The sequence below is a fragment of the Hafnia psychrotolerans genome (assembly GCF_014639435.1).
In the GTDB taxonomy this organism is placed as follows: domain Bacteria; phylum Pseudomonadota; class Gammaproteobacteria; order Enterobacterales; family Enterobacteriaceae; genus Ewingella; species Ewingella psychrotolerans.
In genome coordinates this window covers 1-53,959 of sequence record NZ_BMFZ01000016.1, presented here as the reverse complement: position 1 = coordinate 53,959, position 53,959 = coordinate 1, and the positions used below count along the sequence as shown (strand labels likewise).

Sequence of the window (53,959 nt, the reverse complement as noted above, 5' to 3'; positions counted from 1 at the left end):
TCTTTTAGAACTCGCAGGATCTGAGTTTCAGTGAAACGCGCTTTCTTCATGATGAGCCTCCCAATGGTTGTATTTTAACCAGAGAACTCTATCAAGCAGTAAGACTAAATTCAGGAGGGACTACACCCCCGTAGCATTCCAGTAGCGCTTAACTGTGGCAATCCCCAAATCCAACTTAACCGCTGCTTTAGATTGGCTTAGTCCGTGTTCTCTGGCTTCCTGTACACGCTTACGGGTGTCATGGGCAACCGGGCGGCCTAATCTCTTTCCTTCCCGCTTCGCCCGCTCAAGCCCTTCCTTGGTACGTTCAATGATTCTGGACTTCTCGAACTCAGCAAATGCCGAAAACATTTGCAGCATCAGTTTACCTTCTGCACTGCTAAGGTTACTCACTGGTAAATCAAGAGACACCACTTCTATGTTAAGTTCAACCAACATTGCAATAGTCTGCTGTACATCGATATTGTCACGGCCTAGGCGATCCAGCTTCAACACAACCAACCTGTCTCCGGATTCCAGTTTGTGGTTAACCATATCGGCAAACGCTTTACGGCTCATCGCCTGTACACCACCAGAAACAACTTCCGACACTACGCGGCTGTCAAGAACATCATAGCCAGACTGGCGAATCGCCATGATCTGATTCTCTGTTGTTTGTTCGTTAGTACTGACACGGCAATATGCAAAAGTGCGGCTCATAACATCCTCTGACTGGTATCAAAAACGGTATCATAATTAATCATTGGTATCATCAAGTCAATACCCTAATTTATTGACACCTGTTTATATATACCTCAGGGGGTATCGTAAAACGTTCGATTGTTGATTCCAGTCAGAGCACTAAACTCCCATGGTTCACTGATATTTGAAAAACATCCAGTGTCTCTTTAGAGGATAGGTACAAGTGGCTTAACTACACAGTTATGGTTTCAATGAAACTTTAGCTCGTGTGAGCATTTCAAATCTGCTGATATTAGTGAATAACGATATTTGAGAAAGATTAGTGTTGAATAGTATTCCATCCGTAAAATGCCTAAGCAGGGTTTCGCTTGTGTTGTTAAGCGAGATTATAAAAAAGGCTCTTCTTTACAGCCTTTGAAGCTATTTAAGATTTAGTAGATTAGCTTACGGCTCTTTTCTCAAATTTTTCGAGCCAAGTAAGTAGGTTTTGAACATCAACTTCCAATTCATCTAATTCCACGGGCTGAGCTGGGAGTTCTTCTGACTGCGAATGCTCAAACACAGAGTAACGAGTAATAAGATCGTCGAATAATAAGCAATCTTCTGTTTGAATTTTAGCTAGAGAGCCTATGCGATTTTTGGTTTGTATATCTCTGCGGAACCGTTGAAGTACATCATTTAGCAAAATACTTTCGACGCACCGTTCCATTACAATTCTGAAATCACTACATATGCTTTTGGACAAGTGATCGTAATCTTCAACATCACTCTGTTCATACAATTTCCGAAGACGTTTTAATGATTCATTCTGGAGTTGATTCAGCGCTGCTTTAGGTTTTGAGTTTCTAATGTTCATTGGTACTGTCAAACCTGAATTAGCGCCAAGTCTACGCAACGTCTCAATATGAAGCTCGACAGGAGGGTTTGTTTTTTCAAGTTTGGCCTGTTCTTGCAGTTTCTTAACACCAGACTCAATTTGAGTGAGCAGAGATAATCTGTGAGTAAAAATTATGACTTGACGGTCCAGAGAAAGTGCGATTAACCGAGATACAACCTTCTCCTCAAAATCCTGATCTAAAGATGATATAGGATCATCAAAAATGAACGGAGAGGACTGATTTAATCCTGTCATGTCTGCTAAGAAGGCAGATAATGCCACTATTCTGGATTCTCCTTCACTAAGAATCCCATTTACAGGTATCAGGTTATCAGAGCCATTAAGAGCTAAGCCGAAAACAATTTTACCCTTACCTTTTGTAGTACTCTCCGCTTTTACCGGAAGTCTAGAGCCGCCAAGTTCCTTTAATTCTTTCGAGAAACGCTCTAAATACCCTGCATTAAGTTCTTGAACAGAAAGGTCATTCTTTTTCGATGTTAATGGGTTTGTTCTTGTTAGGGTTAGTGCTTTTGTTAAGATTGAATATGATGTTAATCGCTGATGTTCTTTAATTATAGATTCTTTATTTTGATTCAACCATTGGATACCCTTAAGTTTCAAAACTCTACTTTCGAGTATCTTACGCTGATCATTCAGTTGTAGTTCCGTTAATGTTTTTTCCTCAGCATTCAATTTTTCAATAGCTTTTACTAAGCAACTATCAACACCACTTAAATCAAGTTTAGGTATATCAGAATGCAACAAAGCCGATTCCGCCAATAATTTCCTAAGAGTCAATGCGGCATGTAGCTTTCTAGATTCTTTTTCTTCTATTTTGATAAAATTCATGTCTGCTATCCAGTCATCAATGTGAGGTAGCAGAGGTAGTAACTTGAATAATTCAGAGTATTTTAATTCAGCTTGCTTTGCGGATTTTTCAAGCTTACCAATAATGAAAGACTCAAAATTTTGTAATCGTTGTTTAGCTATGGGGCTTAGCTCTTGCTGGCAAAGAACACAAAGCGAATCATGCTCTGTGTTTGGGAATCTTATGTTTTTATAAGCTAGGGATTCAGAGTATTTTCTCGCATGTTCCCAAAGCTCTCTCCATGTTTTCTCACCAATACCATCTAATGATATATTGCTAAAAACTTTTTTAGCATCTTCACTTGCGGTTTTTCTTTTTTCAAAAGCGTCATTTCTTGAGGAAACTAATTGAACTAGTGCAGTATCACTTAGCTTGGTTCTAATGTTTTCAATTCTGGTTTTTATTTGTGTAATTATTGCTCGATCGCGAGCGATTGATTTTAATCGCCCTAAGATATCTTTTTCTGCTAGTGCTGCTTCACCATTAATGCGCTCTATATCTAAATCTGAAGTGTAAAGACATTCGGTGTCAATTATTGTTCTTTTGGTTTTTGGAGTTAGAGTCGTTAACCACTTTGCTGCTGGACTTTCAGATAATTCATTAGGAATATTAGGCATTACTTTGAAAAGGGCTCTTTGCCTTTCTGAAATACATGATGATACATCATCACATACCTTAATCAGTGATGATATGAAACGCATTCTACTTGGTTCATATGTTGCCTCATTTTTTTCTCCCATGTATATTAAGGCGGCTTTTGAGTCAAATACATGTATGTTTCTTAATAGCTGAACTGGGCCTGAGTCTATATTCCATATTAATTCTTTGTCTAATTCATTATGTTTGAAATTTATCTTAGCATGGGTAGAGGGATTGTTTGTTTGGAAAATATTTTGGTATAAGGTTTCTTTGGCTCGAGAACCACATATCTCTTTAAGTAAACGTGAGTATCCACTCTTACCTGAGCCGTTCGAGCCGTATATAACAGTGAGGTTCTTGGCACCAAAATTCAAGGTCGCATCATTCTTAATAGCATTAATTCCGCGAACTTCATTAATTGATGATAAGCGCAATGATTGGCTATTAGCTGCTTGTTGAAGCATTCCCGGTTTTATTGGATCAAAGTCATCTTTATTTACATCTGAAACTTCGTTGATGCATAGTTCTGAAAGTAACTGTATTTCTTCTGCCGTTGGGAACCGCTTAGTTTCAACTAAACGTTTTGCTGCTGTTTGCAGCCACAAGGGGCGGCTATTGAGCCAAGAATCGAAACTATCAGGGCTAACATTTGTCTTTTCACAACTTTCCATATATATATCCTTATTTGATAATAATTAGCTGTGGAGCTATTATGTTAAATAATACATAAGTTAGAGATGTAGCCATTTATTATTCTACTACAAATTCAGGGTTTTTATGGGATAAAACTGGTGCAAGATCACAAATGTCAGATTGGATGAGTTTGATTTATGAAGCGGTTAATTTGATTTTGTCAGTTGTCGAGTTAAACAAACGACATAGATAAGATATAACCTATGTCGTCAGACGTAAACTATCTTGTAATCGTTATTTTGCCCACTCTCTAATTATTTTGCTACCTACTACATTTATGTTATGCATTATTTTTAGTCTCTCTGTACGATTGTGCGTACTGTGAGCAGTTTCAACTAATACAACTAAATCTGAATGTGTATCTTTATTTTCATCATATTCAGGTAAGTTCATGTGCTTAAATACATCCCCAACTTGGATATTAACATTGTGGCTTTCTATCCATTCTTTTACATCATTTGTATTCAATAGACCACAGAGGAAATAAGCAGGTTGTTTTGTATCAAAAGCAGAATAATACACCTTATGATCTGGCACATAGGGGCGCATTCCAACAAGGGGGACGCTGTCAGAACTGGCTACCGCAGCATAGAATTTTGTTGACATCTCAGGCCAAATAACTTTCCATGGCTTAAACACATAATCGCCAACATTATAGATAGCGAAGAATGGCGCTCCTTTCATTTGAAGCCTAAATGTTGACCTGTTTTCGAGCAAATCCTTATATCCTTCAAACCATAGTCTTGTCTGCTTCAATTCTGGAGAAGTGAGTTTTCTAAGACTCTCGTTATAATCAACCTTACCTATGCCATTATTTGGCACGAAGGTGTACAGTTTCTCCTCTTCTGGTTTAATTGCAACTTTCAAATAACATGCTTCAAAATCCCCAGCGCCTTTAATTAAAGGATACAATAGATCTGGCTCAATCCAAGCCTTCCTGCTTACTCCAATATCCTTTTTACCAGCCTCAGGTCTACTTTTTATTTGTACTAATTGGTTGTTTATATCCAATATAGGTACAAAATAAACACCGTTCAAATCAGCAGTAATTCCTTTTCTACCCTCCGTCCATTTACATGTTCCTGATAAAACTTGTAGAGCTTCGTAACGTCCTTTATTTAATACAGCCCAAGGAGAGCCTAAGTCAGCTACAGGGGCAGCTTCAAACTCTAAAATATCAATTCTACCTTTAACATCACTAAGGCTTGCGCTAGTGGGAATAAGGCGAGAATTCCCCTTTTTGCTTCCCCATAATCTATAGGGTATAGGATAACTACCGGGTTTATTTTTCTTATCAAAAACAGCAATTACAGTATGATTAGAGGCATCACTAAATGGTTTGAGAGACTTTAGATCATCTACTCCGACCGGAACAAGATGAGTGGTATCGCCAATCTTAAAATCACGGAATCCTGCGGAAGATGGATTTTTAAATAAGCTACCAGTTAATACGAAAGCAAGCCGACCACCATCTTTAAGCCACTTGTCAGCAGTTGTATACGTTATCATTGCAGAAATATCTAACTCATTTCCGCCATGTCTTTTAGTTTTAGAAAATATTCCATATTTCTCACAGGTAGGTTTGACTCGCTGACGATAGGCATCAGGGAGTTTAGACCAACGAACCCAAGGTGGATTCCCAAGAATATAATCAAAATGTCCCGCAGTTGCAGACCAAAAGAAGTTTCGTACAACTCGGAACCAGATACCATTCCATTGTTGTCTATGTAATTTCAGTATTTGATCATAGGTATGTTTCAGAGGTAAGCGCCAGCATTCAGCTTCTTCTGAACTCATTAATCCGTAATCAAGTAAATTACTTTCGGATACACTATATTCAAGGTCCGACTCAACAGACATCCCCATCTGTTCAAATATCTTATCAAGCCGAATACGATCAAACGCTAACTCTGAAGGCAATGTGATATCTAATCCTGCGACTTGGCTGCCTATTTGATATCTGACTACTGAGTCTGAATCATCAGGGTTAGGTGCTGGTGAATAAATAGCATCAGCCATAAGAATTGGGACTTCAATGTTAGTCCCAGGACAGTTTTTTAAAAGAAAAGCTATTTCCATAAGAAAATTGACACGTGCAGTTTGTACTGCCAGAGGATTTAGATCAAACCCCCAAACAGATGTGCACAAGTTAGTGATAATATCTTTATCACTAAGGCCAAGAATTCTTGCTTCTGATACCTTCCTACGGATGATACTAACTAAGAATGCTCCTGAACCACATGTTGGATCTAGAATTCTTTTTTCTAACCATGGTTTACTGGAAGCTTGATCGACTGTGAACTCAACCAACCAATCTGGAGTATAAAATTCACCTAAGCTCTGTCTGAGACGACCAGGAACAAGACCCTGATAAAGATCGCGTAACACATCGCGTGTATGCGTAAGCCTATCTGTCCGATAAAGAGAAAGTGAAGCTAGCACGCGACGAAGTGCGGATATCACTTTCGCCGAATGATCAGGGTGTGTAGCAATATCCAAATACCAGCTGAATATGGCTTCTTCAACAAAACCTGAAATTCCTGCTTGCTTAAATATATCTGCTCTTTCTATTTGGTCAGACAATGCTTTTACTAAAGCAGTATCGCTGACCATTGTAGACATCGCTTGTGCTGGGTTTTGTATTGAAGTTAGTTCATGTCCAGAAACAATTTCCGCAGCTAATAATTTTATAAGTAGCGAGTTATAGGTATGAATCACAAATAGTCTACCAGACATTGCATGCTGTGCTTTACCATGCCACTCAAAACAGATTTCTTTATTGATTAATTCTGATTGAAGAACTGACATGTCAGCAACTTGGCCGTATAATGTCCTCCATTCTTCATAGAGCATTTTTATTTTAGAATTATCATTATTTTCCAGTTCTGAAGCTAATCCATTTGCAAACGACTGCATCAAACTTTGAGCATTAAAGGCACCATGCCCAAAATCAGACATTAAATTATCGACTGTTATCTCTCGCCTGGTATCAGCTTTTATGGCTTCGATGACTAAACCAACAGCATATTCGGAAAATGGTATTAAGTGCTGCGTGATTAATTTATTATTTTTAAGCTGAGCAAAGCATATATGTTCACCATCAATAGCTATACCAATAAAGCTATCTTCTGAAATTCCAGTATTATGCGACTCGCGCCGAATATAGGGCAGAAGGCGTTCATCTGTAGCTTCTTTAAATTTTTGACTATCTTTTGAGCCTTTAAAAAGACCAGGAGCTTTGAACTCAATGATTACATGGTTGTAGCTGCCATCTTTCTTTGCTCTTTCTGCATCGAAATGGATATCTAATGTTGCTTCAAGAACTGAGATCCAGGCTATACGTACCTCTTCCTCGCCTTTCCAAGGCCTCATTCTTTTTGCATTTATCTTCTTAAAAGCAGTACTCAATGCGCTATCATCAATGTTCAAAATTTGAACTCCAACAAAAATCCTAACAAAGTGCCAAGGATAGGTATGTCTTTCCACTAGATCAATCCATATATCAACCCATTTCTCTTATTTCATTGGTTAGTTTATTTTGAATCCAAGTATGGGATGTAGTAACAATTTTTGATATTCAAATTGGTGTGGCCTAAGTCTCTGTATTTAAAATGGAAAGGTCGAAATTCAACCTCCGTAAGGAAGCCTTAAATGGTGCAATACTGCCCTCAAAAGGCTCCAACTAAGGTAGCTAAAGCTCGAGTCACAAGGGGAAGAGGGCTGCAAATGGTGCCCAATAAGATGCTCATGTCATATCTAGTGGCTTTTATGTGGCAAGCTAATTTGTTTATGTATCAATGGGCGGCTAGCTTGTTATGATGAGATACAAACTGTGATACACACGCACCCTTAACCAAGTGCAATGCAGCAGGAATCAGGCCCTTTGAGTCGGCTAGTTGCCTTAACGGTCAACTCCCACTATAAAAGAAACCCCGCGCAGAGCAATTTGCGCGGGGTTTTATGTTTTCTGCGGCGGAAAGTGTTCAAACTGGCAGGTCGATCAGCAATGCCCGCAACGGGGTACTGGCGGTGATGGTGACATAGGGTTCGAGGTGAATGAAAGCCCCGTCGCCGCATACCAGACGCTGTGTATCTTGACTTTCTGCACCGAGAGCATGGATCTGTCCATGAATTGACTGCAAATAAGCACGTGGCCCACGGATCGGTAGTGTGATTTCTTCACCGGCCGGTAAATCCAGATGGTAGATCCATACCTGCTGGCGCAATTGTAGACTGCCGCTTTCTCCATCCGGCGATGCCAGTAAAAGAGAGGATGCGTTGTTAATGTTGATGTGCTGGATCAACGGATTTTCCTGCAGCGGACAAGCATCAAGCCACAGTTGCATACGGGTTAGTGGTTGGGTCGTGCTGAGGTTGAACTCGCTGTAACTGACATTGCTCTGCGTAGAGAGCAGCGCTGCCTCACCAGCCACTACGCGGACACTGTTGCCCTCGCTGTCGCGATATTCGGCCTCGCCCTGCAAGACCAGATTCAAAATGTCTACGCGCGGGTAGGTCCGCGGTTGGAGACTGGCACCCGGTGCCAGCACTTCTTGGTTCAGCACTCGCAGTGAGGCGTAACCCATAAGGTTTGGATCAAAATAGTGTCCGAATGAAAAGGTATAGCGCGCCTTCAGCCAACCAAAGTCAGCTGTGCCGCACTCTTCTACTGTTCTGCTCTTAATCATGGCGGTCTGGCTCTGTGAAGAAAATTAATGAATAAAGAGTAAGCGTCTGGACGCACTATTGTTAGCAAGTTAATCTGGTCGCCATATTCAAATTTCCTGACAGAGAACCTGATGGCTAAGGATCGCGCACTAACGCTTGAAGCATTGCGGGTTATGGATGCTATTGATCGTCGAGGCAGTTTTGCAGCAGCGGCAGACGAGCTTGGCCGCGTGCCTTCTGCATTGAGCTACACCATGCAAAAGTTGGAAGAGGAGCTCGATGTGGTGCTGTTTGACCGATCGGGTCATCGGACAAAATTCACCAATGTTGGGCGTATGCTGTTAGAGCGCGGCCGTGTTCTACTCGAAGCGGCTGACAAACTCACCGTCGATGCCGAAGCGCTGGCCCGTGGGTGGGAAACTCAGATCACTATCGTTTGTGAAGCACTGGCACCCGCCACACAACTTTTCCCGCTGATAGAAAAATTGGCGCTAAAAGCGAATACGCAGGTTTCGTTGCTCACTGAAGTCCTCGCGGGCGCATGGGAGCGCCTGGAACAAGGGCGCGCTGACATCGTCATTGCACCGGATATGCACTTTCGCTCCTCGTCTGAAATCAACAGCCGCAAGCTCTATAAACTGGTGAGTGTCTACGTGGCCGCACCGGATCACCCCATTCATCTGGAAGCCGAACCCTTATCTGAGGTGAGTCGGGTGAAATATCGTGGCATTGCCGTGGCGGATACCGCCCGCGAACGCCCGGTACTCACTGTACAGCTTCTCGACAAACAACAACGTCTCACCGTCAGCACGCTTGAAGAAAAACGCCAAGCGCTGTTGGCTGGGTTAGGCGTTGCGACTATGCCTTATCCGATGGTAGAGCAGGATATCGCCGAGGGCCGTCTGCGAGTGGTGAGTGCAGAATACAAGCATGAGTCGGACATTATTATGGCGTGGCGTCGCGATAGCATGGGGGAAGCCAAAGCCTGGTTCCTGCGAGAAATTGCCAAGTTATTGGCAACTCGACCCGTGAAATGATCTTTCAGTCTCGTAACTTGACACTGCAACCCGCTTTCCCCTCATGCGAGGGGAAAGCGTGCTTAACGGAAACGACTATCCCGACCATGAGCCGATTCTAAATCCTGTGCCGGTCCGGTGGATATAATCCCATACGGATTGATGGTCGCGTGGCTACGATAATAATGGTTGCGAATATGCGCGAAATCCACGGTTTCAGCAATGCCTGGCATTTGGTAAATATCGCGCAGGAATCCGTACAAATTAGGGTAATCACTGATGCGGTGACGGTCACATTTGAAATGCGTAACGTAAACCGGATCAAATCTCACCAGCGTAGTCCACAAGCGTAAATCGGCTTCGGTCAGATGATTACCGGTAAGAAAACGCTGTTTTTCCAGGATGGCTTCGGCCTTATCTAACGCGGCAAACACGCCGTTCACTGCGTCGTCATGAGCTTCCTGGCTAGTAGCAAACCCGGCTTTGTAGACACCGTTGTTAATCTGCGGATAGACCCACTCGTTCACTTCATCAATCACTGCACGCTGTTGTGGTGGATAATAGTCGCCGGCTTTTGCGCCTTGGGCATCAAAGGCACTATTGAACATGCGGATAATGTCTGCTGACTCATTGCTGACAATCGTCTGCTGCTGTTTGTCCCACAAAATAGGTACGGTCACACGGCCCGTATAATCGTTCTGCGCCCGCAGATAGATCTCGTAGGCATAGTTCAGATGATATAAATCGTCACCGGTGGCGGCAGGGAAATCAGTGCCAAAGGTCCAGCCATTTTCCAGCATCAGCGGGTGAACCACCGATACGGGAATTATCTTCTCCAGCCCTTTTAAGGCGCGCATAACCAAAGTACGGTGTGCCCACGGGCAGGCCAGCGAAACATACAGATGATAGCGGTCCTTCTCGGCGGCAAATCCACCAACGCCGTGTTCACCCGGTGCGCCATCAGGCGTTATCCAGTTACGAAACTGTGCCGCTGAACGTTTGAAATGTCCGCCGGTAGACTTGGTGTCATACCACGTGTCCTGCCAGATACCTTCAACCAGTTGTCCCATGATTCCTCCTTCCCCGTCATCCTTCGCGCTGCTTTCGCAGAGGCAGCTCAGTTGCTGCGTTACCCGGCAAAGCCTCGCCCCGTAGGGGCCAGCGCCAGCGCTGTTCAAAAGGCCAGAGCCTTTTGTGATGCAACTCGAATAATGTCGGGGAGATTTACAGATAAGCGATAAGAAATAAAAAAGGGCGAGGTGAATAATCACATCGCCCATCATCTCATTCAGTATAGCGGTAGATTCCCAGAGCGGGCGCTTACCAGTTTTTCTTAATCAGACGGTCGATGCTGAATGCACCTGGGCCAGCAACGAACAGGGCCATAAAGCCACCTGCGATAGACAGATTTTTCATGAACATCATCTGGTTTATCTCAACGGCGAAATCAGTGTGGAAGATAAGCGCGGTCAGGATAGTGAACACCGCAGTGATGATGGCAGTAGTACGGGTCAGGAAGCCGAAAAGAATGGCCAGACCGCCCCCGAACTCCAGCAAAATGGTCAGTGGCAGGAAGAAACTAGGGACACCCATGGATGTCATATAACCCGCGGTTGCAGTGTAACCATTAATTTTTCCCCAGCCTGCTACGATAAAAAGAATGGGCATTAAAATACGTGCAATCAGCAGGACAGTGTTATTTACCTTGTTCATCTTTGACTCCGGGAAAGTGTCGCCCAAATGGGCGAAAGTATTAACGGTACGTTCGGGTATTATCCCTTTGCGTTACCGCGTCAGGTTGATGGCGAGATAGTAAGTCCAAAGCGGCGATGTTGTTAGCAAGTAAATCTGTCTATTAACATCAAATAAATTGAGATTGTAGCTGACTACATATTTAAATCCGGGAATTATAAAAAAGAAAGAGGCCAAACTGAAGGCATCAGTCTGGCCTCTTTTATCGGCGCTTTACCAAGTGAAAGCGCATTGTTATGTCTTTATCTTTAGCGAGTTATGAAGGTTAAGGCTTCATAAATTGACGGCGAAAAAGCTGTACCGTACCCCAGAGACCAAACGCCCGACGCGACCAGCGAACAACGCTGCTTGGGTTGCGAATGCCGTAAATTGCCATGACGCTGGAACCGAGCACCAGATATTTGCGCATATCAACAAGCTTCAACCAGCCGCGATCAATTCTTGCTGTGGCTTCAAGCCACTCGAGACGCCCGCCCGCCAGTTCGGCACGTTGACGGTCGATCTCACGCAGTAATTTTACCTTTTCGATAACGCGGTCAGGCGTGCTCATTCGTCATCCTTTTCCAGCAATGTGCGGTCTGTATCGAGCTGTTTGCGCGTCATGCTCAATAATGTTGAACGTTTCGCTTTAGACAGCGTCCAGACACCCAGAACTATCGCCAGAAATAACAGCACTCCGGTGGACGTTCCCATTGCTATCAATCGGTAAGCGGGATCGATTGCCCAGAACAGCACAACCAACAAACTCATCAAACCGAACGCAGTCAAAATAAGGGTGATACCAGCCATGAGAAGAAGTTGGAAAATATTGGCCTTTTCCTCTTCCAACTCAATGACTGCCAACCTGACACGCGTTTCAACAATCCCCACCAGAATGGTGACGATCCGTTGAGCTATGTCGAGGATCCCTTTGCCCGGTCCTTGTGGCGGCGTTTTTAATTGTTCGGCCATAATTAGCGGCGAGCTAACAGGACGCCAATCACTACGCCGACGGCAGCACCAATACCAATGCCAGTCCAGGGTTTATCATGAACGTAATCGTCAGCACGGTCCGCGATTTCTTTTGAATGATGTGCGAGCTTGTCGCCGGTATCACTCAGGCGTGAACGGGCATCTTTCAGCAGGTTTTCTGCTTTGCCACGTAGCTTGTCGAGTTCAGCTTTGGGCTTGTCAGTAGAAGTGTGAAGTACTTCTTCCAGGGTATCTGCCAATGATTTAAGTTCTGCGCGCAGATGTTCTGATGTGGTGTTATTAGCCATCTTTAAGTCACTCCATACGTTAACTGATGCGAACTTTTAACATAGCGGATATCTGGCTGAGCGCAACTATGAATAGGTGAATAGCAACTCAGTAAGGGATAAAACAATCCGCCATGTACCGTTAAAAATCTGTATTGATACAAAGGGGTTACTGGCCCTGTGCTTCTTGTAATTCAGACTTGGCTTGGTCTAGTTTTTTCTGTTTCTGGGCGATCTTATTATTATCACCCTTTGTTTGAGCTTCTTTCAGCTCATATTCACGTTGCTTAACTTTATGCTTTTTTTCGGCGACGTGGCGTGCATTTTCAGCCTTCAGGCCTGCATCGGTACAATGCGCTTTGTTTTCGCTAAGGGCTTTCTGTAATCCGCTGATCTGATTTTTATTATTATGCTGGTAAGCATAATCAAGCTGCGTTTGAATTTCCTGCTGTTTAGTCAAACAACTTTCGGGTTGCGGTGCAGCAAAAACAGCGCTGGAAAACGCGAGAACGGGTAGCACGGTCAGTGTGAATAAATGCCATTTCATGAGAGGGTCTTCCTTAGTCATTATGAAACGCGGGGCGCATCTTCCATAGAGCGCCTTGAGTGATGCGTATAATACGTCGAGTATTACAGATGAGATTATACCAGCGAATATTAGAAACGCTTAAGGGAGGATTCCGAAAGCGCGAAGGGCGTCAGCCGAGTTTCAACTGGTCACGAGTGATTTTTTGTACCCAGAGATGACGCTTTGGCGGTTCACAACGTTTGACCGAGAATCCCATGGGAAAAATGTCCTGCAAGGCATGCTCTGCCAGAATGCGCTGTTCGCTGGAATCCAGCGCCACAATCAGACCATCCTCTTCCGAGGTAATACTTTGAATGCGAATGCCGCGTTGACTCAGACTCTGATAGACATAAAAACCATCGGGCATGACCACGCCAGCACGGGAAGGGCGTAGCTGCAGGGCATTGCTTGAATGAGGCATGTGTGAGAAAGCGAACCCCACAATGGTTGCAACCAGCAGCAGGCTCAGCAATGTGACTGGCCACAATATTGAGCGTTTCATCAACATGATTCTCACGGCGCTTTATTGCCTTTTTTTAGACGGTCAGCTTGTTTTTTACGCCACAGCAACAGTAATGAGCCACCTAAACCGCCAACCAACAGCAATAACGGCAACAACATAAGGCCGTTCATCAGTTGATCTTCGTATTTAAGGAAAAACGGGGTTTTACCGATAAAGTAGCCGAATGTTGTCAGGATCAGCACCCACAGCAAGCCGCTTATCCAGTTGAAGAATTGGAAACGGGCATTATTGAGCCCTGACAACCCGGCAATGGTGGGCAGCAATGTGCGAACAAACGCCAGAAAGCGACCCGCCAGCAATGCAGACAGGCCATGTTTGTGGAAGAGGTTGTGTGCACGTTCGTGATATTGCACCGGGAGATGGGCCAGCCAGCCTTGCACCACTCGCGTATTCCCCAGCCATTTTCCCTGAATATAACTTAGCCAGCAGCCCAGACTGGCAGCCGTCGTCAGCAGGAAAATAGTCAACGGGAAGCCCATAGCATCTTTTGCGATCAGGACGCCCACCAGAATCAATAGGCTGTCACCAGGAAGAAAAGCCGCGGGGAGCAGGCCATTTTCCAGAAAAATAATCAAAAATAGAATGATATACAGTGTCCAAACCATCGAAGGGTTGGCCAGGGTTTCGTAATCTTGTTGCCAGAGGGCATCAATGAGTGAACTAATGATTTCCATGTACTTTAGCGAAACTCCATAATTTTCAGTTAACCGACCAGAATGAATACGGAGCAGTAAGGCTCAACGCAGAATAACCCGGCCGATAAGTACGCCTTTCCATGGCGGTAAGGGGAACAGAAGTGGGCGAATTGTAACAAACCCCCCGACGCTGAGACAGATAAATATAGCGGTTAAAACCGAATGATATAAGCGTGCTACCCCCGTCAGGTCGTGCTTTTACACTCGCTGACACAACTCGACAGTGGGCTGACAGGAATCGTGGAAATATTTTTTCAGAATCTTTTATTTAAGAAAACTTTTATTTAGAAACGTTCATTTCAGGAAGCGGATTAAATCCAGAGAGTGCGGCGTTGTTTGTGGAAATCAGCAGGCTGTGAAAAATAGCCTGCTGTGAACATGGGGCGTTATTTGTTGTTCGTCGTAGAAGAGAGATGCAGCGCGGGGCTATCAAGGTGGACGACCGGATTTTCGGAATAGAGATAGCGATCGACATTGAACTCGAAATCATCGCTGGTGGCACGGAACAGCATTTGCTTGGTATTTTCCAGATGCTGCCACATCGCCAGTTTGGCCGCATGTGGATCCCTGCGGATCAGCGCCTTGAGGATCTCGTCATGATCTTCGCACCAGCTTTCGATCGACTTCGCGTCGATATGCTCGTGCAACTTGCGCCAATAAGGATTCTGGCGGCGCTGACTCCACATCTTCTCGACAATGCTCGCCATCGCGCTGTTCTGCGTGGATTGCGCCACCTGAACGTGGAACTTCAGATCCCACTCGGAATCGCGGAAGCGGTCTTCCTGACGGGCTTGTTCCTGAATTTCCATCAAACGTATGATGTCTTGTTTGGTCACCTGTGTGGCGGCAAATTCAGCAATATTACTTTCTATCAGTTGGCGCGCTTGTAATAGCTCGAATGGACCGGCTTCGCCAAATTCCAGGCTGCTGTCGGTCATAACCAGATGCTTTTGCTGGTTGGACATCACATGAATGCCGGAACCCTTACGCACTTCAACATAACCCTCTACCTCTAGCATGATTATCGCTTCACGCACCACAGTGCGGCTGACGTTCATCTCTTCCGAAATCAGGCGCTCGGCCGGTAATTTTTCGCCGACGGGATAAACGCCACCCTCAATTCTCTCCTTAAGCGTGGCTGCCAGTTGTTGATACAGACGTCTGGTTTCAGTAGGTTCCATGGATTTACTCTTCATTGATGTAAACGGAAGCGATAAAAATTCGTTGAATGACAGCGATCATTCACCCGGGTACATCGCCTGCCGGGGTGAAACTTGTTATACCAGTATACGAGGAACGCAAGACGGTTGCACCGTCGAAGACCTGGCAGAAATCGCCATTAAAGTGATCAAAACGAAAAAGCCCGGATTATTTTCCGGGCTAAATAGAGATATTAGATTTTTGCGGGTTGCAAAGGCTGAGCGAGAGGTTCCACCGCTGAACGATTCTGCAGAACGGTCCAGATGACGATGGCACCTAGCAGATCGAACACTGAAAGCGCAGCAAACAGCGGACTGAAGCCCAAGGTATCGGCCAGAGCACCTACTACCAGAGCAAACATTGTGCTGGCTGTCCATGCTGCCATCCCCGTCAGTCCGTTGGCGGTGGCGACTTCGTTACGGCCAAACACGTCTGAAGAGAGAGTGATCAACGCACCGGAAAGTGACTGGTGTGCAAATCCGCCGACGCACAGCAAAGCAATCGCCGCGTAAGGGCTGGTGAATAGGCCAATCATTCCGGGGCCAATCATCAATACTGCCCCCATAGTGACGACCATTTTGCGTGAGACGATCAGGTTAACCTTGAAATATTTCTGGAACAGTGGCGGCAGATACCCACCGACGACGCAGCCTAAGTCTGCAAAGAGCATTGGCATCCAGGCAAACATGGCGATGTGTTTCAGGTCGAAGCCATAGGCTTTGAACATAAACAGAGGGATCCAGGCGTTGAATGTCCCCCAGGCTGGCTCGGCCAGGAAACGTGGCAGCGCAATACCCCAGAACTGGCGGTTACGCAAGATCTGCCAGGCAGACATTTTCTTGCCGTTGGTGGTCTGATGCTGTGCTTCCTGTCCACCAAGAATATATTCGCGTTCAGTTTCGCTGAGTTTCTTCTGGTCTTTAGGGTGTTTGTAGAACACTAACCAGCAAATAGCCCAGACCAGGCTGAGGGCACCGGTAATAATGAAAGCAAGTTGCCAGCTGTGCACGAGAATGCACCAGACAACCAGCGGTGGCGCAATCATCCCGCCGATAGAAGAACCGACGTTAAAGTAGCCGACGGCAATCGAGCGTTCCTTGGCTGGGAACCATTCGCTGCTGGCTTTCAGGCCGGCCGGGATCATCGCCGCTTCGGCCATACCGACCGCACCGCGGGCAATCGCCAGACCGCCCCAGCTGCTGGCCAATGCCGTCGCCATACAAAACAGCGCCCACATGATAGCAAACATGGCATAACCGACTTTCGTGCCCATGACATCAAGGATGTAACCGGCAACCGGCTGCATGATGGTATAGCAAGCGGAATAGGCGGCGATAATATAAGAATATTGCTGAGTGCTAATGTTGAGTTGGCTCATCAGCGTCGGTGCTGCAGCAGCTATGGCGTTACGTGTTAAATAGCCTAATACAGTACCGACTGTTACCAGTCCGATCATGTACCAGCGTAACCCTTTGATCTTACCCATTTAACTCTCTCCCAATAAATAATCCGGCATTGGCGGCATGTTTGCGGCCGCAGCACATTGAGCGCCGCCGCTTAGGGCGGGGCTCAATGTGCTGCTAATAAGTGCGTTATTTGGCTACCCTGCTTTTGTTACCCCAGTGTCCCGGACAAAAGCGTGAGTGATGTGGCAGGTCTTCACTCACGCTTTTGTTGGGGCGAGCTAAAGATAACTTGTCATACAGATTTAAAATTTGAATGACATCACAAAAACACATTAAGAATGTATGGATAATAGATATCAATGTGATGAATTAAGTAATTTGATTATTTTCAACGTGATAATGATTTTTTTATGATGTCTGTAACATTGTCTAGTCCTGTAAAGGTGTTAAATAGTGCTGGACGATGACTTTAATTGGTGTGATAACTTCGCATCAGCAAGCGATAACCAGAAACGAATTCAAGGTGAGGAACCTAAGATGGCGCAGTTTTTAACCGAAGATTTCCTGCTCGACAGCGAGACCGCGCGTCGGCTTTATCATGACTATGCAAAAGACCAGCCGATTTTTGACTACCACTGTCACCTGCCGCCGGAACAGATCGCGCAGGACTATCAATTCAAGAACATGTATGACATTTGGCTGAAAGGTGATCACTATAAATGGCGTGCCATGCGTACCAATGGTGTGCCTGAACGCATGTGTACCGGTGATGCCAGCGATCGTGAGAAGTTTGATGCCTGGGCTGCGACCGTTCCACATACCATAGGTAATCCGCTCTATATCTGGACGCATCTTGAACTTCGCCGTCCGTTTGGCATTACCGGTAAATTACTGTCACCGACGACAGCGTCGGAAATCTGGGATCGCGGCAACGAATTGCTGGCGCAGAAGAGCTTCAGCGCGCGCGGCATCATGAAACAGATGAACGTGAAATTGGTCGGTACCACCGACGACCCAATCGATTCGCTGGAACATCACCAAGCCGTGGCTCAGGACACCCATTTTGACGTCAAAGTGTTACCAAGCTGGCGCCCGGACAAAGCTTTCAACATTGAAGCTGAGAGCTTCAATGATTACATGAAGAAACTGGAAGCGACCGCCGACGTCTCCATTACCCGCTTCAGCGATCTATGTGATGCACTGAAAAAGCGTCTGGACCACTTCGCAGCGCATGGTTGCAAAGTGTCCGACCATGCGCTGGACGTTGTGGTGTATGGCGAAGCTGATGATGCAACGCTGGACGGTATTTTATCCCGTCGCCTGAGCGGCACGATGCCCAACAAAGAAGAAATCGCCCAGTTTAAAACCGGCGTGCTGCTTTATCTGGCTTCAGAATATCAACGCCGTGAATGGGTACAGCAGTACCACATCGGTGCGTTGCGTAATAACAATACCCGCATGTTCCACCTGATCGGTGCAGACGTGGGCTTCGACTCCATTAATGACCAACCGCTGGCAGAACCACTGTCCAAATTGCTCGGTGCGCAGGGCATGGCCGGCGGTTTACCAAAAACGATTCTGTACTGCCTTAATCCGCGTGATAACGAGGTCATCGGCACCATGGTCGGTAACTTCCAGGGCGAAGGGATGCCGGGCAAGATTCAGTTTGGTGCTGGCTGGTGGTTCAACGATCAAAAAGACGGCATGCAGCGCCAGATGACGCAGCTCGCTAATCTGGGCTTGCTGAGCCGCTTCGTGGGGATGCTGACCGACAGCCGTAGTTTCTTGTCCTATACACGTCATGAATATTTTCGCCGCATCCTGTGCCAGATGATTGGCCGCTGGGTAGAAGATGGCGAAGCGCCCAATGATATGGCGCTGTTGGGCAACATGGTTAAGAACATCTGTTTCGATAATGCGAAAGAGTATTTCGCCATTAAATTGAACTGAGTAAAACGCGCCGGGTGTGGTGTGCCGCGCCCGGCGGAGCCTAAAAAATTATTATCCAGATCAATAATTTCTTCTGAACACGACGGTGATGGGGCGTGAACCGCTTTCAAAGACCGGCGTTTGCGTAAATTTAAGGTGAGTGTGAGATGCAAAGGTTAAACCGTCGTGATTTCCCCGGACGTGATTTTCCGGAAAAAATCATTCAGTTTGGTGAAGGCAATTTCCTGCGTGCGTTTGTGGACTGGCAGATTGATCTGCTAAACGAACATACTGATCTGAATGCCGGTATCGTGATTGTGCGCCCGATCAACAGTGATTTCCCGCCTTCACTGAATGAACAGGATGGCCTTTACACCACCATCATCAGTGGCCTGAATGAGCAAGGTGACCGCGTGCGAGATACGCGCGTGATCCGCTCAGTGAATCGTGAAATCGATATTTACCATCAGTTCGATGACTATCTGGCGCTGGCGCATAATCCGGACATCCGTTTTGTTTTCTCCAACACCACCGAAGCGGGTATCAGCTACGTGGAAGGCGATCGTTTTGACGATGCCCCACCGGCCAGTTTCCCGGCTAAACTGACCCGCTTGCTGTTCGAACGCTTCACGCATTTTGCCGGTGCAACTGATAAAGGTTGGGTACTGCTGCCGTGCGAACTGATCGACTACAACGGTGAGAAACTGCTGGAACTGGTGCAGCGTTATGCGAGTGAGTGGGCCTTGCCTGCGGCTTTCAACCAGTGGCTGCTCGCGCATAACACCTTCTGTTCGACGCTGGTGGATCGCATTGTGACCGGCTATCCGCGCAGTGAAGTCGATAGCCTGCAGACCGAGCTGGGTTATCAGGACAGTTTCTTCGACAGTGCTGAACACTTCTACTTGTTTGTTATTCAGGGACCGAAAAGTCTGGCGCAGGAACTGCGTCTGGACAAACTGCCGCTGAATATCCTGTTGGTTGATGACATCAAACCCTACAAAGAACGCAAAGTGGCTATCCTCAACGGTGCACATACCGCTCTGGTGCCAGTGGCATTTCTTGCCGGGCTGGACACGGTAGGCGAAGCGATGAATGACCCACAAATCAGCCGCTTTGTTGAACTGGCGATCGCCGAAGAGATCTCACCGGTGCTGAACTTGCCGCAAGCCGAACTGGCGTCATTTGCGCAGGCGGTATTGAGCCGTTTCCGCAACCCGTTTATTCAGCATCAGTTGCTGTCGATTGCTCTTAACGGCATGACCAAATTCCGTACCCGTATTCTGCCGCAGCTACTGGCCAGCCAGCAGAAGAATGGCCTATTACCACCACGTTTAACCTTTGCGCTGGCCGCGTTGCTGGCGTTTTATCGAGGTGAGCGTAACGGCGAAATATTCCCATTACAGGATGACGCCCAGTGGCTGAGCCTGTTTTCTTCACTGTGGAGTGAAGTCCGCCGTGGTGAACTTACCCTAAGTAGCCTGGTGGAAACGGCCCTCGCTGATGAACAGCATTGGGGGCTTGACCTGAATACTGTGCCCGGTCTGAATGAAAAAGTGACCGAACAGTTACAGGCAATTCAGGACCGTGGCATGCGTGATGCACTCGCGGCTTACAGTTAAGAGGTTGATTATGCATAGCATCATACAGATCCATCCCGCTGATAATGTCGCCGTGGCCCTGCAGGATCTTGAGTCCGGCGAGCCAACCGAAGCCGGTGTTATGCTGCTTCAGGCGGTCGTGCGTGGGCATAAATTTGCGATAAAACCCATCGCTGCCGGACAGAACATCATCAAATATGGCCTGCCTATCGGTCATGCGCTGATGGACATTGCCGTCGGTGAGCATATTCATTCGCAGAATGCCAAAACCAATCTCAGCGATCTGGACCAGTACCAATATCAGCCGGAGTTCGTCGAACTTCCCCCGCAAATGCCCGATCGCGATGTGCAGATTTATCGCCGTAAGAACGGTTTGGTGGGTATCCGTAACGAACTGTGGCTTATCCCGACTGTCGGTTGCGTCAACGGGATTGCTAAGCAGATTCAGCAACGCTTTCTGAAAGAAACCAATCAGGCTGAAGGCACCGACGGCGTCTATTTGTTCACACATCCATTTGGTTGTTCTCAACTGGGTGATGACCACATCAATACCCGCACCATGTTGCAAAACATGGTGCGCCACCCAAATGCTGGTGCGGTTCTGGTGATTGGTCTGGGTTGTGAAAACAATCAGGTGGATGTGTTCCGCGACACGCTGGGAGAAGTCGACGACGAACGCGTGCGCTTCATGACGCTGCAAAAATTTGATGACGAAGTGGAAGCTGGGCTGGAGCGCCTGCGTGAACTTTACGCGGTGATGCGCCAGGATCAGCGTGAACCAGGCACGCTCAGTGAGCTGAAGTTTGGTCTGGAATGCGGCGGCTCAGACGGCTTGTCTGGCATTACAGCCAACCCGCTACTCGGACGTTTTTCCGACTATGTGATTGCTAACGGCGGCACTAGCGTACTGACGGAAGTCCCGGAAATGTTTGGTGCAGAGCGTATCTTGATGAGCCGTTGTCGCGACGAGCAGACCTTTGAAAAAACTGTTCATATGGTGAATGACTTCAAACAGTATTTTATCGAGCACAATCAGCCGATTTACGAGAATCCGTCGCCGGGCAACAAAGCCGGTGGGATTACTACGCTGGAAGAAAAATCGCTCGGTTGTACCCAGAAAGCCGGTCAAAGTCCGGTGGTGGACGTTCTCAAGTATGGTGAACGCCTGTCCCGTCACGGCCTTAACTTGCTCAGTGCGCCAGGTAACGACGCGGTGGCTACCAGCGCGCTGGCGGGTGCCGGTTGCCATATGGTTCTGTTCAGCACCGGGCGCGGTACGCCTTACGGCGGTTTTGTTCCGACGGTGAAACTGGCGACCAACAGCGAACTGGCGGCCAAGAAACCGCACTGGATTGACTTCGACGCAGGAAAACTCATTCACGGTGTCCCGATGGACGATCTGCTCGGCGAATTTGTTGATCTGATTGTCGACATTGCTGACGGCAAACTGTCTCGAAACGAACTGAATGATTTCCGCGAACTGGCGATTTTTAAAAGCGGCGTTACATTGTAGTGACTGAGCTTTAGGATTAAGATGAAACGGTGTTTCAATTTATTAAACGCCGTGAATTTTCTTCCGACTGGCTAGAGATAATGATGTCAACGATGACTTTTTTTACCCATGAGTGACTTCTGGAACGCGCACTACATCTGGTTTGCGCAGGGCGTTGGCGTACTGGCATTTTTTGTCGGTATTACGATGTTCTTCAACCGCAATGATCGCCGTTTTAAACAGCAACTCTCCGCCTATAGCGCCATTATTGGCGTTCATTTTCTGTTAATGGGCGCCAATCCAGCTGGCATGAGCGCCTTGCTCAACGCTGTCCGTACTCTGATCACCCTTAAAACACGCAACCAGTGGGTGATGGTGGTCTTTATCGCTCTGACGCTTATCCTTGGCATCGGCAAAGCCAAACACCTGATGGAGTTGCTGCCAATCGTCGGTACGGTAGCCAGCACCTGGGCACTCTTCCGCACCAGCGGGTTGAAGACCCGATGCATCATGTGGGGTTCCACCTGTTGCTGGGTCATTCATAATGTCTGGCTTGGTTCGATCGGCGGTTCACTGATCGAGGGCAGCTTCTTGCTGATGAATGGCTACAATATTCTGCGTTTTCGCCACCTACAACGTCAGGGTATTGACCCTTTCGCTGTGGAGAACGCGGTGAAGAAAAAGCCCTGATCTCAACGGGTGTCTAATCCAGCTTCAGCGGCGGTAGTTGGCCGAAAATACTGAGCAGGCCTTCGCCCCAGCCTTTACTGATCATAGCGAAGTACGGGTGTGTCTCGGTAATGCGGTGCTGCTGTACGGAACTGTAGCTGTCTGCCGGGTAAATCATCACATCTAGCGGTAAACCGACCGACAGATTGCTGCGCAGAGTGGAATCCATCGAAATCAATGCACACTGCATCGCCTGTTCAAGCGGCGTGTTGTAGGTGAGCACCCGGTCAATAATGGGTTTGCCATACTTGCTTTCGCCGATCTGAAAGTAGGGAGTGTCATGCGTCGCTTCGATGAAATTCCCCTGCGGATAAATATGGAACAACCGCAATCCATCCCCCTTGATCTGACCGCCGAGCAGTAAATTACAACTGAAATCAGTCATGCTGCCCTGATTGGCACCGCTGTCGCGGGCAATCACCTCGCGTACTGTTTCTCCCAGCAGGCTGGCGACGTCATACATCGACGCCGCATTCAACACGTTCTCACGTTCAGGATCAAGACAGCGCCGGTGCAGCAGACTGATGATGCTCTGTGTGGTCGCCAGATTTCCGGCACTCTGAATCACCAGCATTCTTTCATCACTCTGATGAAAAATATGCAGTTTGCGGAACGTGGAAATATGGTCCACTCCGGCATTAGTGCGCGAGTCTGAGACAAAAACCAGGCCAGAGGACAAGCGCATGGCCACACAGTAAGTCATAGAAATATCTACCTTTTCAGTGAGTCTGGGTTATTGCGGTATATCGAGCATATGAACCGCCGCGACGGTGTGCATATCTTCACATCCTCCGCCTAATCGGATGCCGCGAACCGGGCATGCATCAAGATAATCGATACCGATAGCCAGTTTCAAATGCTGATTGGGCTGACAGGTATTGTTGGTCACATCAAAGCTCTGCCAGCAGTCATCGAGCCAGGCTTCGGCCCACGCATGCATGGCGACGTGCGTCGAGTCCTCGCTGTAGAGATAACCACTGACGTAGCGGGCCGGAATGCCCAGACTGCGGCAACAGGCCAGAAAGACATGGGTGTGATCCTGACAGACACCCTGTTGCGCGGAAAATGCCTGCGAAGCGCTGTCTTTTACTGTGGTCGTCCCAGGACTGTAGGGCATTTTCAGCAGCAGTTCGCCCATGAGCGTACACAGACTCTCATGTTGAGCTTGTGGGCGGTAATAGCGGCCGGCGAAGTCACGGATCGCACCGTCCGCATGGGTCAGCGGGCTGGTGCGTAGAAAGACCAGCGGCGATAAATGCCCGCAATTGTCGTCTTCCATATTGTCTTCTATTTCCACCACGCCATTGGCTTCGATAGTGATCGCCTGATGGGGTTGGTCTAAGGTCAGCACATGGAGCACATTCCCATAGGCATCCAGCGTGCGGGTAGCATATTCCGGTAGCGTCAGATCCCACGATAAAATCTTTTGATGGCTGGAGTCCTGCGGGGTCAGGCGCAGGTATTGCGTGCTGCGTTTGACCTGTTGCGCATAGGTGTAATGCGTCTGATGACTCACATTCAGTTTCATTATTGTGCCTCCAGATAAGTTTGGTGAATGCTCTCTGCAATGGCGCTGGTTTTGTCGAGGAACTGCGTCAGCCATTCAGTCAGGCCCTCAGCCATGATTTCATCCAACGTGGTGAAGCGCAGCTCAGCATGCAGTGTATGCACTCGTCGGCGCGGCAAATTGCCCGAAGTGCCGCCAATCAGTTCGAGCTGCTCGGCCATAATCTCCACGCAGGCCAGCAGTGAGCGCGGTAATTCGCCCCGCAAGATCAGCAGTTCGGAGATGGTCTCGCGGCTGATCTGCTGTTTGTAGAGCGTATGAAAAGCTTCGCGTGCGCTCACTGCCCGCAACAGCGTGTCCATTCGGTAGTATTCCCGCACCGGGTCTTCATCGGCATCGAGCAACTGATGGGTGACATCCAGCAATCGTGCCGTGCTGTCAGCTCGTTCAAGCATCGTGCCGAGACGAATGAAATTCAGCGCATCGCTGCGCAGTAACGTGCCAAACATCGCGCCTCGAAACAGGTGCGAACGCTCTTTAACCCAGTCGAAAAAGGCATCAGCGCCGAGCGAAGCCACGCCCTGACGGCGGATCGACTTCATTTCAATCCACGACGCGTTAATGCTCTCCCACACCTCTGATGACAAACTACCGCGCACGGCATGGGCGTTATTCCACGCCATCTGCATGCAACTGAAAATACTGCTGTGGTTGACGTTATCCAGGGCAAAAAAATTGAGCAGATTGCCCATGGTGAGCTGAGAATAGTGCTCACTGAACAGCGTCTGTGTGCCAGTGAGCGTTAGCGGAACCATCAGATCGTTTTGATCGTCGTTCAGTTGGGTGTGATCGCTGATCGACATCATCGACAACTTGTTTGTGACGTCGAGCAGACGGGCAATGTTTTCGGCGCGTTCCAGATAACGCGCCATCCAGTACAACTCACTGGCAGTTCTGCTTAGCATACGTCGTCCTCCGCACTGTTTTCCTCTACCGGCTCATCTTCTAACACCCAGGTGTCTTTGGTTCCGCCACCTTGTGATGAGTTGACCACCAGTGACCCATCCTCCAGCGCTACGCGCGTTAAACCACCGGGCACCAGGCGGATCTCTGCGCCGGTCAGCGCGAAAGGACGCAGATCGATGTGACGCGGTGCCAAACCGCTATCAACGAACGTCGGGCAGGTGGAAAGTGCCAGCGTCTCCTGAGCGATATAATTTTCAGGACGTGCCTTAAGCAGATCGCGAAAACGGGCGATCTCCGCAAGACTGGCTGTCGGGCCAATGAGCATGCCGTAGCCCCCCGCGCCGTGAACCTCTTTCACCACCATTTTTTCCAGATTCGCCAACACAAAAGAGAGGGCTTTTTTGTCACGGCATTGCCAGGTTGGGACATTGTTGAGGATCGGCTCTTCGGAGAGATAAAAACGGATCATCTCCGGCACGTAAGGGTAAATGGATTTGTCATCGGCAACGCCAGTGCCAATCGCATTGGCCAGCACCACGCCACCGGCGCGGTAGACCGACAGCAGACCCGGTACGCCGAGCATGGAGTCAGCGCGAAAAGCCAGCGGGTCGAGGAAAGCATCATCAAGGCGGCGGTAAATGACATCGATCTTACACGGGCCAGATGTGGTGCGCATAAAGACAGCGCCGTCTTTAACATACAGGTCGACGCTTTCCACCAGCTCGACCCCCATTTGCTGAGCCAGAAAACTGTGTTCGAAATAGGCGCTATTAAAACGGCCCGGTGTCAGCACGACGACGGTCGGATCATTGACCGGTGTACTTTCGCGCAGAGTTTGTAACAGATGGGAAGGGTAGCGGGAAACCGGTGCAATACGCTGTTCGGAGAATAATTCCGGGTACAGGCGCATCATCATTTTACGGTTTTCCAGCATGTACGACACACCGGACGGCGTGCGCAGGTTGTCCTCCAGAACGTAATACTCGCCATCACCGCCGCGCACCATGTCAGTTCCTGCAATGTGTGCGTAGGTGTCACGATGCAGGTCGATACCTTGCATACACGGCTGATACTGATCGTTTGTCAGCACCTGTTCGGCAGGGACGATGCCAGCCTTAATGATGTTCTGATCGTGGTAAATATCATGCAGAAAAGCGTTCAGTGCCTGAACACGCTGGCGGATCCCCAGATCCAGCATTTTCCACTCGTTAGCAGGAATAATTCTCGGCACGCTGTCGAACGGAATCAGCCGCTCGGCACCGTCGTCTTCGCCATACACATTAAACGTGATACCCACCCGGTGAAACAACAGCGCCGCTTCTTCTTTCTTGCGCTGGACGGCCTGTTGGTCGGCCTTCTGTAACCACTGCCAGTAAGCCTCATAATGGCTGCGATGTTGCCCTTCAGCCATTAACATTTCATCAAAAAAGGGTGAATCGGAAAGGTCGATGTTGATCATATTCACCTCAATGACAGGTCGGGCTGTTTCGTTTTTTCAGGGATTTTTTTTACGTCACAAAAAGAACACGCACAAAGTGTGCCAGCGTGCATAAACGGCGGAAACAGGCCTGAAAATCAGCCATCACGCGCTATTTCGGTGCGTAACGCCAACGACTTGCCTGAATTGGGGGCAAAAAAACGCGACGTTTATTAAGTATGGTCTTTGATGAGGCAATCGCCAGCGTAGGGAAGAAGGCAAAAAAAAGGCCAGCCGGAAGGCTGACCTGATCAATGCGCTGGGTTCGGATTAACGACGAACAGCGATGGCTTCTATTTCGATTTTTACGTCTTTTGGCAGACGTGCCACTTCGACGCATGAGCGTGCCGGGAACGGCGCGTTGTGCTCGGTGAAGAAGGCTTCATAGGTGGCGTTGACGGTTGCAAAATCGTTCAGATCTTTCACGAAAACCGTCGTTTTCACGATGTCTGAGACCTTCAGGTTAGCCGCTTCAACGATGGCTTTAACGTTTTCCAGCGACTGGCGCGCCTGAGCGGCGATGTCATCGGCAACGGTGCCAGTTTTCGGATCCACCGGGATCTGACCGGACGTGATGATCATGCTACCAAGATCAACGCCCTGAACGTAAGGACCAATGGCAGCGGGGGCATTTTCAGTGCTGATTTCGCGGGACATGTTGTCTCCTGATTTGAGTTATTAGAATTTAAAACCTGCCCCAGTATAAAGGGCAGAGATGAAAAGTCATTACGCCCGATCACGTCAGTCGTTATTCATTACCACGTGATGCTCGAACTCTTTCTCGCAATATTTGCATTGCAGATGGACGTCGCCCTGACGCTGTTTCACGGCAAAACTTGACGCCACGGGTTCGGAGCGGCTGATGCAATTACTGTTCGGGCAGTGCAATACGCCTTCGATACGTTCCGGCAGGGTAGGCATCAATTTCTTCACCACTTCATAATCGTCGATACGATTGACCGTGGCTTTCGGCGCATAGACCGCCAGTTGGTTGACCTGCTGCTCGGTCAGGAAAGTGTTCTCTATCTTAATAATGTCTTTGCGTCCCAGCTCGTTGGACGGCAGATTCAGACCGATGGTAATACGCTGATCGGTCTCGGTGAGTTTAAACAGCGACAGCAATTTGAAACCGATTTGCGCGGGAATATGGTCAATCACCGTGCCGCATTTAATGGCTTCAACCTGAAGTTTATTATCGTGAGTCATATTATTTTCTCCTCAAGTTTATTGTGCAGTGTCGGCGTTGAGTACCAGCGCCAGTAAGGCCTGGCGGGCGAATATGCCATTGCCGGCCTGCTGGAAATACCAGGCATAAGGGGTTTTATCAACGTCGGGCGTAATTTCATCAATGCGTGGCAGCGGATGCAGCACTTTCATATGGGCCTGGGCACCGGCCAGGTCGGCGGCGCGCAGAACAAACTGGGCTTTGACATTGGCGTACTCGGACGGATCCAAACGCTCTTTTTGTACCCGAGTCATATAGAGAATATCCAGCTCCGGCACGACGTCATCAATGCTCTCATGCAGGCTGTATTCAATGCCTTTCTCTTTTAGCAGGGAGAGAATGTAGCCCGGCATCGCCAGCGCATCGGGGGCGATAAAGTAGAAGCGGTTGCCCTGGAATTTCGCTAACGCCTGAGCGAGAGAATGAACGGTGCGGCCATATTTCAGGTCACCGACCATGGCAATCTTGATATTGTCGAGACGGCCTTGGGTTTCTCGGATAGTGAACAGATCAAGCAGCGTTTGCGTCGGATGCTGATTGGCGCCGTCACCGGCATTGAGGATCGGAATGCCGCTGGAGAACTCGGTGGCCAGACGCGCCGCGCCTTCCTGCGGGTGACGCATTACGATGGCGTCGACGTAAGTGCTGATGACTGAAATGGTGTCGGCCAGCGTTTCGCCTTTTTTACCGAGCGATGTGTTGGATCCGTCAGCGAAACCGACCACCGATGCACCCAGTCGATGGATCGACGTTTCGAACGATAAACGAGTACGCGTGGAGGCTTCGAAGAAACAGCTGGCGATCACTTTATGTTTCAATAATTCAGGCTGTGGCTGGGCTTTCAGGCTGGCAGCGGTGTCCAGTACCAGTTCCAATTCTTCACGGCTGAGATCGTTGATTGAGATAATGTGTTTTTGGTATAGCGGGTTAGCCATTGCTACTCTCCTGTCCCCTCGTCCTTGCCGCCGCGCTGCAACGCCAATAACTTTGGGTATATTTAAATAAACTCTCGAATTCTGGACAAAAAAAAGCCCCTTTAATAAGGGGCTTTCATCAGATCGGCAATGCAACGGAAGAACAACGGCAGCGGACTGCCTTCTGGCACGGTGTTTTGTGATTGTTTTTGAACACAGCAAACCTGTCGATTGTTCATGGGTTCTCCCGGCAAATTGTCGCGCATTATACGCCCGTGATTGTCGACATCAAGCGGAAAAATCATACGCAGCTAATCGATTGCCTTCGGACCCAGATTGAGACAAAAAATGTTAACGGGATCATGCGATGTTGCCTGTTGGGGCGTTATTATGGCATAACATTGAAACACCATTTCATTTTATCCTGGAGAAGGGAAAACCATGCTAACCGGAAATATTCATCAATTGCATTTGGTGCCTTACCTGCCTGCCGAACTGCGTGACGCCATCGAGTATGTCAAGCAGCACATCACCGCTGAAACGCCGCTCGGCAAACATGATATCCGCGGTAATGAAGCTTTTGTGCTGATCTCCAATGACACTACCGAGCCAAAAGCTGTGCGGCGTGCAGAGTTTCACGCCCGCTATCTGGATATTCAAATTATTCTTAACGGCACCGAAGGCATGACGTTCAGTAATCTGCCCGCTGGTAACGTCGATACCGACTGGCTGGCCGACAAAGACATCGCGTTTTTACCCGCCGGTGAGCAGGAAAAAACCATCGTGATGCAGACTGGTGATTTCGTGGTGTTCTATCCCGGCGAAGTCCATAAACCCCTGTGTGCTGTGGGCGAACCGGCCAACGTGCGCAAAGCGGTAGTAAAAATATTGGTTAACGCTTAAAGATTTTCATCCGCCAGCGGCGCAGACGGCCAAGGCGTTCCGGGGCTTTTAGTTTGTGCTTAATCCAAATGACCTGCCAGGGTTGCAGGCGCATCTGGCCGGTGAAAGCTTCCCCACCAATCAAATCTTTGCCCTCCACGGCCAGTTTCACCGGTTGAGACTGGCTGCTAATATTAAAGACGCAGGTAATGCGGTCTTCGGTCTGCGGATCATAACGCTCCATCGCGAACAGTGATTTTCCTAAATCAAATACCCGCTGGCCTGCCTGCGGTGAAAACGCCGGGTGCTCGCGGCGGTGTTTAATCAACGCATTCAACCCAAAAAAGACACGTGCGCGCAGGCTGTCAGTTTTTTGCAGCTCCGCCTCCAACTCGTCGAGTTTAAGTTTCTTACGGTTTATACGGCGGTTAATCCCTGACTGGTGCATACCGTCCAGATCGTTTTCGCTGCCCAGCAAGCTGTGAATATAAATCGCCGGCACGCCAATAAACGACAGCAACAGCGCCTGCGCGGCAAGGAATTTGCGCGCCTTCATGTCGATGTCATCATCTGGCTCAGTCAGTGCGCTGAGGAAGTTAATATTGAGCTCATACGGCGAGTGCGTGCCGTCACCGTTGTCTTTGTAAGAGACGCGGCCCTCTTTACGCAGCGTCTCCTGCGCCATATATTTGCGTTCATCATCGTTGAGGAAGGTTTCGGTCGGACGCAGCCCGATGCCGTCATGGCTGGCCAAAAAATTGAAATAAGTCGTTTCTGGATAGCGCGCTTCGGCGTTCAGGCCTTGCGCCCATTTCGTCAGCGTTGTGGTGTCCTGACGCAAAAAAGCATGCAGCGTGAGCGGCGGAAGTGGGAACTGATACACCATATGTGCTTCATCGCCCTCACCAAAATAGCTGATGTTTTCGTGATGCGGCACGTTGGTTTCGGTGATGAGCCGGGTGCCGGGGATCACTTCATCCAGAATTGTTCGCCACACTTTGATGATATTGTGCGCCTGCGGCATGTGGATACAGCGGGTACCGGCCTCTTTCCAAATATAGCCAATCGCATCGAGGCGGATCGACTGCCCGCCGCTGGCGGCGTATTGCAACAGAACATCAATGCTCTCCAGCAATATCTGCGGATTTTTGAAATTGATGTCGACCTGGTCTTCGCTGAAGGTGGTCCACAGATACAGCTCTGTGCCGTCGGCTTTAATAAAGGGAGTCAGTAACGACGACGCGCGAGGGCGGACGACGCGGCTGTAATCCAGCCCGGGATTAGCGCTGATAAAGTAATCTTTGTAATAGGGGTCGTCGTGCAGATAGCCTTTCATCCAATCGCTGGAGCGTGAGATGTGGTTGATCACGCAGTCGAACATCAAGTTGAAATGGGTGGAGAGCTGATGAATATCGGACCAACCGCCAAGGTGTTCGTCAATGCGGTGATAATCGATGACGCTGAAGCCGTCGTCGGAGCTGTAGGGATACATCGGCAGAATGTGAATATCACTGATGATTTCACGTAAATACCTGTCTGCGAAGTGGTTAAGGGTCTTGAGCGGTGGTTGTTCACCGTGGGTAATATTATCGCCATAGGTGATGAGATAAATATTGGTGCCATCGACCCAACGGGTGGTTTGGTGTTTACCGTAATTCCATTTCTCTGCCAGATGGAGAATTTTCTTCAACAGATCGGCAATGTGTTCCCTGGGATATATCCGGCTCAATAAACTTTCCAGGCGCAGAACGTATTCCAAATTCACTGATTTCATCACGATGCCCTTTTTTTTACCCCTTCGCCTGAAAACGGCAAAAGAAGGCGTGCTTTTTTAAAAGGTTAGTTGAAAAACCGGCATTTTGGCGGGGATACTCGGTGAAAAACTGCAATATTATGTAAAAGCGAGTGAGACGATCCTCCGCCAAAAATGACCCGATGCGCGACAAAGCAAGCATCGGATCATCGTGGGCTTAGAGTGAACCCAGCGTGGCGACCATCACCGCTTTAATGGTGTGCAAGCGGTTTTCAGCCTGATCAAACACCACGCTGTGCGGGGACTCGAACACGTCATTGGTGACTTCCATGCCGCCGTGCAGACCATACTCTTCGGCCATCTGTTTGCCGAGGGTCGTTTGGTCATCATGGAACGCGGGCAAGCAATGCAGAAATTTCACCTGAGGGTTACCGGTCAGGGACAGCATCGCGCTGTTGATCTGATAGGCACGCAGTAAGTTGATGCGCTCTTTCCAGGTCTCTTTGGGCTCCCCCATCGACACCCAGACGTCGGTGTACAAGAAGTCGGCGTCTTTGACGCCGGTAGCAATATCTTCAGTCAGCAAGATCGTGCCGCCATTCTCCTGAGCCAGATGTTGGCAGGTCGCGACCAACTCGGCATCTGGCCAGCAGGCCGTCGGTGCCACCAGACGTAAATTCAGACCGCACAGCGCGGCAGCTTCCAGCAGTGAATTGCCCATATTGTTTCGTGCATCGCCCAGATAGGCAAGTTTCATGCCTTTCAGCGGCTGGCCTGGCAGTTGCTCCTGCATTGTCAGCAGGTCGGCCAATAGTTGCGTCGGGTGAAATTCGTTGGTCAGGCCGTTCCAGACCGGCACACCGGCGAACTCTGCCAGCATTTCGACTTTGTCCTGACCGAAACCGCGATACTGAATACCGTCGTACATCCGTCCCAGCACGCGTGCGGTGTCTTTCATCGACTCTTTATGGCCGATCTGACTGCCGCTTGGGCCGAGGTAAGTCACGTTTGCGCCCTGATCATAAGCGGCAACTTCGAAAGAGCATCGGGTACGGGTTGAGTCTTTTTCGAAGATGAGCGCGATGTTTTTTCCTTGCAGGTGGGCTTTCTCTGTACCGTTTTTCTTCGCGGCTTTTAACTCGGCAGAGAGCTGGAGAAGGGATGCAATTTCCGATGGGGTAAAATCCAGTAACCTGAGAAAATGACGTTTACTCAAAAGACTCATGGTGTTCCTCTCTAATTTTTCGCATTTCATGATGAATATAAATTCAATTTATATGTATGAATATGCAATTACAACCCCGACGTAAAAACTTTGTTGTTTATCCCCTTCATACTTCACGTTGCCGATGCGTTGGCTACACTGACTCACCCGAGTCACTGACTTATGTCAGCTCACCTGGAGCCCTTCGCTTGCTGCCTTCCCGAAACGTGAATTATTTTGGGTATGTAGTGGAGGCTTGCCTCGTGCTGTGTGAAAATGGCGGCAATATACGTCAAATTGATTGAGGACTGAGGCATGGCAAATCGTGAATTGCTAGAAGAACAACGTGAAGAAACCCGCTTAATCATCGAGGAACTGCTGGAAGATGGCAGCGATCCTGACGCGCTTTATACTATTGAACACCACTTATCTTCAGAGAACTTCGACGTTCTGGAGAAAGCAGCGGTTGAAGCTTTCAAATTGGGCTACGAAGTGACCGACGCGGAAGAGTTGGAAGTTGAAGATGGTACGACCGTCATGTGCTGCGACGTGATCAGCGAAATTGCGCTGAATGCCGAACAAATTGACGTACAGGTTGAACAGCTGATGAATCTGGCCGAAACCCAAGGTGTGAACTACGACGGTTGGGGAACTTACTTCGAAGGCGACGACGAAGATGAAGACGGCGAAGAAGGCGATGAAGAAGAAGGTGAGGAAGGCGAGTTAGTTGACGAAGATGATGACGGTAAGCGTCATTAATCATCGCATATTTCTGCACTGAATTGAAAAAAGGCTGCCATTTCTGGCGGCCTTTTTCATGCGGTTTGCGGCTCAGAGAGCCAGTATCCTGGCATCTACAGACGTTACACTAACCGGCTTGTGCTGCCTGATTAAAGCACGTCGCCATTGCTGCCAATGACTTTCTTGTACCATTCAAAACTCTGCTTACGTGACCGCGCCATGGTGCCAGTGCCGTCATCGTTCTTGTCGACGTGAATAAAGCCGTAGCGTTTGCTGTATTCGCCGGTGGTGAAGGACACGCAGTCGATGCAGCCCCAAGGCGTATAGCCCATCAGGTCCACGCCATCTTCCAGCACGGCCTTTTTCATCTGCTCGATGTGGGCTTTCAGATAAGCAATGCGGTAATCATCGTGAACCATGCCGTCGTCAGCCACTTTGTCGATCGCGCCGAAGCCGTTTTCAACGATAAACAGCGGTTTCTGATAACGTTCGTAAAGTACGTTCAGCGAATAACGCAGGCCAACCGGGTCAATCTGCCAGCCCCAGTCGGAGGCTTTGACGTGCGGATTCGGTACGCTGCCCGCGAAACCGGACAGGCCGTTATCATCGCTCGGATTCTGTGCAGAAATCGCGTTGCTCATGTAATAACTCAGGCCGATGTAATCCGCGCAGCCCTCGCGCAGCGCCTGCAAATCGCCATCTTCCATTTTGATGTTGAACCCGCGACGTTCCCACTCTTTCAGCGCATACGCCGGGTAGTAGCCCCGCATATGGACGTCGCTGAACAGGAAGCGTTCATGCATCGCTTCGACGGAATACATCACGTCGTCCGGATGGCAGGAGAACGGGTAGAGCGGCACCATGGCGATCATACAGCCGATCTGGAAATCCGGGTTGATCTGGTGGCCGAGTTTGACCACGTTGGCGCTGGCCACGAACTGGTGATGCAACACCTGATACAGGGTTTCTTCCGGATTTTCCTGCTCGGTGTAAACCACACCGGAGCAACAATAACCGAACAACGGATACTTCCAGTTGCGCTGGTTGTTGATCTCGTTGAAGGTCATCCAGTACTTCACTTTGCCCTTGTAGCGTTCCATGACTACCTGGCTAAAGCGCACGAAGAAATCCACCACTTGACGGTTTTTCCAGCCGCCGTATTCTTTCACCAGATGCCATGGCATCTCAAAGTGGGAGAGGGTGATCACGGGTTCGATGTTGTGTTTCAGCAGCTCATCAAACATGTCATCGTAGAATTGCAGCCCGGCTTCGTTTGGCTGTAATTCGTCGCCATTCGGGAAAATGCGCGTCCAGGCAATCGAGGTGCGAAAGCATTTGAAGCCCATCTCGGCGAACAGCGCGATGTCTTCTTTGTAGTGTGAATAGAAATCCACGGCTTCGTGATTCGGGTAGCTGTAGCCTTCCAGCACGCCGTCGGTCATCACGCGGTCAACGCCGTGCGCGCCGCCGGAAAGCACGTCACAGATGCTGACGCCTTTGCCGCCTTTATTCCAACCGCCTTCAACCTGGTGTGCCGCGACGGCGCCGCCCCATAAGAAATCTTTCGGTAACTGATGACTCATTTTTTTCTCCCTTGATGCGGGCTAAATTAGCCCGCTTTACAAATGTAATGTCAGAATTAATTCATTTCTGCCTGAGTTGTACGTCGGGTTTCTGCTTGTACTTTTTTGGTCGCGGCAACGTCGGGTTCATCTTTAAATCCGACCAGCCAGGTAAACAGCGCACCGAGCACAAAGGCGACGCTGATCGACAGCAGGAAACCGAGGAACTGCGGCATATGGCCTTCTTTGAAGAACACCGGCAGCACGGCGATGCCCGGCAGGCAATAACTCCATGATACGGCGTTGAAGGAGCCAGCAATCGCACCGCCAATACCCCCCGCGACGCAGCTGCACAGGAAAGGTTTTTTGAGACGCAGCGCGACGCCGTAAATGGCCGGTTCGGTGATGCCGAACAACCCGGTGACGCCAGCGGACAGTGAAATGCCTTTCATCTCGCGGCTGCGGGTTTTCAGATACACGCCAAACATGCTGCCGGTCATCGCGAAGACGGCGGAGGCCTGCAGGCCGGTAAAGGTGTCGTAGCCCAGCGTTGCATAGTTGCCGACCGTGACCGGCGTAATGCCCCAGTGGACGCCCAGCGTAACCAGCGGCTGCCAGAATGCACCCACCACAAATCCGGCCACCGTCGGGCTGAGGTGATAGAGATAGTTATAAACGCCGCCAATCGCACCGCCAATCAGGTTGCCCACCGGGCCAAAGACCAGCAACGTCATTGGCACCATAATTGCGATACAAAACATCGGCGTAAACAGATTGCGGATAATGATCGGCAGCACTTTATTGAAGAAACGTTCGAGGTAAGACATGGCCCAGACCATCAGAATGATCGGGATCACCGAGGCGGTATAGCTGAGGTATTTTATCGGTATGCCGAGGAAATCCAGCGTCGGCGCGGCAATCGGAATACCGACCACATCCGTCAGGATACGGGCGATTTCCGGGTTATTCACCGCTTCACGCATTAACTGCTGCATGGCCGGATCGGCGGAGTTGATCGACGTAATTTTGAACGCTGTCAGCATGTTCATGTAATCAGGGCTGATCAGCGCACAGGCAGTAATCACGGCGGTGAAAGGGTTGACGTTGAATTTTTTCGCCGCGGTGAAGGCGATCATGACCGGCAGGAAGGTAAACGCCGTCCACGAAACAAAGTTAAGGATCCGGTAGGTGCCGCTGTTAGCATCCATAACGCCGACTGCGGCGAGGAAAGAGATAATCCCTTGTAAAATACCGCAGGCGGCCAGCGGATAAAGGAAGGGAGTAAAAATGCTGGAGATGATGTCCATGACGCGGCTGACGATGCCGACATTGGGCGCAAAGACCGGCGCGTTTTCATCAATGTGGATCAGCTTCAGCACCTGTTTGTAGGCATCGCTGACGTGGTTGCCGATGGCCACCTGCATCTGGCCACTGGCCTCGATAACGGTAATCACGCCTTTAACGCGTTTTAATTCTTCTTTCTCGACGGCGCTATTATCTTTCAGAACAAAACGTAGCCGTGTGGCGCAATGTGTGATGCTAATCACATTACTTTCGCCGCCGATATATTTAACAATATCCTGAGCTGTCTGAGCGTAATCAATAGCCATTATTTATTATTCTCCTGCCGGGGTGTACAGAGATGATGTTTTATTTTTTTAATTTCTGGCAGGAGTGTAGCAAAAGAAAGGATGATGTCACGATATAACAAAAAACAGGATTAGGAATATGTCACAAGTTTAAAACACCTTGTTTTTTCATTGCGCCATGTCACGTTTTATTAAGGGTAATTTCTTTCCAATGGTCTCGATAATATAAAGTACCGGGATCTGCGTGGTAATATTATATTGCCCTTCGAGCACTATTTGCGGCATGTGGTATGAAATGTTTAGATCGGCCATGCGTGCCAGCGTTGAGTTTTCGCTGTTGGTCAGGCTGATAATCTTGCAGCGATGCTGACTGAACTGGGTGGCGAAACGCAGGACTTCTTCCGTTTCTCCGGAGACAGAAAGAATAATCGCAATAGCGTCTTTATACATGTCGCTATTGATCGGGAAATAAGGGTCATCAATAAAGGTGCTGAATTTCCCGACGTTAGAGAAGAAGCGCGCGCTATATTTCCCTAATGAACCGGATGTTCCCACGCCGACAAATATAATGCGTTGCGCTTCGGCAATTTGTTTCGCGGCCTGATCTAATAATTCATCAAACTCGCTGTTATTAATGCTTTTGAAATAACTGATAATTTCACTAATGCCGAATGAAACGGGTGGTTTTTCTTCATGTTCTAAAAACAGTTTAAAACGGATACGAAATTCCGAATAACCGTCGCAATCCATTTTCTTACAGAACCGCAAAACCGTGGTGGTGGATACCCCGGCGGCATCTGCCAGCTCCCGGATGGTCATATACATCACTTTGTCGCCATTTTTGACGATGTAGTTATAAACCGTCAGTTCCAGTTCATTTAACGCGGAAATGGCTTTGTGAGTGAACATACGGCTGCCTGTCAGGTAATGGAAAGCGAAAGAGCGGTTACAGGTATTTTATCATCGTCACTTCGCAATCGACATGACCTGTATTCCCCATTGCGCCATCAATGTGCTGGAAACCGAGGCGCTCATACAGCGCAATCGCCTGTGTCAGGCTGGCGGTGGTTTCCAGATAGCAGCGGGAAAACCCCTGCTGGCGTGCATGATCAATGGCCTGTAACGCGAGACGTTTCGCCAGCCCCTGGCCGCGCAGCGAAGGCATGAAGTACATCTTCTGCAGCTCACACAGATCGTCCTCTGCGCCTGATAACGGTGCCATACCACCACCCCCGGCGACCACGCCGTCCAGTTCCACCACCCAGTACGCACAGCGCGGCTGGCTGTAGCTTTCATACAGATGGTCCAGATTCGGGTCAGCGACGGTGTAGCCTTTATCTGCCGTGAGGCCAAATTCGGCTGACACGTGACGGATCACGCTGGCGATCGCAGTATTATCTTCAGCGCGGATTGGGCGCACCAGAACGCTGACAGGAAGGGAGGTCGTCATGTTACTCACTCAGTTTCCACTATAGGCAATCAAACAGACCGTTTTAATACCACTTTACGGCGTGCGGATGCAACGCCGCCGTCCCATCCTCTCCATTCCCCTATCTCAAATGAGAATCTTTTTCATCTGAATTGTAAGGTATTTGTTGCCTGAATGTATGCGTACATGATTAAATCTTCAGCGTTATACCAAGCTCTATGCCTCTTTCTTCATGATAAGAAAGGCGGTTTCTCATTCCTTTCAGGACGAAAGATAAAAATGTCTGATAATAATCAATACAACGACAACCTGCATCAGGTTCGTTTTCATGGTAAGGGCGGGGAATATTTCGCAATCTGGCTGGTGAATACTTTACTCACTATTGTCACCTTGGGAATTTATTCTGCCTGGGCGACAGTACGCCGTCGTCGTTATTTTCTGGGTAATACTGAAATAAACGGGGATCGTTTTGATTATCACGCAAAGCCAATTCAAATACTGAAAGGCCGTTTGCTGGTGATCGCAGGTATCATTGTATTTTATATTTTAGCGGCATTAATGCCACAACTGGCCTTGTTGTTCGTACTGGCGTTTTTCGCCCTGCTGCCGTGGGTGATTGTCCGCAGCTGGCGTTACAACGCTATCATGACCAGCTTCCGCGGCGTACGTTTTAACTATCACTGCAAAGTTGGCCGCGCTCATGTATCTGTGTCCGATCCTGCTGATGCTGGCGCTGTATATTCCCATTACGTTCGTGGTATTAATCGCCGTTCAGACCGCCAGTCTCAGCGCGATATTGCTGAGCATGGTGTTAGTGGCCGTTGCATTAGTGCCGGGCATTGCCGCTGTGCAGGGTATTATCAGCGCAATGACGCACGATTTATACGTCAATAATATGTTCTTCGGAAAGACGGCGTTCCGTGCCGAATTGAAGAAAACGGCATTTATTAAATACAGCCTGCTAGGCATTTTATTATTCCTGCCGTTCCTGATTGTTGCCTTTTGGCTGATGGGGTCGTTCTTTACGACGATGTATCAGATGGTCTTAATCGGTGGCATGTCTGATGAAATGGCCGGGGCGATGCTGATGAGCAATATGCTCGACTTCTTCTTTGCCATCGTCATTCTTCTGGTTGGTTCGCTGGTGGTTGCCAGCTATCAGGTGGTCGCGGTTCGTAATTATGTGTTCAATCAGACGCGTATTGGCGACGGCCTAAAACTGCATTCTTCGATGAAAACCGCGTCCTATCTGGGGCTGCTGCTCACTAATGCGTTGATCATGGTGTTCTCGCTGGGTCTGGCAACGCCGGTGGCCCATGTGCGTTCTGCGCGCTACGTGGCAGCATCGACGGCTGTGTCTGGTGACCTGTCGTTGCTGGATGTGCAGGCGCACGGCGACTCTGCCAATACGGCGGTTGCAGAAGAAGTGACGCAGGCGTTTGATGTTGGCGTCGGTCTATAATGCATGATAATTGAAGGCTTCTATCAGCCTCCGGGACGGGCAGCGCGTGAGGCTGCCCGCCTCTTTTTAGAAGACGGACAGCAACTGACGCTGGAAAATCCGGACTCACAGACCCGCTTTTCACTCGGCGAAATTGACGTTTCTGATGCGCTGGGCACCATTCCCTTGTTTCTCACCTTCCCTGACGGCAGCCGTTTTGTTCCGGCCGATGACACGGCGTTTCGCCGCTGGTTGCTCCAACATCGCAAGCCGGGCTGGGTATACCGTATGGAAAGCCATAAGCGCGGCGTTGTCCTTACGCTGCTGGCCACCTGTCTGCTGATCGTCTTCTACGTTTATGGGTTACTGCCGTGGGCCAGTAATACGATCGCGCTGCGCATTCCGACCACGATTGAACAAAACCTCGGGCGTCATACGATGACGCTTCTCAGGGCCAGCGATTTTCAGGATTCAGCATTACCGGAGGATCGCCAAAAAGCACTTCAGGCGCTGTTCATTCAAGTGACACCGCCGTCGTTGCGTAATGACCGGACGCCGGTCAGCCTGAAACTGATGAATATTCCCGATGTCGCTAATGCGTTTATGCTGGCGGACGGTACGCTTGTCCTCAGCGACAGGCTGGTGGCACTCAGCCCCGACGATGACGCGCTGGCGGCGGTGATGCTGCATGAGATGGGCCATCACGCCTACCGGCATCCGATGCGCATGCTGGTGCGTTCTTCGCTGGTATCGCTTACGTTGTTGTGGATGACCGGCGATGTCAGCGGCATCGGCGATATGTTGCTGCAAACGGCATCGCTCGCCAATGAATTGCAGTTCTCACGCGGTATGGAACGTGATGCGGATGACTGGGCGATTAAGGAAATGAAGCGGGAAGGGCGATCGCTGGAACCGATGGCGCAAATCTATTCGCTGCTTTCGGCAGAATCGCAGAAGGAAAAAATCAACGACAGCAGCCTGCCTGACTGGATGAGTACGCACCCGGCGATGCCGTCGCGGATTGAACATATCCGGGAGGCCGCCAAGTTGTAGCCGGTTTTATATCGTAGAATTTGATGCATAAAAAAGGCCGCTTTCGCGGCCTTCGTTATTATCTCATGTGCTCATCAACATGACAGGATTACAGGGCCGCGATGGTGGCTTTCTGTTCTGCAATCTTGATTTTGGCTTCGCCGCAGGCTGCCAGACGGTCACGCTCTTTGGCAACGACCGCTTCAGGCGCACGCGCCACAAAACCCTCGTTAGACAGCTTGCCTTCGATAGACGCAATCTCACCGTCCAGTTTCGCGATCTCTTTATCCAGGCGGGCCAGCTCGGTGTCTTTATCAATCAGACCCGCCATCGGGATCAGCAGCTCAGCGCCTTCTACCAGTTTGGTGACAGAAACCGGGCCTTTGTCGCCAGCAGGCAGAAGGGTGATGGACTCCAGACGGGCCAGAGACGAAATGAAGTTCCGGTTCTGTTCCACACGACGCTGTGCATCTGTACTTGCGCCACGTAGCAGCAGTTCCAGCGGCTTGGCCGGAGACAGGTTCATCTCGGCACGCACGTTACGGATAGCAATGATGGCCTGCTTGATCCACTCCAGATCGGCCAGCGCCAGTTCGTCTGTTTTCGCTGCGTCAAATTCCGGGAAAGGCTGCAGCATGATGGTTTCCGCTGTGATGCCCTTGAGCGTTTTGACGCGCTGCCAGATGGTTTCTGTGATGAACGGAATGATCGGATGCGCAAGACGCAGCAGACCTTCCAGCACGTCCACCAGCGTATGACGAGTGCCGCGCAATTGTGCTTCGCTACCGCCCATCATTACCGGTTTGGTGAGTTCCAGATACCAGTCGCAGAACTGGTTCCAGGTGAATTCATACAGAATACTGGCAGCCAGATCGAAGCGGTAGGTATCCATCGCGTCGCGGTAAGCTTTCACCGTACGGTTATATTCGGCGAGGATCCAGCGATCGGCCAGTGACAGCTCGAGTTCACCGCCGTTCAGGCCACAATCCTGATCTTCTGTGTTCATCAGCACGAAGCGGCTGGCGTTCCACAGTTTGTTACAGAAGTTGCGATAACCCTCAAGACGCTTCATGTCCCAGTTGATGTCACGGCCGGTAGAAGCCAGCGCCGCCAGCGTGAAACGCAGGGCGTCAGTGCCGTGCGGTTCGATGCCGTTCGGGAATTGCTTCTCGGTGCGTTTGCGGATTTTTTCCGCTAACTGAGGCTGCATCATGTTGCCGGTACGTTTTTCCAGCAGATCTTCCAGCGAGATGCCGTCAATCATATCCAGCGGATCGATGACGTTACCCTTCGACTTGGACATTTTCTGTCCTTCGTCGTCGCGGATAAGCCCGGTCATGTAGACGGTATTGAACGGAACCTGCGGTTTGCCATTATCATCTTTAACGAAGTGCATGGTCATCATGATCATGCGCGCGATCCAGAAGAAGATAATGTCGAAGCCGCTGACGACCACGCTTGATGGGTGGAAGGCTTTGAGTTCCAGTGTCTGCTCCGGCCAGCCCAGCGTGGAGAAGGTCCACAGGCCAGAAGAGAACCAGGTATCGAGCACGTCTTCGTCCTGAGTGAGCACCACGTCTGCGCCCAGATTGTTTTCGCTGCGTGCTTCCGCTTCGTCGCGGCCAACGTACACGTTGCCTTCGGCGTCGTACCAGGCCGGAATGCGGTGTCCCCACCACAACTGACGGGAAATACACCAGTCCTGAATGTCGCGCATCCAGCTGAAGTACATGTTCTCGTACTGTTTGGGGACGAACTGAATTTCGCCTGTTTCCACGGCTTCGACTGCGACTTTCGCCAGCGGAGCGGTACGCACGTACCACTGGTCGGTCAGCATGGGTTCGATCACTACGCCGCCACGGTCGCCGTAAGGCACGGTCAGATCGTGAGGTTTGATTTCTTCCAGCAGGCCGGCTTCTTCAAATGCCGCGACTACGGCTTTACGCGCGGCAAAGCGCTCAAGGCCACGGAACGACTCAGGAATGTCGTTGCTGCACTCGTCGCTCTCTTCGCCGTTAGTGTTGAACACTTCAGCGGTCTGGCGGATGTCGCCGTCGAACGTCAGGATGTTGATCATCGGCAGGCCGTGACGTTTACCGACTTCATAGTCGTTAAAGTCGTGGGCTGGCGTGATCTTCACGCAGCCGGTGCCTTTTTCCATGTCGGCGTGTTCGTCGCCCAGAATGGGAATGCGGCGGCCCACCAAGGGAAGAATGATCTCTTTGCCGATCAGATCCTTGTAACGCGGATCTTCCGGGTTTACCGCGACGCCGGTATCACCGAGCACCGTTTCCGGACGGGTGGTGGCGACCACCAGGTAATCTTTGCCTTCTGCGGTTTTTGCACCGTCAGCCAGCGGATAACGCAGGTGCCACATGGATCCTTTGGACTCGCGGTTTTCCACTTCGAGGTCAGAAATCGCGGTGCGCAGTTTTGGATCCCAGTTCACCAGGCGTTTACCACGGTAAATCAGGTCTTCTTTGTACAGCCGGACAAACACTTCGCGCACGGCGTTGGACAGGCCTTCATCCATAGTGAAGCGCTCACGCTCCCAATCCACAGAGTCGCCCAGACGGCGCATCTGGCGGGTAATGGTGCCACCAGATTCCGCTTTCCAGTCCCAAATTTTGTTGATGAACGCTTCGCGGCCATAGTCTTTACGGGTTTTGCCTTCTTCGGCGGCAATTTTGCGCTCAACCACCATTTGGGTAGCGATACCAGCGTGGTCGGTCCCCGCCTGCCACAGCGTATTTTTACCCTGCATGCGTTGATAGCGGATCATGGCGTCCATGATGGTTTGCTGGAAAGCGTGGCCCAGGTGCAAGCTACCGGTGACGTTCGGCGGCGGGATCATGATGGCAAAGCTTTCTTTACTGGTATCACCATGTGGCTTGAAGTAGCCCTGTTCTTCCCAGTGCTCGTAAAGCGGCTGCTCGATGTCTTGCGGGTTATATGTCTTATCCATTTCGCTTTCGTTTTTAGTCGGTCGATGTAGTGACAGACGGCGGCGTGGCCGTGGTCAACGTAAAACCGACGCTGCGATAGGCTTTGTAGCGATCGCGCGCCAGTTGTTTAAGGGAATCTTCGTAAGGGACGAAGTCTACCACTTCATGGAAAGCAGTAGCAAAATCTGCAAACTGAGGCAGGAGATTTATCAGCAAATCACGTGGCGCATTACCACGTTTGCCAGGCCAGCATAGCTCAACCGGCGCGCCGAACTTTGGACCTTCGCCCGCTAAATTGTGCGGGACGAACTGGCTTGGATCGCGTTGCCACAGGGCTTCGTCCAGACGTTCTGCCTGCTGCTGATCTTCACAGGCCAGCAACACGCGTTTTCCCACACGACAGCGCTCAGCGGCAATCTGGCAGGCCAGTGCTTCGTGTGAAGCCAGACTCCCGTCCGCGTCCGGCGCATCGATAAGAAAAAAGGTGGCTTGTTTCATCTGTTATCCATAATAAAACAGGCCGGAGTTAACCGGCCTGATCCCCCTCATCCTTCATGCTGTCTCTGCGTTGGCTGCCTTCATTCACTCTGGACACTGACTTGACGTAAGTTCCCAGAGATTCATTCAGTGGCCGCCGTGATACAGCGCGAACGATTTTGGGTATCGTTTAGAGGCATGGAAAGATCAATCGTCGCCGTCAAGGCCTGCACGGTTGAGCAAGAACTGTGACAGAAGTGCGACCGGACGACCTGTTGCGCCTTTGTTTTTACCTGAACGCCACGCCGTACCGGCGATGTCCAGATGTGCCCAACTGTATTTGCGGGTGAAGCGCGACAGGAAGCAGCCGGCGGTGATAGCCCCACCTGGACGGCCACCGATGTTCGCCATATCCGCAAAGTTTGAATCCAACTGCTCTTGATACTCATCAGCCAGCGGCAGACGCCACGCGCGGTCACCGGACTGCTCGGACGCGCCGATCAGCTCGTGGGCCAGCGGATTGTGGTTCGACAGCAAACCGGTGATGTGATGGCCGAGGGCAATCACACAGGCGCCGGTCAGCGTGGCAACATCAATCACCAGCTCAGGATCGAAACGTTCAACGTAGGTCAAGGCATCGCACAGCACCAGGCGCCCTTCGGCATCGGTATTGAGCACTTCAACGGTCTGTCCGGACATCGTGGTCAATATATCACCTGGACGGAACGCCTGACCGCCTGGCATATTTTCACAGCCAGCCAGCACACCGATCACGTTCAGCGGCAGATTGAGCTCAGCGACGACGCGCATCGCGCCGTATACCGCTGCTGCACCGCACATATCGTACTTCATTTCGTCCATATCACCCGCGGGTTTAATGGAAATACCGCCGGAATCGAAGGTCAGACCTTTGCCGACCAGCACAATAGGCTTAGCGTTAGCATTAGGATTTCCTTTATATTCCATCACCGACATCAGTGATTCATTTTTCGAACCCTGTCCTACCGCCAGATAGGCATTCATCCCCAGCTCTTTCATCTGCTGTTCGCCGATGACGCGGGTGGTGATGTTAGTGCTGAACGCATCGGCCAGTTGGCGGGCCTGGGAAGCCAGATAGGCCGCGTTACAGATATTTGGCGGCATATTGCTGAGATCTTTCGCCGCTTTGATGCCGGAAGAGACCGCCAGGCCATGCTGGATAGCACGTTCGCCGCTGGTCAGTTCGCGGCGCGTAGGCACGTTGAAAACCATTTTACGCAGCGGGCGGCGCGGTTCCACTTTGTTGCTTTTGAGCTGATCGAACGTGTAAAGCGACTCTTTCGAGGTTTCGACCGCCTGGCGCACTTTCCAGTAGTTGTTGCGCCCTTTAACGTGCAGTTCAGTCAGGAAGCAAACCGCTTCCATTGAACCGGTGTCGTTCAGGGTGTTGATGGTTTTCTGAATCACTTGTTTGTACTGGCGCTCATCAAGTTCACGCTCTTTCCCGCATCCGATAAGAAGGATACGTTCGGAAAGAATATTCGGAACATGATGCAGCAACAGGGTTTGGCCCACTTTGCCTTCAAGTTCGCCGCGGCGGAGCAGAGCGCTGATGTAACCGTCACTGATTTTGTCGAGTTGTTCGGCAATGGGTGACAGGCGGCGAGGTTCAAAAACGCCGACTACAATACAGGCACTGCGCTGTTTTTCCGGGCTACCGCTTTTTACACTGAACTCCATGCACTCTCCTGAATCTTAAAGACAACGACGAGGGCTGCGGCTAGAATGAATTGCCGGAGGCATCTCCCGCCACTGTGTTAACGACCTGTGTTAACCTAAACGGCGTTAGTTTTAATTTTGGCGGCTATAAGCATGTTCCTATAGGACACCCCATTTCTCGGTGTTGTAATACTATTTTAGCTGTGAAGGTTGCCATATGATGAGAATAAATGACGGATTAGCGATGAAACTATCGATTTTCCTGCAAAAAGACAAGTTTTCACAGGCGTATTAAGCGTGATCATCATTAGATATCTGGTTAGGGAAACCTTCAAGAGCCAAATCGCAATTCTCTTTATTCTGCTGTTAATCTTCTTTTGTCAGAAGTTGGTCAGGGTTCTGGGGGCAGCGGTCGATGGCGATATCCCAACAAATTTAGTCCTTTCTCTGCTGGGCTTAGGTGTGCCGGAAATGGCGCAACTTATCCTGCCATTAAGCCTATTCCTTGGCTTACTGATGACGTTAGGCAAGCTTTACACTGACAGTGAAATTACTGTCATGCATGCTTGCGGACTCGGTAAACGTTCACTAATCCTTGCTGCCCTCAGTCTGGCGGTGATCACCGCTATTTTTGCGGGTATCAATGCATTCTGGGTCAGTCCCTGGTCTTCAAAACATCAGGATGAAGTTCTGGCGGAAGCCAAAGCCAATCCGAGCATGGCTGCCATGGTCGAAGGCCAATTCCAACAGGCACAGAACGGTAACGCCGTGTTGTTTGTTGGCAGTGTGAAAGGTCAAGAATTCAACAATGTCTTCCTGGCCCAACTGCGGCCCAATGGCAATCAGCGTCCTTCTGTGGTCATCGCAGATAAAGGCCATATAGAGCAGCGCCCGGATGGCTCCCAGATGGTTACCCTCGATCGGGGCACCCGCTACGAGGGTACCGCGCTACTGCGTGACTTCCGCATTACCGACTTCACTAACTACCTGGCGGTGATTGGTCATCAAACCGTTGCCGTGGATACCAGTAATTCAGACCAAATGTCGATGCACCAGCTGTGGCAATCCAATGATCCGGATGCCCGCGCTGAGTTCCATTGGCGGCTGACCTTAGTGGTCTCTGTCTTTATCATGGCGCTGCTGGTGGTGCCGCTCAGCGTGGTTAACCCGCGTCAGGGCCGTGTTCTCAGTATGCTGCCTGCTATTTTGCTGTACTTAATCTTCTTCCTGCTGCAAAGCTCGCTACGGTCTAATGGCGCGAAAGGTAAGCTCGACCCGTTAGTCTGGATGTGGGTCACTAACCTGGCTTACTTCGCGTTAGCGATGGTGCTGAATATGTGGGATACGCTGCCGGTACGTAAAATTCGGGCGCGTTTGAGAGGAAATTCCTGATGTTTGGAGTATTAGACCGATATATCGGCCGCACTATTTTCAACACCATCATGATGACCTTATTCATGCTGGTGTCGCTGTCCGGCATCATCAAGTTTGTCGACCAACTGCGCAAAGTCGGGCAGGGCGCATATTCAGCGTCGGGTGCCGGGATCTATACCTTGCTCAGCGTGCCGAAAGACGTAGAGATTTTCTTCCCGATGGCAGCGCTGCTGGGGGCGTTACTGGGGCTTGGTACCTTGGCTACGCGCAGTGAACTGGTGGTGATGCAGGCGTCTGGCTTTACCCGTATGCAGATCGCTTCCTCCGTCATGAAGACCGCGATCCCGCTGGTATTTCTGACCATGGCGATTGGTGAATGGGTCGCGCCGCAGGGCGAACAGATGGCCCGTAACTACCGGGCGCAACAGATGTACGGCGGTTCACTGCTTTCCACGCAGAACGGCCTGTGGGCTAAAGATGGTAAAGACTTTATCTATATCGAACGCGTGGCGGGCGATAACGAGATCACCGGCGTCAACATCTACCACTTCAACGATGCGAACAAATTGCAATCTGTACGTTATGCCTCGTCAGCAACCTTCGAAAATGGCGTGTGGAAGCTGTCGCAAGTCGATGAATCTATTCTGACCGATCCGAAGCAAATTACCGGTTCGCAGACATTGACCGGGGAATGGAAAACCAATCTGACGCCAGACAAACTGGGTGTGGTGGCGCTGGACCCGGACGCGCTGTCGATCAGCGGACTGCATAGCTACGTGAAGTACCTCAAACAGAGCGGGCAGGAGTCTAAACGTTACCAACTGAACATGTGGAGCAAAATCTTCTCGCCACTGTCGGTAGCGGTAATGATGCTGATGGCGCTGTCATTCATCTTCGGCCCTCTGCGCAGTGTGCCAATGGGCGTGCGCGTAGTGACGGGGATTTGTTTTGGTTTCCTGTTCTACGTCATGGACCAGATTTTCGGTCCTCTCAGTTTGGTGTACAGCATTCCGCCAGTTCTCGGTGCGTTGTTACCGAGCATGTTGTTCCTGGTGATCAGTATCATCCTGCTGCTGAAAAAACGCTGACAAGACCGATATCTAAAAAAGGCCGCCTTCTATTGTGAAAAATGAAAGCGGCCTTTTTACTGCCTTTTTTCTGACATTAAATCTCGTTATTGCGCACCAGTTCGGCCACGAGATCATTCACGCCGTCACTCATGTTCTTGAATTTGCTCAGTTCGCTGCGGGTCACCACGATAAATACGCCAATACCGCGCTGCGGCACCATCGCCACGTAGGTAATAAACCCGCCACCACCACCGGTTTTCTGAATAATGCGTGGCAACAGCGGCGTGGGTGCCATGGTTACCCAACCCAGCCCCAGAGAATCCGCGACACCCGGCACGTCCATTCCTTTCAGTGACACCAGATCCGTGCGCTTGTAATACATCTTTTGCGCCAGTTCGGCGGTAATACTGCGTTTACCGAGCGCCGAAGGCAGGAACTGACGCATCCAGCGGCCCATGTCTGCCGGAGTTGAGTAAAGCCCGCCGCTGCCCGCTGCCGCCGTGGTGTTCAGGCATGGGCTTGGCCGCAACCCACTCATCAACCGTGCGCACTGGCTGGCATTTGGCGTCAGTGTGGTATCAACCATACCGAGCGGCTGAGTTATTTGCTCTCTCAATAACTGGGGATAAGGCTTGCGTGCGGCGTTAGACAGCGCGTCTGCCAGCAGATCAAACGCCAGATTCGAATAGGCGGCTTTGGCACCCGGCGGAGTCGTTATTTTGGCTAACCGCAGCCAGGTCCAACGTTCGCTTTTGGTCGGCCAGGTAAACACCGGGCGATGAGGCACACCGCCCGGTTGTTCGCGCGGCAGGCCGCTGGTGTGGGTCGCTAAATTTAACAGAGTGATTGGCGTTGTACTGCTGTAAGAGGGTACCCTGTTTCCGCCGGAATACTTGCGCAGCGGATCGTTAATGCGCACCGTGCCCTGCTGTGACAGCTTTATCAGTATTTCGCTGGTAATGAGTTTCGTCAGCGAGGCGATACGAATCACGGAGTCTTCACGTGGACGGATATCTGAACCGGGCCGCGTTTCGCCAAAACTGCGAAATACCTGCTGCTGATTATCGACAACAACCATCGCCATCCCCATAGCACCACTGCCATAGAAAATGTGCTCAGCGTAGTCATCAACGACTTGCGAGGCCAGACGCGCATTCTGTGCATGGCCCAATATTGGCGCGCTGGCAAAAGCCATCGCCAGAAGCGAAAGAGTGATTTTTTTCAACAGACCGGTATCCATCAACAAGACAAAAGAATTTTTGTAGCCATTATACTAATGCCTACTTTGCGAAACGGCATGAGGAAAAGTGTCTTACGCAGAAAAATAAGTGAGGAAAACTATCGAATTTGCAGCAGGATGCCGTTTTTTTCGGCACTTGAACTCGCTATGCATGGATAACTATTGCGTGACTCGCTGTGCTGGGTATAATGCCCACGTTTTCCGCATACTACTTTCTGTGCCGAAGTGGCGAAATCGGTAGACGCAGTTGACTCAAAATCAACCGCCGCAAGGCGTGCCGGTTCGATTCCGGCCTTCGGCACCATTAGTAATGTATGAAAATTAAGACACCCGCTGAGGTGTCTTTTTTTATGCCTAAAATTCAGTATTTACCGATCATTCCCGCGATATTAATTCTCTCAAGCTCAACCGACATCCATGTACATCTACCAACAGATGTTGGTACTGATGATGGCATCACCGGTTTGATAATGCCTCTACCAACAGGGAAGGGATAAGCATGGCGTTGACAGATATTAAGGCCAAAACTTCCAAGCCCACAGAGAAGCAATATAAACTGACCGATGCCAATGGCATGCATCTTCTGGTTCACACCAACGGCTCAAATTGGTCTAAGGATGCGGTAGAACGGCAGATGAGCCATCAGGAGCGAAACTCGGTGCATTCATAAAGCGGAACATCTTGATGAGCGTAGGCTGATGCTGCAGTGGTGGGCTGATTTTCTGGATGCAAACAGGCAGCAAGCTATCTCACCTTTTGATTATGCAAAAGTAAATAATTCATTCAAATAACCATCACCCGTCTTTTATCGTGATACATCCCTTTCAATGATTTTTATATCATTGAAAGCCTCTATCAAAAGACAAGGGCTTTTTTGCGTTTTAATTAAACTAAAAGGAAATCATGATGGAAAGTAACATTTGTTGTCCGATAGACGCAGATCTTAAAGACAGATTTAGCCAGGTCGATGCCAATGACTTTTATCGAGTTCATGGTGCAATACCTCTGAAAAAACAACACTCAGCATAAGTGTGGCAAACTTATGCTGAGTGAGGCTATTCATCACATGACTACATCAACGGCATCGCTATCACTTAAGAAATCATCCGTTTGGGTATAAATAAACTGTTTTAAAAACTGATCAATGCGAATATTCAGTTTAAATAGAGGTATGGTTACGCCATCTTGTTTTTCAAAATAGGCTTTGGCTTTTGCTTTATCTACCGTTTCTTTTAATGCGTCGAAGCGACCAAAGTCGTTGAGGTTCTTATCATTAACACTATCAGCCATTAATGCTACGAGCAGTCCTTTATCTAAACCAAGAGCATTAACAACTGCGTTTAATTGCGCATTTTCAGCGTTATCTTTATAGGTGTTGATGTAGTCTCTAAAAGTATAGCCTTCAATTAACTGCGCATCGCCGCGCTGCAAGTCGTGCAAGAAGAGTTTTGCGTACTTTTGCTCGTTTTGGGTGAGCGATGCAAACGACTTGTGCAGCTCATTTAATGTGGTTTCAATGCTCGCAGAGTCTTGGTGTTGGTTCAGCTCTTTTAAAAATTTATCAAAGCGGTTGTTCATATAGTCGGCATCGATTTTGCCGGTATCTATTTCAGTTAAATAGCCACTGATATCAAAAGGCACATCGCCGCCACCTGCACCGTCGTGGTCACCTTTGCCTACCAACTCTTTGTAACGCAGGACCAGACTAAGGTATGTTTGTTCGTCTATGGCCAGCGTAACCTCATGTTCTACATTATTTCCTGTAGAGGAATAGAGCGACGGTTCCCAATGCAAACCTTGTACTTTAGCCGCTTCCAGGTGCTTGCTAAAGGTGTTAAATAATTTGGCGAATTGGGCACAGACTTCTATCTCGTCCGGCAACTTTTCGAAATTCTCAACACCTGCGCTGACAAACAGCTCGGTAATTTCAGCCACTAATTCATTCATGGCTTTAATATTGCTTTCTAACTTATCTACGAAGAGGCCGATAGGCTTGTCGCCGGAATAGAGTTTTACCGCAGCGTTAATGTGCTGCTCCATGGTATGCGGATAGCGATAATACCGGATAATTCCGTGGGGTTTGTCGGGGCCAAATAAACGATTGGTGCGTGAGAACGCTTGAATAATATTTTGGTATTTAATCACCTTATCTAAATACAAGGTATTAAGCCATTTAGAGTCAAAGCCAGTGAGCATTTGATCTACAACAATCAGTAAATCTAATTGTTTTGACGGCTCGGTATGAATGCGCTCGTAGGGCTTTTTATGGGCAAGGCGTGCCGCTAAATCTTTTTTAAAGGCCGCGTGGCGGGCAAAATCAAAGTCCTGGCCATAACGCGCGTTATAGTCGGCCATAATTTCTTCCAGACCATCGCCCTTAAAAGTAGGGCCACGATCGCTACTGCCATCGTTATCAATGTGCGGGTCAAATAAAGCCGATATTTTAAGCTCAGGTTTGGCGGCTTTTAAACGGCGGTAATAGTCAATGGCTTCAGCAATGCTGCTAGTGGCTAAAATCGCGTGGAATTTATTGCCCTGGCTGAGCACATCCCACCCGGCCAGAATATCTTCTACCACCTTTTCTTGATGGGCTGCAGTGAGATATTGCTCTTTTGGCACATAATCCTCTATACCTTTGATATACTTACCAACTGCATCTTTATGGCCAGCCATAGGCACTTCATTCATAAAATAATTAAATTTTTTCTTTTTGGCAGGTACAGACATCGCCTCCGCCACCGAATCGGCTTTGGCCTGTTCGAGGGCGACGTGTTGGCGTAGCTCTTTATCTTTAAAGGTACAGGCTTTGTAAGGATCAAAGCCCAAAACATTGCCATCGCGAATACCGTCGGCAATGCTGTAACGGTGTAACTCGTTTCCAAAAACATCAGCGGTCGTGTTGTTGTTAACATGGTTTTCATCATGGATAGGTGTGCCGGTAAAACCAAAAAACAACGCGGCAGGAAACGTCTTTTTGACTGTAATTAACATTCCGTCCTTATTATCTTTGCCGCCGCTCATGGTTGAACGGTGCGCCTCATCGACAATAAACACCAAACGCTTAGCGCGAATTTTTTCAATATCCGCAGAGTTTGTGGCCGTGCCTTCATCGTCTACCGCTTCAAAAATATTACTCATTTTTTGAATGGAGCTAACAATTAAGGTATCGGCAGGTGTAGTGCTTTTTAATTTGGTAATGAGTACGTGAGTATTTTCGGTGGCTTGTACGTCTTCGCCATCGCCAGCAAAATTGCGGTATTCCGCGAGAGACTGCGTGCCCAGCTCAATCCTGTCCATTAAAAAAATGACTTTATCGGCATCTTTGGATTGTGCGATCAACTGCGCCGATTTAAAGCTGGTCATGGTTTTACCCGAACCTGTGGTATGCCAGACATAACCCCCAAGGCGATCGGGATTATTGGCCGCGCTACCCAGTTGCTGCCAGTTGGTTTTGGCCACTTTGTCAGATATCGCATTGGCGGCGTAATACTGATAACTGCGCATTACCTTAAGCACGCCGTCGGTATCGTCGGCGACGGTATAAAAGCCAATCAACTGGTGCGCCATAGGGATGGAAAGCAAGGTAGAGGCGATGTCTTTCCAGTGGTTCATGGGTTCGTTATTAAAATCGGCCCAGTTAAATTGATAGTCGGGGTTAAACTTGCCGTCTAGCCCAGGGTTGGCAAAGTATTTTGCCTCGTTGGGCTCCATGGCCACAAACACCTGGATAAGCGAAAATAGGCCGCTAAATACACCCTCTTTGCTGTACTTTTCAATTTGGTTTACTGCCTGGCTAACCGGAATGCCGCTGCGCTTTAGCTCTACATGGATCACCGGCATCCCGTTAATCAGTAGTAGCACATCACCGCGTCGGTCGTTACGCAAAGGGCTACCGCGTTCAAATTTAGGCTGCTGCACTATTTGGTAACGGCTTTGGCCAGCGGCGATTTCCTGGCGATCGTATATTTTTAAGCTGACTTCTTTGCCCATATGTAAGGTATCGGCTGGGTTATCGCGCTTAATGGCCACGGTTTTACCGTTAATTAAGCCGTTGAGCTTGAGCGGGGTTTTAAGTTCTTTGATTTGCTCAATAATTTGCTGCATCTCAGTCGCGGTAAGCGGAACATCGTTTAAGCGATCCCGCTGGCGATTATTTTCAAACAAAATGTTTGCCCAATTTCGCAGTAAATCCGCTTCGGTTTTATTTTTGAGTATCTCGGTTTCCCAGCCCTTATTGGCCAGTACTTCAATAAATGCCTGCTCAAATTGCGCTTCAGTTGTAAAGGTGGTCATGATTTCTGCTATCCCCGCTAAACAAACATTTTACTCAAGCAAGCCTGCTTGATGTTATTGAGTTTGGTGATTTGTTGTTGGTGCTGGTTTATCAGGTTGTCGAGTTTTTGGAAGTAGTTGCCGATTTTTTGTTGTTCATCTTCTGTTGGAAACATAAAAGACATACTCTTAAAAGAGCCATTGGTAATCTGGTTAATTGTAGCACCTAGATTTTTCTCAACTTCAGATGTGAAAATTTTTGTATCTAATAATGCATTTATAAATGCAGGCTGCTTACTTCTGATGCCAGTCATAAAAGCACCAATTACTGTATTATTCATGCGTGAAGTTACTTGCGCATGTTTCCCAATTAAGGATCTTGAGCCGTTTCGGACAACAACAATAATGTCTCCCTCCACCACATTGCTGCAATTAACTACTACAGGATTAACGTATATGTTATTGTAGTCCCTCCTGAATTTAGTCTTACTGCTTGATAGAGTTCTCTGGTTAAAATACAACCATTGGGAGGCTCATCATGAAGAAAGCGCGTTTCACTGAAACTCAGATCCTGCGAGTTCTAAAAGAA

At 49.3% G+C, this 53,959-nt stretch carries 43 protein-coding genes, 1 tRNA gene and 2 pseudogenes; 13 read left to right on the top strand and 33 right to left on the bottom strand.

The window, feature by feature from the left end; translation table 11 throughout:
- Nucleotides 1–120 precede the first annotated feature (120 nt).
- The 4 genes from IEV89_RS20710 to IEV89_RS20695 all read right to left on the bottom strand — a co-directional run bounded on the left by IEV89_RS20710 (nucleotide 121) and on the right by IEV89_RS20695 (nucleotide 8,446).
- On the bottom strand, nucleotides 121–699 hold the full coding sequence (locus IEV89_RS20710; RefSeq protein WP_188475407.1) for a recombinase family protein: 579 nt from the start codon (nucleotides 697–699) through the stop codon (nucleotides 121–123).
- A 421-nt stretch (nucleotides 700–1,120) separates the two neighbouring features.
- Complete coding sequence (locus IEV89_RS20705) at nucleotides 1,121–3,736, bottom strand: AAA family ATPase (RefSeq protein ID WP_188475406.1); 2,616 nt, start codon at nucleotides 3,734–3,736, stop codon at nucleotides 1,121–1,123.
- 256 nt (nucleotides 3,737–3,992) lie between these two features.
- On the bottom strand, nucleotides 3,993–7,244 hold the full coding sequence (locus IEV89_RS20700; RefSeq protein WP_229746549.1) for an Eco57I restriction-modification methylase domain-containing protein: 3,252 nt from the start codon (nucleotides 7,242–7,244) through the stop codon (nucleotides 3,993–3,995).
- Nucleotides 7,245–7,741: 497 nt separating this feature from the next.
- Nucleotides 7,742–8,446 carry a pirin family protein gene (locus tag IEV89_RS20695; protein ID WP_188475405.1) on the bottom strand — a complete coding sequence of 235 codons (705 nt, stop codon included), beginning with the start codon at nucleotides 8,444–8,446 and terminating at the stop codon, nucleotides 7,742–7,744.
- Nucleotides 8,447–8,557: 111 nt separating this feature from the next.
- Between IEV89_RS20695 and IEV89_RS20690 the strand changes: the two genes are divergently transcribed.
- Nucleotides 8,558–9,463: a LysR family transcriptional regulator gene (locus IEV89_RS20690; protein WP_188475404.1), complete on the top strand. Its 906-nt coding sequence runs from the start codon at nucleotides 8,558–8,560 to the stop codon at nucleotides 9,461–9,463.
- A 62-nt stretch (nucleotides 9,464–9,525) separates the two neighbouring features.
- Here IEV89_RS20690 and IEV89_RS20685 read toward each other — a convergent pair whose 3' ends face one another.
- From IEV89_RS20685 to IEV89_RS20640, 10 genes are all read right to left on the bottom strand, one after another.
- A complete protein-coding gene (locus IEV89_RS20685) occupies nucleotides 9,526–10,512 on the bottom strand; it encodes a glutathione S-transferase family protein (RefSeq protein WP_188475403.1) in 987 nt (328 codons plus the stop codon).
- Nucleotides 10,513–10,762: 250 nt separating this feature from the next.
- The gene (locus tag IEV89_RS20680) at nucleotides 10,763–11,155 is read right to left on the bottom strand and encodes a DoxX family protein (RefSeq protein ID WP_188475402.1); all 393 of its coding nucleotides are present in this window, start codon (nucleotides 11,153–11,155) and stop codon (nucleotides 10,763–10,765) included.
- A gap of 304 nt (nucleotides 11,156–11,459) precedes the next feature.
- Nucleotides 11,460–11,744, bottom strand: coding sequence for a YqjK-like family protein (locus IEV89_RS20675; RefSeq protein WP_188475401.1), 285 nt, complete (start codon nucleotides 11,742–11,744; stop codon nucleotides 11,460–11,462).
- On the bottom strand, nucleotides 11,741–12,145 hold the full coding sequence (locus IEV89_RS20670) for a phage holin family protein (protein WP_188475400.1): 405 nt from the start codon (nucleotides 12,143–12,145) through the stop codon (nucleotides 11,741–11,743). The genes IEV89_RS20675 and IEV89_RS20670 overlap by 4 nt, the downstream gene beginning before the upstream one ends.
- Before the next feature lie 2 nt (nucleotides 12,146–12,147).
- Nucleotides 12,148–12,453, bottom strand: a complete 306-nt coding sequence (locus tag IEV89_RS20665) for an ElaB/YgaM/YqjD family protein (RefSeq protein ID WP_188475399.1) — start codon at nucleotides 12,451–12,453, stop codon at nucleotides 12,148–12,150.
- Nucleotides 12,454–12,601: 148 nt separating this feature from the next.
- Nucleotides 12,602–12,979, bottom strand: a complete 378-nt coding sequence (locus IEV89_RS20660) for a DUF1090 domain-containing protein (RefSeq protein ID WP_188475398.1) — start codon at nucleotides 12,977–12,979, stop codon at nucleotides 12,602–12,604.
- A gap of 151 nt (nucleotides 12,980–13,130) precedes the next feature.
- Nucleotides 13,131–13,502 (bottom strand): EnvZ/OmpR regulon moderator MzrA, encoded by a 372-nt coding sequence (mzrA, locus tag IEV89_RS20655; protein ID WP_229746548.1) that lies wholly within the window; start codon nucleotides 13,500–13,502, stop codon nucleotides 13,131–13,133.
- Between the two features lie 11 nt (nucleotides 13,503–13,513).
- Nucleotides 13,514–14,197 carry a DedA family protein gene (locus IEV89_RS20650; protein ID WP_188475396.1) on the bottom strand — a complete coding sequence of 228 codons (684 nt, stop codon included), beginning with the start codon at nucleotides 14,195–14,197 and terminating at the stop codon, nucleotides 13,514–13,516.
- Between the two features lie 407 nt (nucleotides 14,198–14,604).
- On the bottom strand, nucleotides 14,605–15,399 hold the full coding sequence (exuR, locus tag IEV89_RS20645; RefSeq protein ID WP_188475395.1) for a transcriptional regulator ExuR: 795 nt from the start codon (nucleotides 15,397–15,399) through the stop codon (nucleotides 14,605–14,607).
- Between the two features lie 212 nt (nucleotides 15,400–15,611).
- Nucleotides 15,612–16,904, bottom strand: coding sequence for an MFS transporter (locus tag IEV89_RS20640; protein ID WP_188475394.1), 1,293 nt, complete (start codon nucleotides 16,902–16,904; stop codon nucleotides 15,612–15,614).
- A 457-nt stretch (nucleotides 16,905–17,361) separates the two neighbouring features.
- On the opposite strand from IEV89_RS20640, the gene uxaC reads away from it, so the two are divergent.
- From uxaC to IEV89_RS20620, 4 genes are all read left to right on the top strand, one after another.
- Entirely contained in the window at nucleotides 17,362–18,774 is a 1,413-nt protein-coding gene (gene uxaC / locus IEV89_RS20635) for a glucuronate isomerase (protein WP_188475393.1), read from the top strand.
- A gap of 146 nt (nucleotides 18,775–18,920) precedes the next feature.
- Nucleotides 18,921–20,372 (top strand): tagaturonate reductase, encoded by a 1,452-nt coding sequence (locus IEV89_RS20630; protein ID WP_188475392.1) that lies wholly within the window; start codon nucleotides 18,921–18,923, stop codon nucleotides 20,370–20,372.
- Nucleotides 20,373–20,382: 10 nt separating this feature from the next.
- A complete protein-coding gene (locus tag IEV89_RS20625; RefSeq protein WP_188475391.1) occupies nucleotides 20,383–21,864 on the top strand; it encodes a UxaA family hydrolase in 1,482 nt (493 codons plus the stop codon).
- A gap of 108 nt (nucleotides 21,865–21,972) precedes the next feature.
- Nucleotides 21,973–22,533 carry a YgjV family protein gene (locus IEV89_RS20620; protein ID WP_188475390.1) on the top strand — a complete coding sequence of 187 codons (561 nt, stop codon included), beginning with the start codon at nucleotides 21,973–21,975 and terminating at the stop codon, nucleotides 22,531–22,533.
- Nucleotides 22,534–22,546: 13 nt separating this feature from the next.
- On the opposite strand, the gene IEV89_RS20615 is transcribed toward IEV89_RS20620, so the two are convergent.
- From IEV89_RS20615 to pyrB, 7 genes are all read right to left on the bottom strand, one after another.
- Nucleotides 22,547–23,275: a proteasome-type protease gene (locus IEV89_RS20615; protein ID WP_188475389.1), complete on the bottom strand. Its 729-nt coding sequence runs from the start codon at nucleotides 23,273–23,275 to the stop codon at nucleotides 22,547–22,549.
- Between the two features lie 30 nt (nucleotides 23,276–23,305).
- Nucleotides 23,306–24,100 (bottom strand): transglutaminase family protein, encoded by a 795-nt coding sequence (locus IEV89_RS20610; protein WP_188475388.1) that lies wholly within the window; start codon nucleotides 24,098–24,100, stop codon nucleotides 23,306–23,308.
- Nucleotides 24,100–25,044, bottom strand: coding sequence for an alpha-E domain-containing protein (locus IEV89_RS20605; protein ID WP_188475387.1), 945 nt, complete (start codon nucleotides 25,042–25,044; stop codon nucleotides 24,100–24,102). The genes IEV89_RS20610 and IEV89_RS20605 overlap by 1 nt, the downstream gene beginning before the upstream one ends.
- A complete protein-coding gene (locus tag IEV89_RS20600) occupies nucleotides 25,038–26,504 on the bottom strand; it encodes a circularly permuted type 2 ATP-grasp protein (RefSeq protein ID WP_188475386.1) in 1,467 nt (488 codons plus the stop codon). The genes IEV89_RS20605 and IEV89_RS20600 overlap by 7 nt, the downstream gene beginning before the upstream one ends.
- A 288-nt stretch (nucleotides 26,505–26,792) precedes the next feature.
- Entirely contained in the window at nucleotides 26,793–27,179 is a 387-nt protein-coding gene (ridA, locus tag IEV89_RS20595; RefSeq protein ID WP_188475385.1) for a 2-iminobutanoate/2-iminopropanoate deaminase, read from the bottom strand.
- Between the two features lie 84 nt (nucleotides 27,180–27,263).
- The gene (gene pyrI / locus IEV89_RS20590; protein ID WP_188475384.1) at nucleotides 27,264–27,728 is read right to left on the bottom strand and encodes an aspartate carbamoyltransferase regulatory subunit; all 465 of its coding nucleotides are present in this window, start codon (nucleotides 27,726–27,728) and stop codon (nucleotides 27,264–27,266) included.
- Nucleotides 27,729–27,746: 18 nt separating this feature from the next.
- Nucleotides 27,747–28,682 carry an aspartate carbamoyltransferase gene (gene pyrB / locus IEV89_RS20585; RefSeq protein WP_188475383.1) on the bottom strand — a complete coding sequence of 312 codons (936 nt, stop codon included), beginning with the start codon at nucleotides 28,680–28,682 and terminating at the stop codon, nucleotides 27,747–27,749.
- A 420-nt stretch (nucleotides 28,683–29,102) separates the two neighbouring features.
- Here pyrB and IEV89_RS20580 point away from each other — a divergent pair, with 420 nt between their 5' ends.
- Complete coding sequence (locus IEV89_RS20580) at nucleotides 29,103–29,564, top strand: NanQ anomerase/TabA/YiaL family protein (protein ID WP_188475382.1); 462 nt, start codon at nucleotides 29,103–29,105, stop codon at nucleotides 29,562–29,564.
- Here the strand turns inward: IEV89_RS20580 and IEV89_RS20575 are convergent.
- Entirely contained in the window at nucleotides 29,554–31,317 is a 1,764-nt protein-coding gene (locus tag IEV89_RS20575; RefSeq protein ID WP_188475381.1) for an alpha-amylase family glycosyl hydrolase, read from the bottom strand. The genes IEV89_RS20580 and IEV89_RS20575 overlap by 11 nt on opposite strands.
- A 196-nt stretch (nucleotides 31,318–31,513) precedes the next feature.
- Nucleotides 31,514–32,521 carry an ornithine carbamoyltransferase gene (gene argF, locus IEV89_RS20570; protein WP_188475380.1) on the bottom strand — a complete coding sequence of 336 codons (1,008 nt, stop codon included), beginning with the start codon at nucleotides 32,519–32,521 and terminating at the stop codon, nucleotides 31,514–31,516.
- Between the two features lie 294 nt (nucleotides 32,522–32,815).
- On the opposite strand from argF, the gene rraB reads away from it, so the two are divergent.
- Complete coding sequence (gene rraB / locus IEV89_RS20565; RefSeq protein ID WP_188475379.1) at nucleotides 32,816–33,259, top strand: ribonuclease E inhibitor RraB; 444 nt, start codon at nucleotides 32,816–32,818, stop codon at nucleotides 33,257–33,259.
- A 131-nt stretch (nucleotides 33,260–33,390) separates the two neighbouring features.
- Here rraB and IEV89_RS20560 read toward each other — a convergent pair whose 3' ends face one another.
- The 4 genes from IEV89_RS20560 to IEV89_RS20545 form a co-directional block, all read right to left on the bottom strand.
- Complete coding sequence (locus IEV89_RS20560) at nucleotides 33,391–34,824, bottom strand: 6-phospho-beta-glucosidase (protein ID WP_188475378.1); 1,434 nt, start codon at nucleotides 34,822–34,824, stop codon at nucleotides 33,391–33,393.
- A 56-nt stretch (nucleotides 34,825–34,880) separates the two neighbouring features.
- On the bottom strand, nucleotides 34,881–36,413 hold the full coding sequence (locus IEV89_RS20555) for a PTS transporter subunit EIIC (RefSeq protein WP_188475377.1): 1,533 nt from the start codon (nucleotides 36,411–36,413) through the stop codon (nucleotides 34,881–34,883).
- 147 nt (nucleotides 36,414–36,560) lie between these two features.
- On the bottom strand, nucleotides 36,561–37,301 hold the full coding sequence (locus tag IEV89_RS20550; RefSeq protein ID WP_188475376.1) for a MurR/RpiR family transcriptional regulator: 741 nt from the start codon (nucleotides 37,299–37,301) through the stop codon (nucleotides 36,561–36,563).
- A gap of 37 nt (nucleotides 37,302–37,338) precedes the next feature.
- Nucleotides 37,339–37,842: a GNAT family N-acetyltransferase gene (locus IEV89_RS20545; RefSeq protein WP_188475409.1), complete on the bottom strand. Its 504-nt coding sequence runs from the start codon at nucleotides 37,840–37,842 to the stop codon at nucleotides 37,339–37,341.
- A 258-nt stretch (nucleotides 37,843–38,100) separates the two neighbouring features.
- Between IEV89_RS20545 and IEV89_RS20540 the strand changes: the two are divergent.
- Nucleotides 38,101–39,283: pseudogene (locus IEV89_RS20540) on the top strand (YjgN family protein).
- A 3-nt stretch (nucleotides 39,284–39,286) separates the two neighbouring features.
- Nucleotides 39,287–40,315 carry a M48 family metallopeptidase gene (locus IEV89_RS20535; protein ID WP_188475375.1) on the top strand — a complete coding sequence of 343 codons (1,029 nt, stop codon included), beginning with the start codon at nucleotides 39,287–39,289 and terminating at the stop codon, nucleotides 40,313–40,315.
- Between the two features lie 88 nt (nucleotides 40,316–40,403).
- On the opposite strand, the gene IEV89_RS20530 is transcribed toward IEV89_RS20535, so the two are convergent.
- From IEV89_RS20530 to pepA, 3 genes are all read right to left on the bottom strand, one after another.
- Nucleotides 40,404–43,259 (bottom strand): valine--tRNA ligase, encoded by a 2,856-nt coding sequence (locus IEV89_RS20530; protein ID WP_188475374.1) that lies wholly within the window; start codon nucleotides 43,257–43,259, stop codon nucleotides 40,404–40,406.
- A gap of 13 nt (nucleotides 43,260–43,272) precedes the next feature.
- Nucleotides 43,273–43,737: a DNA polymerase III subunit chi gene (locus tag IEV89_RS20525; protein ID WP_188475373.1), complete on the bottom strand. Its 465-nt coding sequence runs from the start codon at nucleotides 43,735–43,737 to the stop codon at nucleotides 43,273–43,275.
- A 186-nt stretch (nucleotides 43,738–43,923) separates the two neighbouring features.
- Nucleotides 43,924–45,435 (bottom strand): leucyl aminopeptidase, encoded by a 1,512-nt coding sequence (gene pepA / locus IEV89_RS20520; protein WP_188475372.1) that lies wholly within the window; start codon nucleotides 45,433–45,435, stop codon nucleotides 43,924–43,926.
- A 276-nt stretch (nucleotides 45,436–45,711) separates the two neighbouring features.
- Between pepA and lptF the strand changes: the two genes are divergently transcribed.
- Nucleotides 45,712–46,806: an LPS export ABC transporter permease LptF gene (lptF, locus tag IEV89_RS20515; protein ID WP_188475371.1), complete on the top strand. Its 1,095-nt coding sequence runs from the start codon at nucleotides 45,712–45,714 to the stop codon at nucleotides 46,804–46,806.
- Nucleotides 46,806–47,876, top strand: a complete 1,071-nt coding sequence (gene lptG, locus IEV89_RS20510; protein ID WP_188475370.1) for an LPS export ABC transporter permease LptG — start codon at nucleotides 46,806–46,808, stop codon at nucleotides 47,874–47,876. Before lptF ends, lptG begins: the two co-directional genes overlap by 1 nt.
- A gap of 76 nt (nucleotides 47,877–47,952) precedes the next feature.
- On the opposite strand, the gene ampH is transcribed toward lptG, so the two are convergent.
- Nucleotides 47,953–49,098 carry a D-alanyl-D-alanine-carboxypeptidase/endopeptidase AmpH gene (ampH, locus tag IEV89_RS20505; protein ID WP_188475408.1) on the bottom strand — a complete coding sequence of 382 codons (1,146 nt, stop codon included), beginning with the start codon at nucleotides 49,096–49,098 and terminating at the stop codon, nucleotides 47,953–47,955.
- A gap of 219 nt (nucleotides 49,099–49,317) precedes the next feature.
- On the opposite strand from ampH, the gene IEV89_RS20500 reads away from it, so the two are divergent.
- Together IEV89_RS20500 and IEV89_RS20495 are read left to right on the top strand one after the other, a co-directional pair.
- A tRNA-Leu gene (locus IEV89_RS20500) sits at nucleotides 49,318–49,402 on the top strand.
- Nucleotides 49,403–49,705: 303 nt separating this feature from the next.
- Nucleotides 49,706–49,889: pseudogene (locus IEV89_RS20495) on the top strand (integrase); the annotation flags it as partial.
- A 271-nt stretch (nucleotides 49,890–50,160) separates the two neighbouring features.
- On the opposite strand, the gene IEV89_RS20490 reads toward IEV89_RS20495, so the two are convergent.
- The gene (locus IEV89_RS20490; RefSeq protein WP_188475369.1) at nucleotides 50,161–53,391 is read right to left on the bottom strand and encodes a type I restriction endonuclease subunit R, EcoR124 family; all 3,231 of its coding nucleotides are present in this window, start codon (nucleotides 53,389–53,391) and stop codon (nucleotides 50,161–50,163) included.
- A 17-nt stretch (nucleotides 53,392–53,408) separates the two neighbouring features.
- A complete protein-coding gene (locus IEV89_RS20485) occupies nucleotides 53,409–53,792 on the bottom strand; it encodes a restriction endonuclease subunit S (RefSeq protein ID WP_268235674.1) in 384 nt (127 codons plus the stop codon).
- Nucleotides 53,793–53,959: the final 167 nt, after the last annotated feature.

Excerpts from the sequence above, each read along its gene's own strand:
- IEV89_RS20710 (WP_188475407.1), bottom strand. The coding sequence starts at position 699 with ATGAGCCGCACTTTTGCATATTGCCGTGTCAGTACTAACGAACAAACA.
- IEV89_RS20705 (WP_188475406.1), bottom strand. The coding sequence starts at position 3,736 with ATGGAAAGTTGTGAAAAGACAAATGTTAGCCCTGATAGTTTCGATTCT.
- IEV89_RS20695 (WP_188475405.1), bottom strand. The coding sequence starts at position 8,446 with ATGATTAAGAGCAGAACAGTAGAAGAGTGCGGCACAGCTGACTTTGGT.
- IEV89_RS20690 (WP_188475404.1), top strand. The coding sequence starts at position 8,558 with ATGGCTAAGGATCGCGCACTAACGCTTGAAGCATTGCGGGTTATGGAT.
- IEV89_RS20685 (WP_188475403.1), bottom strand. The coding sequence starts at position 10,512 with ATGGGACAACTGGTTGAAGGTATCTGGCAGGACACGTGGTATGACACC.
- IEV89_RS20680 (WP_188475402.1), bottom strand. The coding sequence starts at position 11,155 with ATGAACAAGGTAAATAACACTGTCCTGCTGATTGCACGTATTTTAATG.
- IEV89_RS20675 (WP_188475401.1), bottom strand. The coding sequence starts at position 11,744 with ATGAGCACGCCTGACCGCGTTATCGAAAAGGTAAAATTACTGCGTGAG.
- IEV89_RS20670 (WP_188475400.1), bottom strand. The coding sequence starts at position 12,145 with ATGGCCGAACAATTAAAAACGCCGCCACAAGGACCGGGCAAAGGGATC.
- IEV89_RS20665 (WP_188475399.1), bottom strand. The coding sequence starts at position 12,453 with ATGGCTAATAACACCACATCAGAACATCTGCGCGCAGAACTTAAATCA.
- IEV89_RS20660 (WP_188475398.1), bottom strand. The coding sequence starts at position 12,979 with ATGAAATGGCATTTATTCACACTGACCGTGCTACCCGTTCTCGCGTTT.
- mzrA (WP_229746548.1), bottom strand. The coding sequence starts at position 13,502 with ATGAAACGCTCAATATTGTGGCCAGTCACATTGCTGAGCCTGCTGCTG.
- IEV89_RS20650 (WP_188475396.1), bottom strand. The coding sequence starts at position 14,197 with ATGGAAATCATTAGTTCACTCATTGATGCCCTCTGGCAACAAGATTAC.
- exuR (WP_188475395.1), bottom strand. The coding sequence starts at position 15,399 with ATGGAACCTACTGAAACCAGACGTCTGTATCAACAACTGGCAGCCACG.
- IEV89_RS20640 (WP_188475394.1), bottom strand. The coding sequence starts at position 16,904 with ATGGGTAAGATCAAAGGGTTACGCTGGTACATGATCGGACTGGTAACA.
- uxaC (WP_188475393.1), top strand. The coding sequence starts at position 17,362 with ATGGCGCAGTTTTTAACCGAAGATTTCCTGCTCGACAGCGAGACCGCG.
- IEV89_RS20630 (WP_188475392.1), top strand. The coding sequence starts at position 18,921 with ATGCAAAGGTTAAACCGTCGTGATTTCCCCGGACGTGATTTTCCGGAA.
- IEV89_RS20625 (WP_188475391.1), top strand. The coding sequence starts at position 20,383 with ATGCATAGCATCATACAGATCCATCCCGCTGATAATGTCGCCGTGGCC.
- IEV89_RS20620 (WP_188475390.1), top strand. The coding sequence starts at position 21,973 with ATGAGTGACTTCTGGAACGCGCACTACATCTGGTTTGCGCAGGGCGTT.
- IEV89_RS20615 (WP_188475389.1), bottom strand. The coding sequence starts at position 23,275 with ATGACTTACTGTGTGGCCATGCGCTTGTCCTCTGGCCTGGTTTTTGTC.
- IEV89_RS20610 (WP_188475388.1), bottom strand. The coding sequence starts at position 24,100 with ATGAAACTGAATGTGAGTCATCAGACGCATTACACCTATGCGCAACAG.
- IEV89_RS20605 (WP_188475387.1), bottom strand. The coding sequence starts at position 25,044 with ATGCTAAGCAGAACTGCCAGTGAGTTGTACTGGATGGCGCGTTATCTG.
- IEV89_RS20600 (WP_188475386.1), bottom strand. The coding sequence starts at position 26,504 with ATGATCAACATCGACCTTTCCGATTCACCCTTTTTTGATGAAATGTTA.
- ridA (WP_188475385.1), bottom strand. The coding sequence starts at position 27,179 with ATGTCCCGCGAAATCAGCACTGAAAATGCCCCCGCTGCCATTGGTCCT.
- pyrI (WP_188475384.1), bottom strand. The coding sequence starts at position 27,728 with ATGACTCACGATAATAAACTTCAGGTTGAAGCCATTAAATGCGGCACG.
- pyrB (WP_188475383.1), bottom strand. The coding sequence starts at position 28,682 with ATGGCTAACCCGCTATACCAAAAACACATTATCTCAATCAACGATCTC.
- IEV89_RS20580 (WP_188475382.1), top strand. The coding sequence starts at position 29,103 with ATGCTAACCGGAAATATTCATCAATTGCATTTGGTGCCTTACCTGCCT.
- IEV89_RS20575 (WP_188475381.1), bottom strand. The coding sequence starts at position 31,317 with ATGAAATCAGTGAATTTGGAATACGTTCTGCGCCTGGAAAGTTTATTG.
- argF (WP_188475380.1), bottom strand. The coding sequence starts at position 32,521 with ATGAGTCTTTTGAGTAAACGTCATTTTCTCAGGTTACTGGATTTTACC.
- rraB (WP_188475379.1), top strand. The coding sequence starts at position 32,816 with ATGGCAAATCGTGAATTGCTAGAAGAACAACGTGAAGAAACCCGCTTA.
- IEV89_RS20560 (WP_188475378.1), bottom strand. The coding sequence starts at position 34,824 with ATGAGTCATCAGTTACCGAAAGATTTCTTATGGGGCGGCGCCGTCGCG.
- IEV89_RS20555 (WP_188475377.1), bottom strand. The coding sequence starts at position 36,413 with ATGGCTATTGATTACGCTCAGACAGCTCAGGATATTGTTAAATATATC.
- IEV89_RS20550 (WP_188475376.1), bottom strand. The coding sequence starts at position 37,301 with ATGTTCACTCACAAAGCCATTTCCGCGTTAAATGAACTGGAACTGACG.
- IEV89_RS20545 (WP_188475409.1), bottom strand. The coding sequence starts at position 37,842 with ATGACGACCTCCCTTCCTGTCAGCGTTCTGGTGCGCCCAATCCGCGCT.
- IEV89_RS20535 (WP_188475375.1), top strand. The coding sequence starts at position 39,287 with ATGATAATTGAAGGCTTCTATCAGCCTCCGGGACGGGCAGCGCGTGAG.
- IEV89_RS20530 (WP_188475374.1), bottom strand. The coding sequence starts at position 43,259 with ATGGATAAGACATATAACCCGCAAGACATCGAGCAGCCGCTTTACGAG.
- IEV89_RS20525 (WP_188475373.1), bottom strand. The coding sequence starts at position 43,737 with ATGAAACAAGCCACCTTTTTTCTTATCGATGCGCCGGACGCGGACGGG.
- pepA (WP_188475372.1), bottom strand. The coding sequence starts at position 45,435 with ATGGAGTTCAGTGTAAAAAGCGGTAGCCCGGAAAAACAGCGCAGTGCC.
- lptG (WP_188475370.1), top strand. The coding sequence starts at position 46,806 with ATGTTTGGAGTATTAGACCGATATATCGGCCGCACTATTTTCAACACC.
- ampH (WP_188475408.1), bottom strand. The coding sequence starts at position 49,098 with ATGGATACCGGTCTGTTGAAAAAAATCACTCTTTCGCTTCTGGCGATG.
- IEV89_RS20490 (WP_188475369.1), bottom strand. The coding sequence starts at position 53,391 with ATGACCACCTTTACAACTGAAGCGCAATTTGAGCAGGCATTTATTGAA.